Here is a 45,862-nt window from a genome sequence, read left to right on the forward strand (position 1 = left end):
CTCCAACCCCGTAACACCCACCCCCCCCCCCCCCCCCTCAAACGGGGCCACCCCCCACCACCCCAAACCCCCCCTTGTTCCGGGGGTTTCCCCGCTTCTGGAGTACCGCTGCCGAGATCTGGGCGGATCAGCTGCATGCCATCCTACTGATCCATGAATGCCCGACTCAGGCGGCACTGCGACGCCGACTGCGGTCACGCCGAAGAATCCACCATAGGCAGCCAGTGCAATACTCGATCCCTCGACCGGTTCCGCTGCCCCTCCCCCATCCTTCAGCGCAACCGGAAAAGGACGCGGAGGCACGGGAACCCGGATTTCCCTGAAGGGCAATGTCGCGAGTACGGCGCAACGGGATCAAATCACAAACGCCATCACCACGTCGGTGAGCCCTGGCTATACGATCACCAATGCGCTCGCCGTTGCAGACGCCCGCCAGGACGTACTCGACCAGACGCTGTCCAACCGGATCATCGAGTTCGAGAGCGGATCGGCGAACCTGACCTCTATCGGCAAGGCCATCCTCGACGAGATGGCAACAGCCATGCGGCGCATCAATACACCCGCAATCCGGCTCATCGGGCACACCGACAACGCAGGGAACCGTCAGTCCAACCTGGAACTGAGTCTTGCCAGAGCGAACGCCGTCCGCAGCTACCTGGTGGACAAGGGGATTCCCGCCACCAGCCTGAGCACCAGCGGCGCGGGCCCCGACAGTCCGATCAGCAGCAACGACACACCCGCCGGGCGCGCACAAAACCGACGGATCGAATTCCGTTTCGCCGAATGACGGGCGGCGGCGGGAAATGCCAGGCCACCTGAACGTCGGTTGCGCCCGAAGTGGCTCCCACTCCGGGTGCAACCCTCCCCTTAGCGCGGCCGGCTCTCCCAGATCTTCTGCAAGCGCTTCACCGACACCGGCATCGGCGTCTTGAGCTCCTGCGCGAACAGGCCGACGCGCAGTTCCTCCAGCAACCAGCGGAATTCCTCCAGCTGCGGGTCGGTGACCCCCGCCTTGGCCTTGGCCAGCCATTCCCGTTCGTAGGGCTGGGCCAGGCTGCGCCACTCGGCCATCAGCTGCGCGTCGCGGGCGGCGTTGTTGCGCAGCTTGTCGATGCGCACGGTGGCGCCCTTCAGGTAGCGCGGAATCTGCGCAATGCGCTCGTAGGGCAAGGCCACCAGGAAGTTCTTCGGCATCAGCTTAGCCACCTGGGCATTGATGTCGGAGACCACGTCCGGGAAGGTCTTCAGGCCGGCGAGGCGCTTGGTCAGCGTGGCGTGCTCGACGATCAGCTGGCCGGTCAGGCGCATCAGCTCCTGGGCCACCAGCGTGATGCGCGGCTTGGCTTCCTGGCAGCGCTTGGCAAAGCTGTCCGCGTCCGCCGGCAGCGGCTCCAGCAAACAGCAGCGCTCCAGCGTCGCCGTCACCAGCTGGGCCTTCAGCTCCGCCTCGGTGCCGTAGTTGATGAACTGCAGGGCCAGCTCACGAATACCCGGCAGCTTTTCGATGGCCTTCACCTGGGCCGACAGCTCCAGCGCGAACAGCCGCGCGAGGCCGCCGCGATGGACCTTGGCAGCCTCCTCCGGAGTGTCGTAGGGACGCAGGGACACGCTGTTGCCGTCGTCGTGCAGCGCCGGGAAACCGACGATCTCGCGGCCGGCGACCTTCACTTCGAGCAGTTCCGGCAGCGCGCCGAAGGTCCACCCAGTGAAGCCGGACAAGGTCTTTTCGGCAACGGTGGCCGGCGCCGCGGCAGGTGCCGCTGCGGCCTTGCCGCCGGCGGGCGGCACTGCCTTCTTCTGCTGCGGCGCTTCCGGCGCCGCCGGCACGATACGCGCGCTCTGGAAGCGCGCCGCCACCTGATCGCGGAACTTGGCGCGCAGCTCGGCCAGGTTGCGGGACTGGCCGAGGATGCGGCCGTGCTCGTCCTGCACCCGGAAGTTCATGAAACAGTGGGGATTGAGGTTCTCCGGGCGGAAGCTCTCCATCGGCAGCTTGAGGGACACCCGCTCCTCGACGAAGCGCTGCAGCATCTTGATCAGCGGCTCGTCCGTGTCGAACTCGCCGGCGTCGTAACGCTCCATGAAGGCCGCCGCGCTCTCGGCCATCGGCTGCAAGCGGTGGCGGTGCTTCTGCGGCACGGTACGCAGCAGCGCATGCACCTTCTCTTCGAGCAGGCCCGGCACCAGCCATTCGCAGCGGTTGGCGGGAATCTGGTTGAGCATCGCCAGCGGCACCGTCAGCGTCACCCCGTCGTCGGCCTCGCCCGGCTCGTGCAGGTAGGCGAGCTTGAGCTTCTGGCCGAGCACTTCCAGGCTAGACGGGAAGCGGTCGGTGGTGATGCCTTCGGCGTCGTGGCGCATCAGCTGGTCGCGGGACAGCTGCAGCAGCTTGGGCGCCTTCTTCTCGGCGGCCTTGCGCCAGGCCTCGAAGCTGGCCATGTCGAGCACTTCCGGCGGCAGCTTGGCATCGTAGAAGGCGTAGATCAGCTCTTCGTCCACCAGCACGTCGGGGCGGCGGGACTTGTGCTCCAGGCGCTCGATCTCCGCCACCAGGCGCCGGTTATGGGCCAGGAAGGCCATGCCGCGGGCCGGCCCTTCGGCGATCTCGCCCTGCACCAGGCCTTCGCGGATGAACAGCTCGCGACACAGGGCCGGGTCGATCTCCCGGTAGCTCACGCCGCGGCGCGGATAGACGGTCAGCCCGTACAGGGTGCCGCGCTCCCAGGCGCGTACCGCGCCGCTGGCCTTCGACCAGTGGGGTTCAGAGATATTGCGCTTGAGCAGGTGCCCGCCGACTTCCTCCAGCCATTCCGGCTCGATGCGTGCCAGGCAGCGGCCAAACAGGCGGGAGGTATCCACCAGCTCGGCGCACATGATCCACTTGCCGGCCTTCTTGGCGATGGCGGAGCCCGGATGCGGCCAGAACTTGATGCCGCGGGCGCCCAGGTAGCTACCGGCAGCGGGGCCGGAGGCGTCCTCGATCTTGCAACCCACGTGGCCCATCAGGCCGGTCAACAAAGCCTTGTGAATCGCCTCGTAGCTGGCCGGCTCCTTGTTCTCCTTCCAGCTGTGCTCGGTGCACAGGGTATGCAGCTGGGTGAACACGTCGCGCCATTCACGCAGGCGCAGCCAGGACAGGAAGTTCTGCTTGCACCAGGCCTTCTGCTTGCTGGAGCTCTCGTGGCGCTGGACTTCGTCCCAGGCCTTCCACAGGTTCCAGTACCACAGGAACTCGGACTTCTGGCTCTCCTCCGGGCCGCGGAAACGGGCGTGGGCCTGGTCGGCGGCGGCCTGCCGCTCGGGCGGGCGCTCGCGCACGTCCTGCGTCGACAAGGCGGCGGCGATTACCAGCACTTCGGCGAGGCTGGCCCGATCGCGGGCGGCCAGGATCATGCGGCCGATCTTCGGGTCGAGGGGCAGCTTGGCCAGCTCGCGCCCGATCGGCGTGAGGTTCATCGTCGCCGCACCCTCGACCTCCTCCACCGCGCCCAGCTCGGCCAGCAGCTGGTAGCCGTCCGCCACCATGCGCGGCAGCGGCGCGTCGATGAACGGAAACTCGGCAACTTCGCCGAGCTTGAGGGACTTCATGCGCAGGATCACCCCGGCCAGGGATGAACGCAGGATTTCCGGATCGGTGTGGGCCGGACGCTTGTTGAAGTCGTCCTCGTCGTAGAGGCGGAAGCAGATGCCGTCGCTCACCCGGCCGCAGCGGCCGGCCCGCTGACGGGCGGCGGACTGGGCGACCTTCTCGATCTGCAGTTGCTCGACCTTGTTGCGATGGCTGTAGCGCTTGACCCGCGCCAGGCCGGTATCCACCACATAGCGGATGCCCGGCACGGTCAGCGAGGTTTCCGCCACGTTGGTGGCCAGCACCACGCGACGCCCCTTCGACGGCGCAAACACCCGTGCCTGCTCCTGCGCCGACTGGCGCGCGAACAGCGGCAGGATCTCGGTGCCGGCGGCGTGGTGGGCCTTGCGCAGCGCTTCGGCAGCTTCGCGGATCTCCCGCTCGCCGGGCAGGAAAACCAGCACGTCGCCGGGGCCGCTGCGGTGGGCTTCGTCAACGGCATCCACCAGCGCGTCGTAGAGGTCGCGGTCCGGGCCGCGGCTGTCCTGGCGCGGTGCTGCCTCGCCGGGCCGAGCCGGCTTGGGCTCGTCGCGCTCCACCGGCCGGTAGCGCATCTCGATGGGGAACAGGCGGCCGGACACCTCGATCACCGGCGCCGGCTTGTCCTCAGTGCCGAAATGGCGGGCAAAGCGCTCCGCGTCCAGCGTGGCCGACGTGACGATCAGCTTCAGATCCGGCCGCTTGGCCAGCAGCTGGCGCAGGTAGCCGAGCAGGAAGTCGATGTTCAGGCTGCGTTCGTGGGCCTCGTCGATGATCAGAGTGTCATAGGCCGAGAGCAGCGGGTCGCCCTGGGTTTCGGCAAGCAGGATGCCGTCCGTCATCAGCTTGATGTAGCTCTGCGGACCGATGCGGTCGGTGAAGCGGATCTTGTAGCCAACGGTACTGCCCAGCTCGCTCTTCAGCTCTTGCGCGATGCGGCTGGCGGTGGCGCGGGCGGCAATCCGTCGCGGCTGGGTGTGACCGATCAGGCCCGACACGCCACGGCCGAGTTCCAGACAGATCTTGGGCAGCTGGGTGGTCTTGCCGGAGCCGGTTTCGCCGCAGACGATGACCACCTGGTGCTCGCGGATCGCCGCGGCAATCTCGTCCTTGCGCTGGTTGACCGGCAGATCGGGCGGGAAGTCTGGCTTGGGCAGCGCGTTGGCGCGGGCGATGCATTTGGCCGCCGAATCGGCGATGCGCAGGCGCAGCGCCTCCGGCAGCTCGTCGAGGCTGCGCGGGCGCTTGGGCAGGCGGCGCAAGTCGCGGCGCAGTCCGGGCCGGTCAGCCGACAGGCACTCTTCAAGCAGGGCGTACGGATCGTTACGGTCGGGCCGGTGTTGCGGTGATGCCATGGAGGAAAACAGTCAGAATCGATTGAAAAGGGCCGTTCGCCAGGCGGCAACGGACCACGGGAAAGGTGCAGGTGGTCAGCCGCGCAGGCTATGCACGGTCCACATGCCCAGCGCGGTCATGCTCAGGGAGCCCCCCAGATGCAAGGCGGCGGCACCAAGCGCCCAGCCGTAACGGGCGGTATCGATCAGATGCACGACCTCCGCCGAGAAGGACGAAAAGGTGGTCAGCCCACCGAGAAAGCCAGTGACGACGAACAGCCGCGCCTCCGGCGGGATCTCCGGGCGGGCAGCGAAGAAAGCCACCGCCACGCCAACCAGGTAGCCGCCGAGCAGATTGGCCGCCAGCGTGCCGAGGGGCATGTGGGCCAGCACCGGATTGAGGCGCAAGCCGAGCCACCAACGCAGCCAGGCGCCGAAGGCAGCGCCAATACCGATTGCGACGAGGGCCAGCGTCGGGAAATGTTGGGCATGATCAGACATGGCTGCGGATTTTACCCCGTGCGACGCAGGCCCGCCCGCCTGTGCCCCATATATGCTTCCACGAGTCGCCCCGGCGATGGCGGCGCCCATCCCCCCGCACTCAAGAACTGCAAGGCAGCCGCCGATAGCTATCATGAGCATGAAAAGAAGCGCCTCCGCAGCGGAGGCGCCGGCTGCACCGGGCAGGCCACGCAAGTCGCCCCCTGGAAGCACGCCGTGTTTGGAGACACGATGAACACCCCCGACAGCCGGCCCGCGACGGCACCTCCCCTGCTCTACCAAGCGCGTTTCGACTGCCACGACGGCGAGCTGGTGGGCGTGCAAGCCCTTACGGATGGCTCACCCCGTCCAGACCCCCCCCCCCCCGTCGCCACCGGTACGGACGGGCTCGAGACGCTGCGCACCGCGTGCCTGCAGGCAGCAGCTTGGCAGGCCAGCACCAGCAGGCCATTAGGACTGACCGTCGGGGCCCGCCTCGACGCCCTGTGCGAGCCGGACTTTGCGAACGCCCTGGGCGCCATCCTGCGGGAAACCCGGCTGGAGCCCCACAGCCTCGAAATCAGCATCGTCACGTCCCGCGACGAGATTCCGGACCACATGCTGGCCGCCCTGCAGCAACTGCACCGGCTCGGCATCCGCTTCGCGATCTGCGCCACCAGCCCGGCCAGCACGCGGGTGGCGTGGACCGCCCAGCTACCGGTCGACAGCATCGAGGTGCCAGCCCGCCTCGTCGACAACGTGGCGGCGGCGCCGGAAGGGGTGGCCATCGTGCGGGCCCTGCTGACCCGCGCCCACCGCATGGGGCGCCAGATCTGCGCAACGGAGATCACCAGCCCCCAGGCCGCGGCGGTGATGACGGCCGCCGGCGCCGACACGCTGCAGGGGCCGCTGATCGCCGCCCCACTGCCAGCCGAAGCCTTCTCGGCACAGCTCACCGCCGGCCCGCGGCTCGACGCCAGCCTGTTGCGTGGCCCCGCCCCTGAACGCACGCTGCTGCTGGTGGACGACGAGGACAACATCCTGTCCGCACTGCGCCGCCTGCTGCGCCGGGACGGCTACACGATCCTCACCGCCAGCGACGGCCAGCAAGGCCTAGAGGTGCTCGCTGCCAACCGGGTAGACGTGATCGTCTCTGACCAGCGCATGCCCGGCATGACCGGCGTGGAGTTCCTGCGCAAGGCCAAGGACATGTGCCCGGACAGCGTGCGCCTGGTGCTGTCCGGCTATACCGACCTGCAGTCAGTCACCGACGCGATCAACGAAGGTGCCATCTACAAGTTCCTCACCAAGCCCTGGGACGACGCGATGCTGCGCGCCAACATCGAGGAAGCCTTCCGCCGCAAGGCCCTGTCCGACGAGAACCAGCGCCTCGCCAACGAGTTGCAGCACGCCAACCAGGAGCTGGCTCGCATAAACGCCCGCCTCGAGGCCCTGCTGGTCGCCCAGCAACACCGCCTCGGCGTGGACGAGGCCGCCCTGACGCTGGCCCAGGAAGCCCTGGCCGTCATGCCGCTGCCGCTGCTCGGCATTGACCCGAACGGCATGATCGCCTTCGCCAACCAGGCCGCTGAAAGCCTGTTCGCAGCCCAGGCGCCGCTGCTGGGCGTAAGCGCCGACGAAGTATTGCCCGCACCGCTCACTACCCTGGCCAGCGCGGGCGAAGGGCATTGCGAGGCCCGCTGCGGCGACGCACACTTTTACGTAGAGGCCCGCGCCCTCGGCGGCCACGGCCCCCATCGCGGTACCCTGCTGAGCTTCACCTGCCGGAACCCGGCCTGCCCATGACCGACACCCAACGCCTTCCCCTCGATGCCATCCAGCCTGGTGCAATCCTCGCCGAAGCCGTCGCGGATGCCCGCGGCACGGTGCTGTTGCCCGCTGGCCTGACCCTCACCGACGCGCACCTCACCAGCCTGCGCCGCCGGGATATCGCCACGCTGAGCGTCAGCCTGCCCCCCGATCCGGCGGAATTGACCCGCCGGCGCGAAAAAATCCGCGAGCGGGTGCTGTACCTGTTCCGCCACCGCGCCGACGATCCGGCTGCCCAGGCACTGCTGCAGGCCGTGCTGGCCTTCCGTCAGGAGCAGGTGCGATGAACGACGCCCCGACCCTCGCCGATGTGGCTGGGCGCATTCGCAGCCTGCCGGCCATGCCGGCGGTGGCGCTTGAACTGCTGCACACCCTCACCGAGACCGACGCCTCGTCGGCTGACCTGGCCGATCTGGCACGCCGCATCGCCCAGGACCAGGCCATCACCGCCCGCGTGCTGCGGGTTGCCAACTCGCCGTTCTACGGCCTGCAATCACGGGTCGCCTCCATCAACGACGCCATCGTCGTGCTGGGCTTCTCGGCGGTCCGCTCGCTGGTGCTGGCCGCCGCCGTGATGGCCAGCCTGCCCGGCGGCCCATGTACGGGCTTCAGCCAGGAGCGCTTCTGGCGCCACGTTCTGGGTACCGCCGCCGCCGCCCAGGCCATCGGCAAGCGCCTGGGCCGCCCATCGGAAGCCCTTTTCATTGCGGGCCTGCTGCACGACATCGGACGCCTCGCGCTGGTCGTCCTCTACCCGGCCAGCTACGCAGCCGCGCTCGCCAACGCCCGGGAGCAGGACTGCACGCTGCAGGAGGCCGAGCTCGAACTCTTCGGTTTCGACCACACTGCGGTGGGCGCCGCCCTTGCCGGGCACTGGCACTTTCCCGACGACATCGTGGACGCCCTGGCATGGCATCACCAACCCGGGCAGGGCAAGGCGGACGGGCTGGCGGCCATCGTCCATTACGCCGACGCGATCGCCCAGGCGCTCGACCTTGACGAGGCCGAGGACAGCCAGGTTGCCAGCCTGCAGGAAGGCGCCGTAGCCAGCCTCGGCCTCGACTGGGATGCGCTGCTGGCCATCCTTGCCGAGACCCAATCCCGCTTCGACAGCTACCGGCTGATGCTGGGCTGAGCCATGCACGACGACGACATCTATCCGCTGCCCGCCAGCTTGTTCCCCCTCGCCGAATCCGTCAGCGCCGGGATCGCGCTGCACCGGGGCGGTAAGATCCTGTTCGCCAATCGGACCATGGCGCGCCTCACCGGCTGCTCACCGGCCGAGCTAGCCACGCTCGATTACTGGGCCTTCTTCCAACCCAACGCCCAGGCGCGCATCCGCGAACGCAGCGAGGCCCATCTGTGGGACGATGCCCCCGTCTGCCGCTGCGAGACTGCCATCGTCACCCGCCAGGGGGATCTGCGCTGGGTCGAACTGTCGATCTCCCATCAGGACATCCTCGGCGAGTGCACGGTGATCGACTGCTTCATCGATGTGACCGTCCGCAAGCAGGCCGAAGCCGCCCAGCAGCAGGCCCAGCAACTGCTAACCCAGATCATCGACGGCGACCCGGTACCGACCCTGGTCATCGACGCCCGCCACACCGTCACCCACTGGAATCACGCCTGCGAGCAGGTCATCGGCATCCCGACCAGCGAAATGGTCGGCACGTCCCGCCAATGGGCCGCCTTTTACCCGAGCGAGCGGCCAATCATGGCCGACCTGATCGTATCCGGCAAAATCGACAGCCTGCTTCACCTCTACGGGGACAAGAAGCTGCGCCGCTCGCCGGTGATCGACGGCGCCTACGAGGCAGAAGATTTCTTCCCGCGGATGGGCGAACACGGGCGCTGGCTGTACTTCACCGCGGCGCCGCTGCGCAACGCCCTCGGTGAAGTGATCGGGGCCATCGAGACCTTGCAGGACATCACCGAGCGCAAGAACGCCGAAATGGAACTGCGCACCATGCAGGCCGAGCTGGAAGCCAAGGTCACCGAGCGCACCGCCCAGCTCCAGCAAGCCAAGGCCTCCCTCGAACAGGACATCGCGCGGCGGGAAACCGCCGAGACGGAACTGCTGAAGCGCTACGCCGAACTCACCGAGCTCAACTGCCGCCTGCAGGAAACCCAGCAGCAACTGGTCCAGTCCGAGAAACTCGCCTCCATCGGCCAGCTCGCCGCCGGTGTCGCCCACGAGATCAACAACCCGATCGGCTACGTCAATTCCAACATCCGCAGCCTCAAGGGCTACATGACGCAGATGCTGGAGGTGCTCGACGTTTACGAAGCCTGCTCAGCGGCCCTGCCGGCCACCGAACAGGCGCGCATCGAGGCGGCCCGGGAAGCGGCGGACTTCGACTTCCTGAGGGATGACATCAGCCAGCTGATCAGCGAGTCCCAGGAGGGCACCGAACGGGTCAGCAAGATCGTGCAGGACCTGCGCGATTTTTCCCGCGCCGACACCAGCCAGGAGTGGCAGGCCGCCGACCTGCACCACGGCCTCGACAGCACCCTCAACATCGCGAACAACGAGATCAAGTACAAGGCCGACGTGGTGCGCGAATACGGGAACCTGCCGCTCGTCGAATGCCTGCTGCCGCAGCTCAACCAGGTCTTCATGAACCTTTTCGTGAACGCCGCCCAGGCCATGCCCGACGACCGCCACGGCACCATCACCGTGCGCACCGGCACGGCGGGGGACGAAGTGTGGATCGAGGTGGCCGACAACGGCAGCGGCATGCCACCGGAGGTACGCGACCGGATCTTCGATCCCTTCTTCACCACCAAGCCGGTTGGCAAGGGCACCGGGCTCGGCCTGTCCCTGTCCTACGGCATCATCCAGAAGCACCAGGGCCAGATCGCCGTAAGCAGCACGCCCGGCGTCGGCACCACCTTCCGCATCACCCTGCCCATCCATCGCCAGGCCCCGGCTGGAGCCCCCCAATGACCCTTGCCCCGAACACCGACAACGCCAGCTTCACGATCCTCTGCGTGGACGACGAAGCCAACATCCTGTCCTCCCTGCGACGCCTGTTCCGCCCCCACGGTTATACCGTACTGACGGCCGGCGGCGGCGCCGAAGGCCTGGAGGTACTGGCGAAGGAGCATGTGGACCTGATCATCTCGGACATGCGCATGCCGGGCATGGACGGCGCCACCTTCCTCGCCGAGGCGCGGACGCGCCATCCGGACACAGTGCGCCTGCTGCTCACCGGCTACGCCGACATGGACTCGACCATCGCCGCCATCAATGCCGGCCAGATCGCCCGTTACATCGCCAAGCCCTGGAACGACCAGGACGTGGTCCTGACCGTGCGGGAAGCCCTGGAGCGCAAGGCGCTGGAGCGGGAAAAGAGCCGCCTCGAGGCTCTGACCCGCGCCCAGAACGAGGAATTGAAGAACCTCAACGCCAGCCTCGAGCAGAAGGTCGAGGCGCGCACCGCCGAGCTGAAGAGCGCCCACGAGAAGCTCAAGCAGCACTTCCTGACCTCGATCCGGGTGTTCTCCAACCTCATCGAGCTGCGCGAAGGTCTCATTTCGGGGCATTCCCGCCGAGTGGCCGACCTCGGCCGCAAGCTCGCCAACCGGCTCGGCTTTGCACCAGCTGAAGCCCAGGACGTGATGATCGCCGGCCTGCTCCACGATATCGGCAAGATCGGCCTACCCGACGAACTGCTCGGCAAGCCGGTGTCCCACATGAGCGGCGACGAGCTCGGCGTAATGCGCAAGCATCCGGTCACCGGCCAGGCGGCCTTGATGGGGCTGGAGAACCTGCGTCGGGCCGGCACCTTCATCCGCGGCCACCACGAACGCTGGGACGGCCAAGGCTACCCCGACCGCCTGTCGGGCCTGGCAATTCCTTACGGCGCGCGGGTGCTGGCGGTGGCCAACGATTTCGACGGCCTGCAGATCGGAACCCTGTCGCCGCGCAAGCTAAAGGCCGAGGAAGCCGTCGCCTTCATCCAGCAGAACCGCGGCAAGCGCTACTGCCCGCAGGTGGTGGATGCGCTGATTGCCGAGCTGGGGGCTGGCGACACCGCCGCCGCCATCGGCAACGAACACACGCCCTCGTCCCTCAAGGCCGGCATGGTGTTGGCGCGCGACCTGGTGACCCGCGACGGAGTGATGCTACTGGCAGCGGACTTCGTGCTCGACGACAACCTGATTCGCCAACTGCGCGAGTTGGAGGCGTCAGAGGGCATCCGGCTGGCGATCGCCATCCGCCCGGAACGCAAGTAGGCGCCGCGTCAGTCCGCCAGCGGCGGCAGCAGCGGCAAAACCTCTTCGGGAATGAAATAGGCGCTGCCGAACATGTCGGCCAGCGCCGCACAGCTCATCGGCATCGCGAACAGATAGCCCTGGATCAGATGGCACCCCCGCCGAATCAGGGCATCAAGCTGGGCAACCGTCTCAACGCCCTCGGCCACCACCTCCAGCCCTAGGCTGTGGGCCAGGCCAATCACCGCCTCGACGATCGCGACGCCCTGCCCGTCGTCGAGTTCATTGACGAAGGAACGGTCGATCTTCAGCGCATCCACCGCCAGCCGGCGCAGGTAGGCGAGCGACGAATAGCCGGTACCGAAGTCGTCCACCGCCACGCGCACGCCCATATCGCGCAGTTGGGTAAGGATGGCCGTGGCGTGGTCGAGGTCGCGCATCAGCACGGTCTCGGTCAGCTCGAACTCCAGCCGTGACGGGGCCACTCCCGTCATCGCCAGCACCTCGCGCACGGTGGGGATCAGCTGGGCGTCCATGAAGTTCACCCCGGACAGGTTGATGCTGATGCGGAAATCCGCTGCCAGCCTGTGCTCCAGGCGGAGCAGATCGGCGCACACTTTCTCGAGCACGCGGCGGGTCAGCGGCACGATCAGCCCGGTCTCCTCGGCCAGCGAGATGAACTCCGGCGGCGGCACCGCCCCGCGGCTGGCGTGGGGCCAGCGCAGCAAGGCCTCGGCCTTGACCACCGCGCGACGCTTCACGTCGATGATCGGCTGATAGCACATGTTCATCTCGTCCTCGCCGATGGCGCGGCGCAGATCACTCTCCAGGGTGAAGCGCAGGAAGGCGGCCACCTTCATGTCTTCGGAGAACAGCGCCAGCGGATCGCCACGGCCACGCTTGGCATGGTTGAGGGCAGTCTCAGCGGCCTTCAGCAGGGCATCCGCATCGGTGGCGTGATCCGGCATCACCGCCACGCCGATCCGCGCCGACAGGGTGATCTCCTGCCCCGGCACGCGGATCGGGGCCCGCACCACCTGCAGCAGGCGCTCCGCGGTATCGAGCAGTTCGGCCACCGACTCCACGTCATTGACCAGCACACCGAACTCGTCGGCGGCCAGGCGGGCTACCCGGAAACGGGTCGACAAGCTGCTCCCCGGCGCCTCGGCCGGCTGGCGGTCTCCCATGCTCTCACGCAGCCGATGGGCGATCAGCTGCAGCACCTGGTCGCCCCGGTCCGGCCCCAGGCTGTCGTTGATCCGGGCAAAACGGTCGATATCCACCACCATCACCGCACAGCGGCTGTCGTAGCGCAACCCCCGGGCAGTGGCGCCGAGCAGGTTCTCGCGGAAATATTCCCGGTTGGGCAGGCCTGTCAGATGATCGAAATAGGCCAGCTGGCGGATGCGCCGCTGCGCCTCCACCTGCTCGGTGATGTCCTGCACGCTGCCTTCCATCAGCAACCCGCCGGCGCCACGTCCGTCGCTACGGCGGGCCGGCTCGACGGTCTCCTGCACCGTCCGCACGCTGCCATCCGGCCATACGACACGATAGGTCAGCTGGAAGCCGACGCCGTCGCGGGCAGCGGCCAGGGCCGCCTGCACGGCGCTGCGGTCAGGGCCATAGACATATTCGAGAACCGCCTCCATAGCCTCGCCGAAGCGCTCCCGGTCGCTGCCGAAGAGACGGTAGAACTGGGCCGAGCGACGCACCCGCCCGGTCTTGACGGCCCACTCCCAGCTGCCCAGACGGGCGATGCGCTGGGCATTGGACAGGCTCTCCTGGCTTAGGCTCAGCTCCTGCATGGCCTCGGCGGAACGCAGCACATAGCGGATACGGAAACGCAACAGGGTCCAGTTGATCGGCTTGGAGATGAAGTCGGTCGCGCCGGCATCGAAAGCCTCCTCGACGGACTCGCCATCATCGAGACCGGTCAGCATGATCACCGGCACCAGGCGCCCTTCCGGCAGCTGACGCAGGCGGCGGCACACCTCGAAACCGCTGAGGCCCGGCATCATCACGTCAAGCAGCACCAGATCGGGCGGAGCCTCGCCAAACAAGCTCAGCGCCTGCGCGCCGTCCTCGGCTTCCGAAACCTCGAATCCCCCTTCCCGCAAAGCCTCGGTGGCCATCATGCGGGTCAGCGGATCGTCATCCACCACCAGGATGTGCGCGCGTTCGCTATCAGTCATCGTCCCTGCCGGCCCCTCCGCCGGACTCTCTTCACTTTGGCGCATCTTCCCCGATCAGACCTTCCTTCTGCAAAGCCAGCCGACAGGCCTCCCAAGCATCGGCAATGCCCTCCACGTCCTGCCCCCGCGGCGCCTCTCCGGCCTTGATCCGTTCATCCAGGCGCCGGGCACGGGCCGCCAGGCGCAACGCACCCATGGCATGACAGCCCGACTTCATTTTGTGGGCCAGGGCACGCACGGCCTCCGCGTTACCGGCGGCCAGCCCCTCCCGCAAGCCCTGCACATGGCGCTCGGTTTCAGCAACGAACAGGGGCAGCAGGCGCTTCAGCATGGGCGCCGCACGATTGCCGTTCACCCCCGGCAGGGCCATCAGGATGTCCAGGTCCAGGGCCAGCTCACCGGGCACTCCGTTTGCCCGCGGCGACGGCGTCTTGCCCGCCGCCGGACGCCGCCACAGGGGGCGGACCCAGGCGACGGGCCGGAAGAAGGACTTGGCGGGAATTCGATGCATCAGGGGGCTCACCAGAAACAGGATCAGCAACAGCTGCAGGGCTCATTGCCCCGCCAACCGGCACCGTTTTACCCAAACGTCAGCCCGCCAAATGCCTAACAATGCGCACCCGGCGCGAAGTCGCAACGAGTCGGCAACTGCCTGTGCGAAAATTCACGCCCTGCCGGCCTGCCCGTCGCCCGGCGCCCATCGGATACAATCGCAACATTTTTCACCCGGCATTCCGGCGGCCCACAGCCCGCCCGTCAAGGTAAGACCAGATGACTGCACCCACTTCCCCGGCCGCAGAAGCCGCAACGCCCAGCAATTTCATCCGCAGCCTCATCGACGAGGACCGTCGCCTCGGCAAATGGGACGGACGGGTCGAGACCCGCTTCCCGCCGGAGCCCAACGGCTACCTGCACTACGGCCACGCCAAGAGCATCTGCCTGAACTTCGGCCTCGCCGAAGCCTATGGCGGCGCCTGCCACATGCGCTTCGACGACACCAATCCGACCAAGGAAGAGCAGGAGTACGTCGACGCCATCATCGAGGCCGTGCAGTGGCTGGGCTTCAGTTGGGGCGAGCACCTGTACTTCGCGTCGGACTACTTCGACAAGATGTACGCGATGGCCGAGCACCTGATCACCGTCGGCAAGGCCTATGTGGACTCCCTGTCCGCCGAGGAGATGCGCGCCTATCGCGGAACCCTGTCGTCCCCCGGCAAGGACAGCCCCTATCGCAACCGCAGCGTCACCGAGAACCTCGAACTCTTCCAGCGTATGAAGGCCGGCGAATTCCCCGACGGCACCCACATCCTGCGCGCCAAGATCGACATGGCCTCGCCCAACATCAACCTGCGCGACCCGGCCATCTACCGCATCCGCCACGCCACCCACCACCGCACCGGTGACCGCTGGTGCGTGTATCCGATGTACACCTTCGCCCATCCGATCGAGGATGCGCTGGAGGACGTGACCCATTCCATCTGCACCCTCGAGTTCGAGGACCAGCGGCCCTTCTACGACTGGCTGCTGGACAGCCTCGCCGACGGTGGCTTCTTCCCGCGCCCGGTCCCGCGCCAGATCGAGTTCGCCCGCCTCAACCTCACTTACGTGGTGCTGTCCAAGCGCAAGCTGATCCAGCTGGTGGACGAGAAGCACGTGGCCGGCTGGGACGACCCGCGCCTGCCGACCCTCGTCGGCGCCCGCCGCCGTGGCTTCACGCCGGAGGGTTTCCGCATGTTCGCCGAGCGCATCGGCGTCTCCAAGTCCGACTCGTGGATCGACATGAGCGTGTTGGAAGACTGCATGCGCGAACACCTCAACGAAGCCGCCGAACGCCGCGTCGCCGTGCTCGATCCGCTCAAGCTGATCATCACCAACTACCCGGAAGGCCAGACCGAACGCTGCCACGCCCCCAACCATCCTTTGCACCCGGAGCTCGGCAAGCGCGAGATGCCCTTCAGCCGCGAGCTGTGGATCGAGCGCGAAGACTTCATGGAAACCCCGGTCAAGGGCTATCACCGCCTCTATCCGGGCAACATGGCGCGCCTGCGCTACGGCTTCGTTGTGAAGTGCACCGGTTGCGAGAAGGATGCGGACGGCAACGTGACCGCAGTGCTGTGCGAATACATGCCCGACTCCAAGTCAGGCACGCCAGGCGCCGACAACTACAAGGTAAAGGGCAATCTGCACTGGGTATCGGTGGCGCACGCCTACACCACCGAAGTGCGTCTTTACGACCGCCTGTTCGCCCATGCCTATCCGGGCGCTCGCCGGGAAGGCGATGCCGAAGACCTGGAACGCAACTTCCTCGACGACATCAACCCGAACAGCCTGAAGGTCATTACTGCCCAACTCGAACCGGCCCTGCGCGCCGCCAAGCCGGAAGCCCGCTTCCAGTTCGAACGGCACGGCTATTTCGTCGCCGACCGAGTCGATACCCAGGACGGAGCGCCGATCTTCAACCGTACCGTCACCCTGCGGGATACCTGGAAGAAGTAACAACCAGGCCCTCTGCCCGGCCGCCCTTCCGGCGGCCTCCCCATGGCGCGGCAATCGCCCGCCATGGGCATGGCAAGCCTGCGGCGGCTTGCCCCACCGCCGCCCCACGACCAATGCCCGTGGAATTACCCACACTCGATATGCCATCAGAGATGCACTTGACTCAAGCTATTGGCAAAATAGCCGAGTACAAGTGAATACGGTTCGATGCCCAATTCATTCCGGCCCCAGCGAACCCCGATCTACCGCCCCACCACAACCACCCAAGGCCCGACACGATGCTGAGCAAGCTATCGATCCGCGTCCGTCTGCTGCTGGCCAGCACCGTGGTTCAGGTGGTCATGCTGACCCTGCTGCTGACCAACAGCGGGCGACTTATCAACGAGGCAACAACGGGCAGTCTCGGCACCCTGATCACCCAGAACGCCGCCATGCTCAATGTGGTGACCGCCGCCTACGTGCCGCAGGGGCGCTACCAGGATCTGCAGGACGCCCTTGGCGAACTGCTCGGCGGCAGCCGGGAAGGCCTGATCTATGTGCGCATCACCGACAGCACGGGGCAGCTCCGAGTCCGCGCCGGCCTGCCCGAGATGGACGTCCTGCCGCCGCCGAACGAGGACAGCGCTGGCAGCTATGTGAGCCAAACCCTGATCCATGTGCGGCGCCCCGTGCTGCTGGAGCACAACCAGGTCGGCTCGGTACAGTTCGGCGTATCCGTCACCCCGCTGGTCCTGGCCAAGCAACGCATCCTCAATCAGGGCATCGCGATCGCCAGCGTTGAAGTTCTCCTCACCCTGCTGCTGCTCGGGGCCATCGGCTACCTGCTGACCCGCAACCTCGGGCGCCTGCTGCGCGGCAGCCAGGCCATCGCCGCGGGACGCCTGTCCCACCGCCTGCCGGAGCAAGGCAACGACGAACTTGCGCAACTGTGCCGCCACTTCAACCGCATGGCCGCCGCGCTGCAATCGCGCATTCAGGAACTGGAAAGCACCGCCCGCCAGCTGGCCCTCAGCGAGGAGCGCTACGCCCTCGCCACCCGGGCCGCCAACGACGGCTTGTGGGACTGGGACATCGCCAACAACAAGACCTATTTCGCGCCGCGCTTCGCCGAAATTCTCGGTCTGTCCTTCAAGGCCTTCACCGACGACAAACGCTCGATCATCGACCACCTTCACCCGGACGATCGGGAGCCCTTCCGCCTTCGCGTGATCGCCCACCTGAAGCGGGAATCCGCCCAGCTGATGGCCGAGCACCGGATCCGCCATGCCGACGGCGACTACCGCTGGATCCTCATCTGCGGCATGGCCGTCTACGACCCCACCAGCGGACGGGCGATCCGCATGGCCGGCTCGATCAGCGACATTCACCTGCGCAAGCGCGCCGAGGACCAGCTGATCCACGACGCCCTCCACGACGGCCTTACCGGACTGGCCAACCGGGCCTTGTTCGTCGAGCACCTGCAGAACACCCTGCGCCACGCGGACCGTGTCACCGACAATCTGTTTGCGGTACTACACGTCAACATCGAACGCTTCCATGTGGTGAACGACAGCCTCGGCTACGCCGCCGGAGACGACTTGCTGCGCCTGGTCGCATCGCGCATCAGTGCGCTGGCGCGCCCCGGCGACGTGGTCGGACGGGTAGCAGGCGACCAGTTCGCAGTGCTGCTCAACGACATCCCGGACGCCGGTGAGGCGATCCGCTTCTCGGAAAACCTGCAAACCCGGCTGGCCGAAAACGCCGAACTCAATGGCCACATGCTCTACCCAAAGACCCGCATCGGCGTGGTCCTCGGCAGCGGCGGCTTCCACAGCGCCGAAGACCTGATGCGCGATGCCGACAATGCGATGCACCGCTCCCGCAGCAGCGCAGAGGCCTCCATCACGGTGTTCCAGTCGGCCATGCACCAGCAGGTCCTCCGCGACCTGCAGCTGGAATCCCAGCTGCGGGCGGCACTGAACGAGCGTCAGCTGGTCGCCCATTTCCAACCCATCGTGGACCTGCGCGACGGCCGCATGATCGGCTTCGAGGCCCTCGTCCGCTGGCCTCAGGCCAGCGCCCGGCGCATCGGCCCGGACGTGTTCATTCCCGTCGCCGAATCCCTCGGCTTGGTCCACGAGCTCGGCATGCAGATGCTCGAGCAGAGCTGCGTGTGCCTGAAGCGCTGGCGCGAGCAGGGCCTGATAGACCAGAACCTGTCGATCAGCGTCAACCTGTCAGCGCGCCAGCTCAGCCAGCCAGATCTGGCCGACCAGATCGTCGCCTGCATCGAACGCCACGGCCTGCCCCCCGGCGCCCTCAAGCTGGAGATCACCGAGGGCACCCTCGTCACGCGCAAGGAACTGGCGATGCATCAGCTCGGCAAGCTACGGGCGAAGGGCCTGCGCATCCTCATCGACGACTTCGGAACCGGCTACTCGTCCCTCAGCTACCTGCACTCGATTCCCTGCGACACGATCAAGCTGGACGGCTCCTTTGTCCGCGAGATCGAGACCATGCCGCGCCTGCGCACCATCGTGGCCGGCAGCATCCGCCTGGCACACGAACTGGGCATGAGCGTGGTCGCGGAATGTATCGAAACATCCAGCCAGGCCGACATGCTCAGGGATTTGGGCTGCGACTACGGCCAGGGCTATCTGTTTGCCGCAGCCGAACCGGCCGACCAGATCCGGCATCGGCTAGAAGCCCAGAGGAGTGCCCCATGACGCGACTCACGACCCTGCTGCTGTCCCTTGCAGTCCTCGCCACACAGCCGGTGCACGCGGACGCCCCTTCGCCGCTGAGCCTGTCCGGCTTCGGCACCCTGGGCGCGGCGCGAACCGACAATGCCGCGCGCGCTTTCCGCGCCAACAGTGTCAGCGACTCGGGCGCCCGCTCCGCCTTCGACCTGTCCGTCGACTCCGTTCTCGGCCTGCAGGGATCCCTGCAGATTGGCAATCGCCTCGACCTGACCCTGCAATCGGTCGTCCGCAAAAGCCCCACCGGCAGCTACGACCCACGCGTCACCTGGGCCTTCGTCAGCTACCAGGCCACGCCCGAACTACTTCTGCGGATCGGGCGCACCCGCCTGCCCTTCTTCATGTACTCGGACTCGCTGAACCTGAATTACGCGAATCCGTGGATCCGGCCTCCGGTCGAGGTCTACAGCCTGAACCCCTTGTCCGACATCGACGGCGCCGACGCCCTGTATCGCACGCAGTTCGGCAGTACCAACGTCGAAGTGCATGCCTACACCGGGCACAGCGCGATGAATATCCGCGGCGGCTCGGCCAATCTCGACAAGATCCACGGCCTGAAATCATCATTCAACTGGAACGGCCTCACGGCGCAGATCAGCTACGCCTGGGCCGACATGTCCCTGCGCTGGTCCGACGCTTTTTTCCAGAATCTGCAACAAGCCCTCGTGACCAGCGGCCACGGTGCCATTGTTCCCGAGCTTTCCGGCAGTGACGGCAAGGCCAGTTTCATGTCCGCGGGGCTGCAATATGACCAGGACCGCCTACTGCTGATTGCCGAAGTTGCCCGCCGCAATGTGGACCGCTACATCGACTCCGGAATCGGCTGGTATCTCACCGCCGGCTACCGCATCGGCAGCCTCACGCCCTACCTCACTCTTGCCCGCCAGCGGGAAACCGCCCCGGTCAGCAGTGCCGTCACCGGCGTGGGCGCACTCGACAACGGCCTGAGCGCCTTCAATGCCGGGCGCAACAAGGCCCAGCGCAGTATCGGTGCCGGCCTTCGCTGGGATACGGGACGCAATGTGGCCATCAAGGCCCAGTTCGAACGCATCCAGCCCGGCCCAGGCGGACTCGGTGTCCTCCTGCCCGAACAGTTGGGCGACTACCTGAAGCCTGACGGTCCGACCCACGTCCTGAGCGTGGCAGTGGACTTCATCTTCTAAAGCCCATGCGCCTGGCCAGAATCCTCCTGACAGTCGCAGCCCTGCTCGCCCCCGGCCTGAGCAAGGCGGAACTCGTGCTGGTTGCCAGCGCCCGCAGCGCCGGCATCGAGCTGAACCATGAACGCGCCGAAAACCTCTACCTCGGCAACACCACTACGCTGGCCGACGGCACACCGGTCAAACTCATCGACCTGCCCAACGGCATGCTGCGCGACGACTTCTACCTGAAGCTCACGGGCAAGAACCCGGCTCAGATCCGGGCCTACTGGTCACGCCAGGTATTTACCGGTCGCGCCCTGCCACCGCGGGAGGCGGGCTCGGTTGCAGAGGCGCGTCAGTGGCTGACCGACATACCAAATCTGATCGGCTATCTGGAGCGCTCCGATGTCCCAGCCGGCGCGCGCATCCTGCTGCGCTTCCCATGAATGCCGGCATGTCAACGGTGATTTGACGTCAGCTACGCGTTCACGTATACTTGCGCGTTTCCTGCAAACTCTTTACTCGGAGTACATCCATGTACGCGGTCATAAAAACCGGCGGCAAGCAGTATCGCGTCGTCGTCGGCGAAAAACTCAAAGTAGAACAGATACCGGCTGACGTGGACTCGCAAATCACTCTCGACCAAGTCTTCATGGTCGGCGAAGGCGAGTCGGTCAAGATCGGCACCCCCGTTGTGGCTGGCGCCACCGTCACGGCCACCGTGGTTTCCCACGGCCGTCACGACAAGATCAAGATCTTCAAGATGCGTCGTCGCAAGCACTACCAGAAGCATCAGGGTCACCGTCAGAACTACACCGAGCTGCGCATCGACGCGATCTCGGCCTAAGGAGAATCCGACATGGCACACAAAAAGGCTGGCGGCAGTTCACGTAACGGCCGCGACTCAGAAAGCAAACGCCTTGGCGTCAAGCGCTACGGCGGTCAGTTCGTCCTCGCCGGCAACATCATCGTTCGCCAGCGCGGCACCGAATACCACCCGGGCGAAAACGTCGGCATCGGCAAGGATCACACCCTGTTCGCGCTGACCGAAGGCACCGTTCAGTTCACCGTCAAGGGCGCCAACAAGCGTCGCACCGTGAACATCGTGCCCGCCGCCGCTGAATAATTTCAGCTCGCGCACGCTCAAAGCCCTATCTGTGGATAGGGCTTTTTTCTTTCAGGGCATCACCAAACGCCCCAACCGGAAGCTCCCATGAAGTTTTTCGACGAAGCCCGTATTGAAGTCATCGCCGGCGACGGCGGGAACGGCGCCGCCACTTTTCGCCGCGAAAAATACATCCCCATGGGCGGCCCGGACGGCGGCGACGGCGGCAAGGGTGGCGATGTTTACGCCGTCGGCGACCGCAACCTGAACACCCTGATCGACTACCGTTACAAGCGCACCTTCCTCGCCGAACGGGGCGAGAACGGCCGCGGCGCCGACTGCTACGGCAAGGGCGGCGACGATATCGAGCTGCGCATGCCGGTCGGCACCATCATCTCCCTGCAGGAGACCGGCGAGGTCATCGCCGACCTGGACCACGACGGCAAGCGTGTGTTGATCGCCAAGGGCGGTCGCGGCGGTCTTGGCAACCTGCACTTCAAGACCAGTACCAACCGCGCGCCCCGCAAGAAGACCATGGGCCAGGAAGGCGAACGCAAGAGCCTCAACCTGGAGCTCAAGGTGCTGGCCGATGTGGGCCTGCTCGGCATGCCCAATGCAGGCAAGTCCACTTTCATCCGCGCGGTTTCGTCCGCCAAACCGAAGGTTGCCGACTACCCCTTCACCACCCTCGCCCCCAACCTGGGCGTGGTACGCACCTCCGAGAACCGCAGCTTCGTCATCGCCGACATCCCCGGCCTGATCGAGGGTGCCGCTGACGGCGCCGGCCTCGGCCACCAGTTCCTGCGCCACCTGCAGCGCACGCACATCCTGCTGCACATTGTGGACATCGCACCCTTCGATCCGGAGGCCGACCCTGTCCGCGATGCCCACGCGATCGTCGAGGAACTGCGCAAGTACGATGAGGAACTGGTCAACAAGCGCCGCTGGCTGGTCCTGAACAAGCTCGACCTCATTCCCGACGACGACGAACGCAAGGAACGCATCACCGCCTTCCTCGAAGCCTACGGTCCTGTGGAGCGCCATTTCGAGGTATCCGCCATCAGCCGCGCCGGCTGCCAGGAAGTGGTTTTCGCGATCCAGGACATCCTCGACGAAGAAAAGGCTGCCGCCCAGGCAGCCGCCGATGCCGCAGCCGCAGCCCGCGCCGCCGCCGGCATCAATGAAGAGGAAGAAGCGGACGACGCCGACTACATCGAAGACGACCAAACCGATTACGAAGACGAAGACGACGACGATGAGATCCGCAATTCGTAACGCCCGCCGACTAGTCGTCAAGGTTGGCAGCGCCCTCGTCACCAACAACGGCGAAGGCCTGGCCGTCGAAGCCCTGGCCGACTGGGCCCGGCAGATTGCCGCCCTGGCTGCCTCCGGCAAGGAAATCGTCCTCGTCTCCTCCGGTGCCATCGCAGCCGGCATGCAGCGCCTGGGCTGGACCAGCCGCCCTCAGGAAATGCACCAACTACAGGCGGCGGCAGCCGTCGGCCAGATGGGCCTTGCCCAGGCCTACGAAAGCGTCTTCTCGCAGAATGGGCTGCACACCGCACAGATTCTGCTGACCCACGAGGATCTGGCCGACCGCACGCGCTACCTCAACGCCCGGTCGACCCTCGTCACACTACTCGAACTGGGCGTTGTGCCGATCATCAACGAGAACGACACTGTCGTCACCGATGAAATCAAATTCGGCGACAACGACACCCTCGGCGCGCTGGTTGCCAACCTGATCGACGCCGACGCGCTGATCATCCTGACCGACCAGCAAGGCCTATACACCGCGGATCCGCGCAAGGCCCCGGCTGCCACGCTGATCTCCGAGGACCGCGCCGAAAATACAGCCCTAGAAGCCATGGCCGGCGGCGCCGGCACCGGCATCAGCAAGGGCGGAATGATCACCAAGGTCCGAGCAGCGCAGCGCGCCGCCCGCAGCGGCGCCCACACCTGCATCGCCAGCGGCCGTGAAACAGACGCACTGCTGCGCGTTGCCGCCGGCGACAGCATCGGCACCCTGCTCTACGCCACCAGCACGCCGCTGGCGGCCCGCAAGCAGTGGCTAGCCGACCACCTGCAACTGGCCGGCAGCCTGACGCTCGACACCGGCGCCATCGAAGCCCTGAAAGATGGCAAGAGTCTACTGCCGATCGGTGTGATCGCCGTTGAAGGCGAATTCTTCCGCGGCTCCGTCGTTGCCTGCCGTAGCGAAAGCGGCAAGGAAGTCGCCCGCGGCCTGATCAACTACGCTAGCAACGACACCCGCCGCATCGCCCGCCACGCATCGAGCGAAATCGAGGAGCTGCTCGGTTTTTCGGAAGAGCCGGAGCTGATCCATCGGGACAACTTGGTGCAGATCGACCGATAAAGCTTCTCTAGACCCCAAAAGCAAATGGCCACCAAACGGTGGCCATTTGCTTTTGGGTCAGTCCCTCACTACACCGAACGACAAACCCATGAAAAACGGGCACCCTAAGGTGCCCGTCAATTTCCGATTCAGACTAAGTCTGAATTAGAAGGAGTGACGCAGGCCCAGCTGGATACCCTGAACGGTAGCGCCGGTGGTGCCAGCAACAGTGCTCAGGCCAACAGCGTTGTTACCGAAATCGTAACGAGCGTTGTTGTCGTTGTTCAGGTGAGCGTACACAGCCTTCAGCATGGTGCGCTTGGACAGGCTGTGCTCGTAACCAATTTCGAACAGCTTGGCGCCGGTGTCGCTGGCGCTGGAGCCATTAGCCTTCAGGTCGCCCGCGAAGTAGGCTTGAGCCAGGATCTTGCCAGCCGGGGTCACGTTGAAGGTGCCGCCCAGACCGAAGACGTTCTGGGTAACCTTGGCGCCACCGAAGTGGTCAGCACGGGCACGGTCGTACAGGGCACGGACGGTGGCGATGCCGAAGTCGTAGGAACCACCGATACGGAAGTCACCAACGTTGGTGCCAGCGTCGTTGCCGAGGCTAACAGCGTTGTAGGTGGCAGCAGCCATGATCGGGCCATTGGCGTACTTCAGACCCACATCGTAGCCGGTGGTGTTAGCAGCGGCGGTGCTGATGTTGTGGAAGGTCTTGTTTTCGTTAGCCACGTAAGCGGCGGTAACGTTCAGGCCGTAGTAGGTCGGGGAAACGTAGGCAATAGCGTTCTTCCAGCGGGTGTCAAAGATCGACGCGCAGGTGGAGGAACGACCGCAGGAACCACCCGCAGCGTAGTTGCCGGTGGAGTCGGTGGTGCCAACCAGGTTGTTACCCAGCTTGCCGAGCAGAGCAGCGTTGCCGCCGATGCCGGTAGCACCAGCGTTGACGTCGAGAGCCACGCCCAGAGCACGAGTCGGGCCGGTCAGGTTACCCAGAACCACGGTACCAAAGTTGCTGGCCAGGCCAACGAAGCTGTCACGGGTGGTGCCCAGAGCGCCTTGGTTGTCGAAACCAACACCGCTTTCGTACTGGAACACAGCGGTCAGGCCGTTGCCCAGAGCTTCAGCGCCCTTGAAACCGATGTAGGAAGAGTTGGAGGAAACACGGGTGGTGTTGCCCAGGTCGGAGTTGCCGTTGGTGTTGGAAACACGGACGACGTCGAAGGAGCCGTCAGCAATACCGTAAACGGTAACGTTAGCTTGAGCGAAGGCGCCGGTGGAGGCCAGGCCGGCAACGGCCAGAGCGATCAGTTTCTTTTGCATATGTTTCTCCTCTTGATTGAAGACTGGCACGCACTGCTTGCGCAGGGCCGACCAATTTCACCTCTCTAACGAGAAGTTGGTCTGCATTGTCAGCGCTCGGCAAAGCACAGGGCAAGGACAGCGTTGTTTTTTGGATGCGAAGCAGCATCGGAGTGTTGCAAGTTCGCAACACGAAGGAATGGAGCGAAATACTCTCGGTGATGGTCCGCGTGGCCAGCCCTGCCCATGTAAGGGTTTTACACAGTGTGCGGCACAGCAAAAATATAGAAAGCTTGCTATATATTATTTAGCGCTGTCGCTCTCACACCTGTTCCGATCATGGACAAGACCCGAATCCTTCGTGAAGCCGCTGTCACCAGCAATCTCGTCCGCCTGTCGCGCATCTACCGCCGCGCCGTCAATGATGCCGCCCTCGCCCACGGTTTGTCGGACGCGCGGGTGCTGCCGATCATCCATTTGAGCCGCCTTGGCGACGGCGTGCGCCACGGTGTACTGGCCGAAGACATGGGGATCGAAGGCCCTTCATTGGGCCGCTTGCTCGACCAACTGTGCCTGGCCGGCCTGATCGAGCGCCGCGGCGATGCAGGCGACAAACGAGCCAGGCTGCTGTACCTCACCGAACAGGGCCACATGATGGCCGCCACGGTCGAAAAGCTGATCGAGGAACTACGCAGCAAGCTCCTCGCCCGTGTGGCGGACGAAGACCTCGACGCCGCCCTGCGGGTGTTCGCCGCCTTCGATGCTGCACTGCATCCCGGGAACAGCGATGAATAAGCTGCTAACGGCCTTGCGCTTCGAACGAAGCGCACTGCTGTTTTCCTTCAACAGCTTCGCGGCGGCGATGCTAGCCCTGTACGTGGGCTTCAGCATCGGCCTGCCACGGCCTTACTGGGCAATGATGACGGCCTACATCGTCAGCCACCCCCTGGCCGGCGCCGTGCGCTCGAAGGCGATCTTCCGGCTGTGCGGAACGCTCGTCGGTACCACGGTCGCGCTGCTGCTGGTCCCGCCGCTGGTGGACTCACCAGTACTACTGTGCCTGGCGATCGCGCTGTGGATCGGCGCCTGCCTGTTCATCTCCCTGCTCGACCGCACCCCGCGCAGCTACGTGCTGATGTTGGCCGGCTACACCGCGGCGATCATCGCCTTCCCGAGCGTCAACACGCCGGACCTGATCTTCGACGTAGCCATCGCGCGCTTCGAGGAGATCTCGATAGGCATCGTCTGCGCCACCGTCGTCCACAGCATCATTTTTCCGCGGCCGGTCGGCGGCCCTCTGGTCGCCCGCCTCACCAGCTGGCTAGGCAGCGCCGACCAGTGGGCCCTCGACGTCTTGCACGAACGCAGCGCCGCCGAAACGGACCGGGAGCGCCGCCAGCTCGCCGCGGCGGAAACGGAGATCCACCTACTCTCCAAACACCTGCCCTTCGATACCTCCAACCTGCGCGAGATCACCAACGTCGTCCATGCGCTGCACACCCGCACGCTGGTCCTGATTCCGATCATCGACGGTCTGAACGACCGGCTCAGCGCCCTGCGGGCCGACGGCCACGCCCTGTCACCCGCGGTCGCCCGGCTGATCGATGCCGTTGCGGCATGGATCTCCGGCGGCGCCGACAGGGACCAGGCTGATCCCTTGCTCACCGAACTGAAATCGGTGGCGGCCGCCACGCCCCACGACGCAGACTGGGCCACGCTGCTTTCCGCCAGCCTGCTGACCCGCCTGGTCGACCTCGTCGAGACACTGGGCGACAGCCACACCCTGCTGGACCACGTACGTCGTGGCAAACCCCTGTCGGCTGAACTCTCCGAACAGGTGGGCAGCCGCGAACACCGGCCCCTTCATCGCGACTACGGCATGGCCTTGCTGTCCGCCGCAGCCGCCAGCATTGCGGTGCTGCTGTGCTGCGCCCTGTGGATCATGAGCGGCTGGCGGGACGGCGCGGCGGCGGCGATGATCGCCGCGGTGGTGTGCTGCTTCTTTGCGACGATGGACGACCCAAAGCCGACCATCGCCAGCTTCGGCATCTTCAACCTGGTGGCGCTGCCGATCGCCGCGGTGTTTCAGTTCACGGTGATGCCCCAGGTCAGCGACTTCCCGATGCTGGTGCTGGTGCTGGCGCCGATCCTGCTGCCGATGGGCATCTACATGGCCGCACCGCGCACCCTGGTGCCCGCGATGGCCATGATTACCGGCTTCTGCAACGCGCTGGCCCTGCAGGAAACTTTGAGCCACCAGGACTTCGCCGACTTCATGAACGTCAATACCGCGATGTTCGTCGGCGTGCTCATCGCCTTGTGGGTCACCGGCTTCATGCGCTCGATCAGCGTCGAGACCAGCGCACGCCGTCTACTGCGACACAACTGGCGGGATCTCGCCCACCACGCCCGGGCCGGCGCATCGGCCGAGCCCATCGCCCTGGCCGGCCGCCTGCTCGACCGCCTGACCCTGCTGACCCCGAAACTGGCCGCAGTGTCCCAGAGCGGAGCGTTGCGCGGCGTCGACGTCCTTCATGACTTACGCATCGGGATGAACCTGGTCAGCCTGCAGAAAGCCAGCCCGGGCTTCGAGGCCACCACACGCGACCTGACCGAACGTGCCCTGGCCGGCGTCGGCGAACACTACTCGCAGCGCTCAGCCGGCGGCCTGTCTGAAGCCCCCGCCAGTCTGCTCGTCGACATCGACCACGCCCTGCACGCGATTGCCGAAGAGCCTCCCTCTACGGCCAAGCTTGCCGGCCTGTCGGCCATGGTCGGCCTGCGCGGCAACCTGTTTCCCAAGGCCACGGCCTATCAGGCTGCCGGCCCGCTCTTGATGAAAGGATCTTCCACATGATCGGGGAACTCAACCTCGACGGCGTGCTGGTTTCGTCGATCCTCGTGTCGACGCCCCTCGCCTTCGTCTTCTCCTTCCTGCTGCGCCGCGTCTTCTCTCTGGTCGGGTTGTACCGCATCGTTTGGCATCCTGCCCTGTTCGACGCCGCAGTGTTCATGATCGTCTGGTCCCTCGTCATCCGCCTGCCCATGCCCTCCTTTTGATTGAAGGTAATGCTCCCGTGAAACCGCTTTATCTTAAGCTCCTCCGGATCGCCGTGACCCTCGCGGCGGTCATCCTTGCCCTCTTCGCGTCCCAGCGCCTGTGGGATCACTACCAGGTCGAACCGTGGACCCGCGACGGCCGTGTGCGCGCCGACATCGTGCCTGTCACGCCCGATGTCTCGGGCCTCGTCACCCACGTGGCGATCCATGACAACCAGTTTGTGAAGCAAGGCCAGGAACTCTTCCAGATCGACACTGAGCGCTATCGCCTGGCCGTGAAGCAGGCCGATGCGGCAGTTGCCACCGTGCGCGCCAATCTTGAGCAGGCTCGCCGCGAGGCACGCCGCAACGCCCAGTTGTCAGCCCTGGTGGCGCAGGAAACCGTAGAACAGAGCCGCGAGAAAGTGGAGCTCGGCGAGGCTCAGCTCGCCCAGGCCATCGCCAACCGGGATCTGGCGGCCCTCAACCTGGCCCGCACCAAGATTGTCGCGCCGGTGGACGGCTACCTCAGCGACCTGTCCCTGCGCTCGGGTAACTACGTGACCGCCGGCAAGCAGGTGCTCGCCGTGCTCGACACCCATTCCTTCCACGTGGACGGCTACTTCGAGGAAACCAAACTGCAGGGCGTCAAGATCGGCCAGCCCGCCAGGATCCGCATCATGGGCCGCGAGCAGGAACTGCGCGGCCACGTGGAGAGCATCTCGGCCGGTATCGAGGATCGCGACCGCGCCAACGGCAACAACCTGCTGCCCAACGTGAACCCGGTGTTTACCTGGGTGCGCCTGGCCCAGCGGATTCCGGTACGCATCGCCCTCGACGAAGTACCGAAGGATCTGCAACTGGTCGCCGGCCTTACCGCCACCGTGGCCATCGTCAACAAGGACGGCAAGAGCGAGACCACAACGTCCGCTGGCTCGGCGACCACGGGCGGAGCCGCCAAATGAAAGCCCTGCACACCCTCGGCGTGCTCGGCCTCGCCCTTGGCCTGGGTGCCTGCACTACGGTAGGCCCCGACTACCATGTGCCGGAAAAGGCCGCCATCAACCTGCCCGCCGCGCAAGGCGCCTTCGTCGGCAGCAGCAATGCCAGCGTCCGCAGCGAGCCCCTGCCCGCCAACTGGTGGAAGCTCTATGACGACGCCACGCTCAACGGGCTCATCGAGACCGCCTTCGCAGCCAACACCCAGCTGCGCGTCGCCTCTGCCAACCTCGCGCGGGCCCACGCCATCGTCGCCGAGGCCGAATCGGCCAGCGAGCCCGCAGCCCGCCTGAGCGGCGCCGTGGCCCGCGAAAAGGTCGCCGGCCAGGCCTATCTGCTGAAGGAGAACATCCCGCCGATGAGCCTCGGCATCGGTGGCCTGGCAGCCGCCTACCAGCTCGACCTGTTCGGCCAGTTGCGGCGCTTGACGGAAGCGGCCGAAGCCGACGCCGAAGCCAGCCAGGCCGCCGTCGACCTGGTGCGCGTCAATATCGCCGCCGACGTGGCGCGCGCCTATGTCGAAGCGTGCTCGGCCGGTTACCAGAAGCAAGTCACCAAACGGGCCCTGCAGCAGCAGGAAGACAATCTCAACGTCGCCCGCAAGCTGGCCGACGCTGGACGCGGGACAGTTACCGACGTAACCCGCGCCAAGGCTCAGGTGGAGCAGATCCGCGCTTCACTGCCCACTTACGACGCCCGCCGCAGCACCGCGCTATACGCCTTGGCTGCGCTCACAGGCCGTCCGCCCGCGGAGTTCCCGCAGGCCCTCGCCAGTTGCACGCAGCTCCCAAAGCTGAGCGCACCGATCCCGGTCGGCGACGGCACCGCCCTGCTCAAGCGCCGCCCGGACATCCGCCAGGCCGAACGCGGGCTCGCCAGCGCCACCGCCCGCATCGGCGTGGCGACGGCGGCCCTCTACCCCACGGTGTCCATCGGCCTGACTGCGGGCCTCACCGGCCTACTGCACGACCTCGGCCAGCCCGACACCCAACGCTGGGGCATCGGCCCGCTGATCAGCTGGACGATTCCCGGCGGCCTCGAATACGCCCGCATCGAGATCGCCAAGGCCGGCGCCGAAGCCGCACTGGCTCGCTTCGACGGCGCGGTGCTCGGCGCCCTGCGCGACACTGAAACCGCGCTGGCAGTCTATGCCCGCGAACTCGACCGCAATGCCGCGCTGCGCAAGGCACGCGATGAAGCCGCCGAAGCGGCCCGCCAGGTCGAAACCCTGTACCGCGGCGGCCGCGCGCCTTACATCAATGACCTGGACGCCCGGCGCAGCCTCACCAGCGCAGATGCGGCTCTCGCCGTGTCGGACAGCCAACTGGCCCTGGATCAAGTCGGCCTGTTCCTCGCCCTGGGCGGCGGCTGGGAGCAGACGCCGGATGCCAAGAACGTCCATTCCTCGCAAGCTGCCGGACATCACTGAGCAGCTGAGGCCAAAAAACAAAAAACCAGCCCGAGGGCTGGTTTTTTGTGCAACGGCAAAGCCGGCGGCTTACTTCTGGCTCAGCACCCAGGCCACGAGGGTCTTGGCTTCGGCCGGGTTGACCTGCGGGTTGGGGGGCATCGGGACCTGACCCCAGACACCGGAGCCACCCTTCTGGACCTTCTCGATCAGCTTGGCTTCGGCGGTCTTGTCGCCCTTGTACTTGGCAGCCACATCCTTGTAGGCGGGGCCGACAACCTTCTTGTCCACGGCGTGGCAAGCCAGACAGTTCTTGGCCTTGGCCAGATCTGCGCCAGCATCGGCGAAAGCGGCGGAAGTGCCCATCAGACCGGCGATGGCGGCGACAGCAACGAGTTTCTTCATTGTGATCCTCTCGAGTTGTGTGGCAGAAAAAAGCTGCGCGGAGTCTACGCCGCGCCTTCGGGTTTGCCAATTGCCGCGAGTGCGGCATCAAGCGCCGGCCAGGCAGCAAACGGGGGCAAGCAAGTAACGCCCGAACACAGCCAGGCGTTGACGGTCTCGCCGGCCGGTTTGTCCAGGACCGGCGGAAGCTCGCGCACGCCCGGCGGCAAGGCTACGCACAGCAGGCCAGGCCTGTAATCTCCCATCACCCGGCGCGACCATTCAGGCAGCGCCGCCGATCCGCCCCGCAAAACCAGCAGAGACGACGGCTGCAAGTGCTCAGCCAGCGCAACAGCCATGCTTGCAAAGCCCATTGCACTGACCTTCATCGCCGGAAAGAAGGCCTGCAACGTACGCTCAGCGGCCGCCAGGTAGCGCGTCTCACCGGTCAGGTGGCCGAGCCGCCCGAAGACCTGCGCGGCGACGCCGTTGCCGGATGGCATTGCATTGTCGTGGCCACTTTTCGGGCGATGGATCAGCGCCTCATGATCGTGGCGTGTGAAGAAGAAGCCGCCGCCCGCCCGGTCCTCAAAGGCGTCGAGCAGCGCATCGGCCAAGTCTTCGGCAAACTCCAGATCCTCCGGCCGGTAGGCCGCCTGCAGGCTTTCTATCAGTGCGGCGATCAGAAGCGCGTGGTCATCCAGGTAGGCATTCAGGTGAGCCCGTCCGTCCTTGTAGGTCGCCAGCAGACGGCCGTCCTGCCAGAGGGTTCGACGGATGAAGTCGATGGCCTGGGTCGCCACCGCCAGCCAGTCGTTACGACCGAAAATGCGCGCAGCGTGGGCCAGGCCGTGGATCATCAGCGCGTTCCAGCTGACCAGCAGCTTGTCGTCGCGGCCAGGACGCACGCGGCCCTCCCGGCGGGCGAACAGCTTGGCACGCGCGCGCTCCAGCACTACCTCCGTATCGGAGAGCGTCATGCCGAGTTTGTCGGCGACGCCAGCGAGCGGCTTCGCTACGTAGAAGTGCCAGTGCTTCTCCTCGAAGTTGGGTGGCCGCGCCACGCCATAGTGCTGGGACAGCACGCGGTACTCCAGATCGTCGAGGCTATCGTGCACCTCCGCCTTGTCCCACACGTAGAACTTGCCCTCCTCGTGTTCCGAGTCGGCGTCCAGCGAGGATGCGAAGCCGCCTTCCGGCAAGCGCATCTCCCTCAGCACCCATTCGGCGGTGCGCTCTGCCACCCGGGCAAACAGCGGCTCGCCAGTGAGCACCCAGGCGTCGGCATACAGTGCGAGCAGGGGCCCGTTGTCGTAGAGCATCTTCTCGAAGTGGGGAATGTTCCACCAACCATCCACGCTGTAGCGGGCGAAGCCGCCGCCCAGTTGGTCGAAGATGCCGCCTTCCGCCATGCCTCGCAGGGTTTTCAGCGCCATATCGCGGGCAGCCACATCACCGGTCGCGGCAAAGCGGCGCAGCAGGAAATCGAGGTCGGCAGGATGGGGAAACTTGGGCGAGCCACCAAAACCACCATGCTCCTCGTCGAAGGTAGACGCCAGCCCCTCCTGCAGGGCGCGTAAGGGCGCGGTAGTGAACTCCGACGGATGGGCGCTGCCGGTCGCCTCGCTGCGGGCCAAGGCGGCACGCAGCCCTTGGTTCTGCTCGTCAATGGCCTGGCGCTGGGTCATGAAGGCTTCATGGACCCGCTGCAGCAGATCCGGAAAGCCCGGCAAGTTGTAGCGCGGCGCCTTCGGGAAGTAGGTGCCGCTGAAGAAGGGGTTGCCGTCCGGCGCTAGGAACACGGTCAGCGGCCAGCCTCCGCCGCGCCGGGCGAGCATCTGGTGGGCGGCCTGGTAGATCTGGTCGAGATCGGGGCGCTCTTCCCGATCCACCTTGATGTTGACGAACAGGCGGTTCATCACAGCGGCGACTTCGGGATCTTCGAAGGACTCATGGGCCATCACATGGCACCAGTGGCAGGCCGAGTAGCCGATGGACAGCAGGATCGGCCGATCCTGCCGGCGGGCCAGGTCGAGGGCGTCCTCGCACCAGGGCCACCAGTCCACCGGGTTGTCGGCATGCTGCTGGAGATAGGGTGAGGTTTCGTGCTGCAGTCGGTTGGGCATGGGGGCTCCCGCTGGGGTTTTGTCGGTTTTGTACGGCGTTTTGCGTTGGAGCCCCGATCCAAGCAAAAGTTGTGCGGTATCAGAAGGCAATCGCTACTGCGAACTGCAGGCGCAGCCGGTGATCCCGCTGGCCATAGGCGAGATCCAGTGCGATGGGGCCGGCTGGGCTCTTCCAGCGCGGGCCGAAGCCATAGCCGAAGTTCATCTTGAACAGCTGGCGCTCGTCGTTCGCATTGCCTGCATCCACGAAGGTCGCCACGCCCCAGTCACCGGAATACCAATGCACGTACTCGGCGCTGGTCACAGCAAGGTAGCGCCCGCCAACCGTCGCCGTGCCATCGCGCACGCCAAGGCTCTGGTAGGCATAGCCGCGCACGCTCTGGGAGCCGCCGGTGCGGAACAGGAAATCCTGCGGCACGCCGTCACGGGACGGTGCCACAGTGACGCCGCCCTCCGCCCGCAGGATCAGCACATCGCGCTTGGCAACCGGCACGAAGAGCTGGTAGCGCCCGTAGAAGCGCGCGAAGTTGCGGTCGGACAGCAACACCTGGGCCGCGCCACCAACCTGCAGGTTGAGCACCTGGCCGGCCCGCGGGTCAAGGATATTGTCCACTGCCCGACGGGTCCAAGACCAGTTGGCGGCCAGGGCCTTGCGGCTGGACGGAAGGCTGCCGTCAGGGGTCAGGGTTTCGTGCTGGAAATTGAGGGACAGGCGGTTCTCGATATTGCCGCGGGGGATTGTGCGTACCACGCCAATGGACTGGCGCTGGGTCTGCAGCCCTGAGATGTCGGTGTGCTCGGCCAGCACACCGACGCTGTCCAGGTCTCCAGCTTGGGACGGCGGCAGGAACACGTCGGCGTAACCGAGCTGGCGGCGCTGCTCGAGGCGGATACCGCTGACCAGGTTGTAGGCCCGGTCGAAGAAATGGGCATCCCGATAGGTCGTCTCGACCCGGTAGCCGGTGTTGCTGCTAGCGCCGACGCCGAAGCCCAGGCGGCGCGGCAGGGCTTCGGTGAGCTGGACGCGCAGCGGCGCCGCATCCGGCGTGGCGGACTCACGGTCCACATCCACCACCACCGAGGCGAAATACGGCGTGTTCTGCAGCGCGGTCTGAAAGCGCAGCAGGCGGTCAAGACTGTAGGGCTCGCCAGCCTTTGGCGGCTGGTAGCGCTCGATCAGCGACGGGTCGTAGCTGCTTAGGCCGCTTATGTCGAGCTGGCCGAAGCGAAATAACGGCCCGGAGTCCATGTCGACGTTCAGCGTCGCGCTGGCCGTCTCCGGGTCAATCAGCGCATGGCTGGCAGTGATGCTCGCCGCGGCGTAATCGCGGGCGCCCAGGGCATCCATCAGTTGCTGCTTGGCGGAGTCCCAATCAGCCTGCCGGAAGGGATGGCCGACTGGCAGGCCCCAGGCCGCCTTCAAGGCCTCGATCCGGGCTGGTCGCTCGCCTTCCGCGCGGCTCACGTCGCCACTGAAATGCAGATTGACCTGACCAATCATGGTTCGACGCCCCGGCGTTACGACGATACGGAAGGTATCGCCCGCCTCGGCGCTCTCGATTGAGGGGGAAAAGTAGCCTTCAGTCGCCAGAATCTCGCCGATCTCCTTGCGCGCCCGGCGCAGGATGGCTACCCGGCCACCTTCGTCCAACCCGCCTTCCGGCCGCTGGTCGAGGAAGTCCACGTGCTTTTCAAGCAGCGTCCGAAGTTCGTCCGGCGCCACCAGCTCGACGCGGGTGTCAGCCGCCTGAACCGAAACCGCCGCCCCGAGAACAAGGCAGGCGACCAGCAAGCGAAGGGTGAGGGAGCGGCGCAGCACGGACGGATTCTAGCAGCCCCTATTCCATCCGCGTTCCGCCACTGGCACCGTGCCCTACGCGTCCCCCAGGCGCAGCAAGCCGGTGTTGCCGCCGGTTGCGGAGGTATTGACGGTGACGCAGCGCTCATGGACCAGGCACTCCAGTGCGTAGTCCGGTGACGGCACCAGGAAGGGCAGGATCGCCCCGCTCCTGTCGGCAAAGGCTTGCCGCCAGTGAGCCGTCTCCGCAGTCGGAAGATCGGCCAGCACGGCAACCCACACACAGGTCAGCACGTTGGCGCAGGGTTCAACCCAAGCGTGGAGCGCCTCCGGCAGAGACGCCAGCCACGCCGCGGCAGCCTCATCCTCCGCCGGCAAAAGCATGCGATTGTCGGTCGCCAACGCCGCCGCCAGCTGGTGCAACCATGCGGCCGGGCGGTCCGCCAGCCCCAGGACAGCGCCACGGGTGTGGAAATGGAGCGTGTTGCGCTCGCCCGTCGGGCCCGGCAACGGCACGCTCACACCGGCCAGGGAGGCCCTGCGGTAAGCCGCGATCCGCTCGCATAGTTCGGCTTTCCAGGCCTCGTCGGGCGAGGGCAGTGCCGGGCCAGTCAACCAAGCCTCCAGCACGTCGAGCGCCGGCTTTGCAGGACGTGGCAGATCCGGCATGGGCGGTGGCGCGCCGCATACCAGACGGCGCAGGATCAGAGGCCCACCGGCCTTCGGCCCGGTACCCGACAGGCCTTCGCCACCGAAGGGCTGTACGCCGACCACGGCGCCGATCATGTTGCGATTGACGTACACGTTGCCGACCGGCATGCGCCGGACGATCCGGTCGATGAAGGCCTCCACCCTCGACTGGATACCCAGCGTCAGGCCGTAGCCGCTGGCGACCAGACTATCGAGCAAGGCGTCGAGCTCGCCCGCCGCGTAGCGCACCACATGCAGGACCGGGCCGAAGACCTCCCGCTTCAATTCATCCGGCCTGTTCAGCTCGATCAACGTGGGCACCACGAAATGCCCCTTCAGGCAGCCGTCCGGCAAGCTGCGGGCCAGTACCCGGTAGCGGTTGGCACGCATCGCGTCCACGTAGGCGTCGATCTGCACGCGGGCGGCGGCGTCGATCAACGGGCCCACGTCGGTGGCAAAGTCGTCGGGGCGGCCGACGCTCAACTCGGCCATCGCCCCGTCGAGCAGCTCAAGCACCTGCCCGGCGATGTCGTCCTGCACGCACAGCAGGCGCAGCGCAGAGCAGCGCTGGCCGGCGGAGTCGAAGGCCGAGCTCAGCACGTCGGCAACGACCTGCTCGGGCAAGGCGGTCGAATCGACGATCATCGCGTTGAGGCCGCCCGTTTCGGCAATCAGCGGCACGTCACCACGGCTGGCCAGCACCCGGTGGATACCCTCTGCAACCGCGGTCGAGCCGGTAAACATCACTGCGCGGATCCGCGGGTCTGCCACCAGTTGAGCACCTATGCGCCCGCCTGGCCCGGGCAGGCATTGCAGCACCGGGCGCGGCACACCGGCTTCGTGCAGCAGGGCCACGGCCTGATCCGCGATGAGGGATGTCTGCTCCGCGGGTTTGGCCAGCACCGGATTGCCGGCCGCCAACGCCGCAGCGATCTGCCCGGCGAAGATCGCTAGCGGAAAATTCCACGGGCTGATAGCCACCACCGGACCCAGCGGACGGCTACCCGCCAGGTCTCCAGCACGCAGGCAGCTGGCGTAGTAGCGGCAGAAGTCCGCCGCCTCACGGACCTCGCCCTGGGCCGCGGCAAAGGTCTTGCCGGCCTCGCGCACGATCAAGGCCACCAACGCATGGCTGCGCGCCTCCAGTGCCAGGGCGGCCCGTTCCAGGCACAGGGCGCGCTGCTCCGCATCGGCGGCCCAGCCCGATGCCTGAGCCAGGGCACTTTGCAGCGCAGCCTCCACGTCCGCTGCGCTGGCCCGGCGCAGCACGCCGACCAGTTCGTCGAGCTGCGCCGGATTGACGACCCGCCGTTCATCGCCGCCAGCAACGGTGTCCGCAGCGAGCCGAGGGCCCGCCTGCAGCAACTCGCCTCGGCTACGCTCCAGCGCGGCGAGGAAAGCCCGCCTCACACCTGCCGCCGCCAGATCGAAGCCGCGGCTGTTGCGGCGTCCCGCATACAGTGCTGCCGGTAGCGGAATCTGCGGGTGGGGACTCGCACCGGCTTCCTCGACACCGGGTACGGGGTCCGCAACGAGCCGGGACAATGGCACCGACTCGTCCACCACGCGGTTCACGAAACTGCTGTTCGCCCCGTTCTCCAGCAGCCGGCGCACCAGGTAGGCCAGCAGCGTGGCGTGGCTACCCACAGGGGCATATACCCGCACCGGGCGGCGCAGGGCCGGATCGTCGGCCTGGACGATCTGCTGGAACAGGGTCTCCCCCATGCCATGCAGACACTGGAACTCATAGTCGCCCGGGCGGAAGGAGCCGCCTATTTCAAGCACTGCGGCAACGGTATGGGCGTTATGGGTCGCGAACAGCGGAAACAGCGCATCCGGCGCCGCCAGCAAGGCCCGGGCGCAGGCCAGGTAGGCGACGTCGGTGTGCGCCTTGCGGGTGTACACCGGGTAGTCGCTCAATCCTTCCTGTTGGGCACGCTTGATCTCACCATCCCAGTAAGCGCCCTTCACCAGGCGCACCATCAGTCGCCGGCGGTGCTGGCGGGCCAACGCCAAGAGCCAGTCGATAAGCGCCGGCGCGCGCTTCTGGTAGGCCTGCACGACAAAACCAAGCCCCTGCCAGCCGGCAAGCGCAGGATCGGCAGCCAATGCGGCCAGCACGTCGAGGGACAGTTCGAGACGATCGGACTCCTCCGCGTCGATGGTCAGGCTGATGTCCTGGGCCTTGGCCAGCAGGCACAGCTGGCGGACCCGCGGCACCAGCTCGCGCATCACGCGGCGCTGCTGGGACCACACATAACGGGGATGCAGGGCCGACAGCTTGATCGAGATGCCGTTGCGTTGCTGGACGCCGTGCCAGCGCCCGCTCTCGCCCACGGCATGGATAGCCTGGGCATAGGCGGTGGCGTAACGGGCCGCATCGTCAGCGGTGATGGCCGCCTCGCCAAGCATGTCGAAGGAGTACAGATAGCTCGCTGCGGCGCCGCTAGCCGTACGCTCGAGCGCTTCGTGGATGGTCTCGCCAACGACGAACTGCTGGCCGACCAGGCGCATCGCCCGCTCAATCACCTCGCGCACCAACGCGCCGCTGCTCCGCTGCAGCAGGCCAAGCAAGGCGCCGGGCATGCGCCGCTCGTCGTCGGGCGTCAGCAGGCGGTCGGTGAGCGCCAGGCTCCAGGCCGCAGCATTGACGAACAGGGACGGACTATGGCCAATGTGACCCGCCCAGTCCCGATGGCACAACTTGTCGCGGATCAAGGTATCGCGCCCCGCCGCGTCGGGAATGCGCAACAGGGCTTCGGCCAGGCACATCAGCGCCACGCCTTCATTGCTGTCGAGGGAGAACTCGTTCATCAGCGCATCGACACCCGTGGCCAGGCGGCGCGTGCTGCGCACTGTTGCGGCGAGGGATTCGGCAAGCGCCGAGATGCGCGTGGCCTGTACGTCAGAGAAACGGGCGGCGTCAATCAGCGGCGCCAGCGCCTCCGCCTCGGGTCGTCGGGCGGCGTCTTCGATCCGCCGGCGCAGGACAGTCAGGTCGGCATTGGAAGACAGGCATGAGGGATCGAACGGCGCGGTCATGTCATCACCAGGCAAGAGCTGCATATGCCCGGTTCGACCACGCGCGACAGAAACGATTCAACCGGACCCGCCATTCGGGCCCGGTTGTCATGCAAAAAAGACGGTCAGCCTTCCTGGTGGTAGCGGGTCACCAGTTCCACTTCATTCTTCGAACCGAGCACCACCGGCACGCGCTGGTGCAGCTTGGTCGGCTGAATGTCGAGGATGCGCTCGCGCCCAGTGGTGGCTGCGCCACCGGCGGCCTCGACGATCATCGCCATCGGGTTGGCTTCGTACATCAGGCGCAGCTTGCCGCCCTTGTCCTTCATCTTGCTGTCGAGCGGATACATGAAGATGCCGCCACGGGTCAGGATGCGGTGCACGTCGGCCACCATCGAGGCCACCCAGCGGGTGTTGAAGTCCTTGCCGCGCGGGCCTTCCTTGCCTTCGCGCAGTTCACGCACGTAGCGCTGCACCGGGGCTTCCCAGAAACGCTCGTTGGAGCCGTTGATGGCGTATTCCTTGGTGTCCTCGGGGATCGTCATGTACGGATGGGTATAGATGAAGCTGCCCATTTCCCGGTCAAGGGTGAAACCATGCACGCCATCACCAACAGTCAGCACGAGCTGGGTGGACGGGCCGTAGACCGAATAGCCGGACGCCACCTGGGCGGTGCCGGGCTGCATGAAGTCTGCTTCGGTAGGCGACGTCACACCCTCCGGACAGCGCAGCACGGAAAAGATCGTACCGACCGAGATGTTGACGTCGATGTTGGAGGAGCCGTCGAGGGGATCGAACAGCAGCAGGTAGGCGCCCTTCGGGTAGTCACCGGAGATCGGCCGGATCTCCTCGACTTCCTCGGAGGCCATTGCCGCCAGGTGGCCGCCCCACTCGTTTGCCTGGATCAGAATGTCGTTGGCGATCACGTCCAGCTTCTTCTGGGCTTCGCCCTGCACGTTGTCGCTGCCGGCCTCACCAAGGACCCCGGCCAGCGCCCCCTTGGACACGTTGACGGCGATGGCCTTGACGGCGCGGGCAACGACTTCGATCAGCAGGCGCAGATCGGCGCCCATCAGGCCCTTGCGCTGCTGTTCGATCAAAAACTGGGTAAGCGTGACTCGACGCATGACTCGATTCTCCGGAATTGCCTGTGAAAGTACGGATTATCGCCCGGATCGATGCCTTCCGTCGTTTATGATTAGCAGCTGGATTGCCCGGGACGGTCGCCCGCCCCCTCCGAAAACTGTTCACAAGGCATCATGGAAGTCCTCGTCATCGGCGCCGGCTTGGCTGGCGTCTCGAGTGCCTGGTACCTCAACCAGGCCGGTTGCAAAGTCACCGTCGTCGAGCGCCAGCCCGGTCCGGGCCTGGAAACCAGCTATGCAAACGGCGGCCAGATCTCCGTCAGCCATCCCGAGCCCTGGGCCAATCCCGGCGCGCCGGCCACCGTGCTGCGCTGGCTCGGCCGCAAGGATGCCCCGCTGCTGTTCCGCCCCCGGGCCGATGCGGCGCAATGGCGCTGGGCCCTGGCCTTCCTGCGTGAGTGCCTGCCGGGCCGGACTGCCCGCAACACCGCGGCCATCGCCCATCTGGCCGACTACAGCCGCGACCAGTTGCGGGTGCTGCGCGCGGCCACCGGGATCGAGTACGAGGCGGGCACTGGAGGTATCCTGCACCTGTTCATGGATGCCGATGACTTTGCCCACGCCCCCGCCAAGCAGCAGATCCTGCAAGAACTTGGCATCCGCGCGCAGCTCCTCGACCCTGACCAGGCCGTGGCGCTGGAGCCGGCACTCACGTCGATGCGCAGCCGCCTGCTGGGTGTACTGCACGGCATCGACGATGAATGCGGCAACGCCCATCTGTTCTGCCGCGCCCTGGCCAGCAAAGCCACGGAAGCGGGTGTCCGTTTCCTCTTCAACACCCGCGTGGAGGCCTTCGAGGTACGTGGCCAGACCATCAACGGCCTCCGCATAAAAGACGCAGACGGCCGCACCGGCGTGCTGCAGGCCGATGCCTACGTGCTCGCGGCCGGCAGCTACAGTCCCTTGCTGGCGCGCCCGCTGGGAGAGCACCTGCCGATCTATCCCGTCAAGGGTTACTCGATCACGGCCCCCATCATCGATCCTTCGCGGGCGCCGACGCTGAGCCTGACCGACGAAGCACGCCGCGTCGTGTGCTCCCGGCTGGGCAATTTCCTGCGCGTGGCCGGCACTGCCGAACTCAATGGCTACAATCTGGAAGCGGATCCGGCGCGCAGCGCAGGAATCGTAAAGTGGCTGGATGAACATCTGCCGGGCGTTGCCGATGCCAGCCAAGCCGAGCACTGGTGCGGACTGCGCCCGACCACGCCGGGCAATGTACCGCTGATAGGCCCCAGCCGCGTGGGCAGGCTGTTCTTCAACACCGGCCATGGCACCCTGGGGTGGACCCTGGCCTGTGGATCTGGCCAAGCCATCGCCGATATCGTGACGGGACGGCCGCCAGAGCCGGACTTCCCTTTCCTCAGGACTCGCTAGACCACTCTGGCCTCAGCCGACTCCTCGAACAGGATGCGATAAACGAAAGCCGACAAGACGACCTGCTCGGCGTGGGGCATTTCTTCGAACTGAACCCCGTGGTGAACCTGAGGTTTCTCCCCTTCCGCCGCCGCCGTCGCGTGCACCGAGCGAAGTACGGCCGGGAGGGTCAGATACTCCTCGACCTCATTGACCACCACGCGGAACTTGATCGAGATCCGATCCTCCCTGACCCCCATCGGTGCCTTGGCGACCAGCATCGCTCCCCCCGTGCTCAAATCGAGAATCGTCGCCGCGTGGGAACGCCCATCCAACCCACTGACCGCAGCAATCAGGCTGACCCGGGCGCGGGCTCCGCGACGGACCACCAGGCCGCGGACCTGGTTCGGATAAGTCAGGTGCAGGTGAGGAAAGGGAACATTGGCGACCTTGAAGATCGTCGCACCAAAAGCGTACACGCTCTTGCCGGAGAACATGCGAACCACGAAGGCCTGACCTTCCCGCATCAACAGAACCTTGCCGTCCTGGGTCGGGGTCGTGACGAGGACGCTCTTGCCTTTCAGGTAACCGATCAGCTTCACGTAGTAGCGTTGCTGGCCGCTATCTGTCTGGACCTGCAACTGCAGGGTGTCACCGATGTCGAGCTTGATTTCGTCGAAGGCGCACAAATCGTCCGACGGTCGCTCGCCGCTCTCGGTATTCACGCGTGTCTCGCGCAGGTTGAGCTTGCGGAACAGGCCGCGCTCCATCAGGGCGCGCTTCTGGCTCTCGGTCTCGACAACCACGCCGCGGGCCAGCAACAGCTGCTTCTTCTCATCGTAGAGCGGCCAGTCCACCGGCTTGCCGACCTCGATATCACCGGTATTGATTCGCACGTAAGACATAAGCCATCCACCGTCGTCTGCCCAATCTCACGCAGATATCGACACGCCACCATACGACTTTAGAAATAATCCGGCCGAAGATCCGGCAGCAACATCATTTTGCGTCAGGATTCGCGGCCATCCGCCGCAAGAGCGCGGCCGAGACGTGGGCCAGGCCAGCCGCCTCGATGCGTGCCAGCAGAGCAGTCATGCGCAGGACCCGCCGCACACTGGCGGGTTCGTCGACCTGCACGCCCTGCTCACAAAGCCGGCGCAACTCCCGAAGGTCGGCCATCGCTGGCGGCACGTAGCCGGCGTTACGCAGGATGCGGTTGCTCATCCGGACTTCGGATGGAACGAGGAGATCGTCATCCAGCACAAGCGGGCGCCCTTCCCCCGGGAGACCGGACAACTGCCCTTTGGCGACCGCCTCGCGGATGCGCTGTTCCGCCAGGCAATCAAAGATACTCATGAAGCGCAGCCCGCACCGAGCCGCTTCAGGCTGCCTCGGACTCCGCCTCGCTCTTGGCCGGCGGCGTACAGCAGGCTGACGAGCCGTCGGCGCAGCCCTCATCCTTGGGCGGATTACGGATCTCGCCGGTCTCCGTGTCGAAACCGATGGATTCGAGGTAGGCAGCAAGGGCCGCATCCATCGACGCCACGTGGTTGTCGAACCACAGCGGCAATTCCTGGATCAACTGTCGTCCCAGCGCGACGTCGCCCCGCTCCAGGCGCTTGCGCACATCGCTACAGACCGCCAGCACGCGATCGTGCTCAGCCTTGTGGCAACCGGGGAAGCCGACGATCTCCATCCAGCGGTTTTCCTGGTCGAAATGCTCGACGGTATGCGCGATGAAGACATCCATCGCCGCCAGCAGCGCTTCGCCGGACACGTCCAGCATGGCGTTGTAAGCCTCGACGAATTCCTGGTGGGTCTGATCCATCGGCCCCAGGCCGAGAGCAAGTTTGTCAGTCCATTCCATGGCTGCCATGACGGGAAACCTCGAAGAGTGAAACGGGGCGCAACTCTAACCCGAACGGAGCGGCCTAGCCCTGAGCCAGATCAAGCACCGCCCGGACGCCGGGCGCGGTTTTATTTGACGAGCTTGAGGTGGCTGCGGAGACCACCCTTCGGCGGCTCAGGCATGTCGTCCGGCGCCTCCGCTGCAAGCTCGGGGGCCGCGGAGTCGAGATCGGCATCGCCGTCAGGAAGCTCGGAAACCTCGAAGGCCATTCCATGCCCATTTTCGCGGGCGTAGATCGCGGCCACGTTGTCGACGGGAATCGAGATGTTCTGCGCAACACCGCCAAAACGGGCCTGGAAAGCGATCAGTTCATTCCCCATCACCAGACTCTGGGTCGCGGCGGGACTCACGTTGAGGACGATCTGGCCATCCTGCACGAAATTGAGCGGTACGATGGTGTGCTTGTCGACGGCGACCGCGAGATAGGGCGTCAGCCCCTGATCGGTACACCACTGGAAAATCGCCCGGATCAGGTACGGCTTGGTGGAGATTTCGCTCATGACGAAGACTTTCCGGTGAGTGCCAAGATGAAGAGTTACCAACGGGGCCACGGGAGTGTGGCCCCGAAGGGCAATCAACGCCGCATGACCTTTTCGGACGGGGTCATCGCGTCGATGAAACCCTGGCGGCTGAAGATGCGCTCGGCGTACTTCATGAGCGGGGCAGCGGAACGCGGCAGTTCGATGCCGTAGTGATCCAGACGCCACAGCAGCGGCGCGATCGCGACGTCGAGCATGGAGAACTCTTCACCCAGCAGGAACTTCTGCTTGGTGAACATCGGAGCGAGCTGGGTCAGCTGGTCGCGGACGTGGGCGCGCTCCTTGTCGGCACCCTTGGGATTCTTCTCCAGGGCGTCGATGTGCGAGAACAGTTCGAGCTCGAAGGTGTGCAGCAGCTGACGAGCGCGCGCGCGCATGATCGGATCAGGCGGCATCAGCTGGGGGTGCGGGAAGCGCTCGTCGATGTATTCGTTGATGATGTTGGATTCGTAAAGCACCAGATCGCGATCCACCAACACCGGAACCCGGTTGTATGGATTGATGACCGCGATGTCTTCCGGCTTGTTGAAGAGATCAACATCAATCACCTGGAAATCCATGCCCTTTTCGAAGAGCACGATACGGCACCGGTGACTGAAAGGATCTGTCGTTCCGGAATACAAATTCATCATCGTTGTGTTACCCCACGGATACTAAAAATCACGCACCACGCGCTTGGCGCGTGGTGCGTCTTGCTATATGGCAGCAAGGGACAGCTTCGGCCGGAAAGCACCGATCAGTGCACGTCTCTCCAGTAGTTCTTCTTCAGAAGATAGGAGAGAACGAACAGAAGGCCAAGGAAGGCGATTACAGCGGTACCGATCGACTTGCGCGTCTCGGCCATCGGCTCACCCATCCAGACCAAGTAGGAGACGAGGTCTGCCACGGCATGGTCGTACTCCTCAGCGGTCATCTTGCCCGGCTTGGCAGGCGCTTCGATCTCGATTTCCTTCGACTTGCCGCCATGGCCATCGTCATGCTCGTTGATCTTGGCGGTCGCTTCGCCCTGCAGTTCGTACAGCACATGCGGCATGCCGACGTTCTCGAAGACCTTGTTGTTCCAGCCGGTCGGACGAGCGTCATCACGGTAGAAGCTGCGCAGGTAGGTGTACAGCCAGTCGGCACCGCTGCCGAACTCGGACGCACGCGAGCGGGAGATCACGGTCAGATCCGGAGGCGCCGCACCGAACCAGACCTTGGCCTCGTCACGCTGCATCGCAATGCGCATCGGCTCACCAATCTTGTCCGCCGTGAACATCAGGTTGTCCTTGATCATCTGCTCGGACAGACCGATCTGCTGCAGCCGGTTGTAGCGCATGTAGCTGGCGCCGTGGCAGTTCAGGCAGTAATTGACGAACAGCTTGGCGCCGTTCTGCAGGGCAGCCGGCTCGGTGGAGAGCGGAGCCTTGTCCAGGTGCAGTTCAGGACCGCTGGCCAGGGCCATCAGCGGCGTGAACAGGAGAGCTGTCAAAAGTTTTTTCATGGCTTTCATTCTCATTAACCGGTCACGCGTTCGGGCTCGGGCTTGCACTTGTCCATCTTCGACCACCACGGCATGGTGATGAAGAACATGAAGTAGTACAGGCTGAACAGCTGGGCCACGGGAGCGCCCGGGATCACGCCGAAGAAAGCATAGGAAGGCGGCTTGGTACCGAGGAAGCCGAGAATGCCGAAGGCAATGACGAACAGCGTCAGCATGGTCTTGTAGATCGGACCACGATAACGGATCGACTTCACCGGGCTGCGGTCAAGCCACGGCAGGAAGGCCAGGATCACCACGCCTGCGCCCATCGCGACCACGCCCCAGAACTTGGCGTCGAGGCCGAACAGCGGCCACACCATCGCACGCAGCAGGGAGTAGAACGGGGTGAAGTACCACACCGGCGCAATGTGCGGCGGGGTCTTCAGCGGGTCAGCCGGGATGAAGTTGTTGTACTCGAGGAAGTAGCCACCACCTTCAGGTGCAAAGAACACGATGAAGGAGAAGACGATCAGGAAACCGACCACGCCCACGATGTCCTTGACGGTGTAGTAGGGATGGAAGGGAATGCCGTCCAGCGGATGGCCATCCGGCCCCTTCTTCTTCTTGATTTCAACGCCATCCGGGTTGTTGGAGCCGACTTCGTGCAGCGCAACGATGTGAGCAACGACCAGGCCGATGAGGATCAGCGGCACGGCGATGACGTGGAAGGAGAAGAAGCGGTTCAGGGTCGCGTCGGACACCACGAAGTCGCCACGGATCACGATGGAAAGATCGGGACCGATGACGGGGATCGCGGAGAACAGGTTCACGATGACCTGGGCGCCCCAGAAGGACATCTGCCCCCACGGCAGCAGGTAGCCCATGAACGCCTCGGCCATCAGGGCCAGGAAGATCAGGGTGCCGAAGATCCAGATCAGTTCGCGGGGCTTGCGGTAGGAACCATAGAGCAGGCCGCGGAACATGTGCAGGTACACCACCACGAAGAACGCGGAAGCGCCGGTGGAGTGCAGGTAGCGGATGATCCAGCCGCCCGGCACGTCACGCATGATGTACTCGACGGACGCGAAGGCCGCAGGAATGCCGGAGGCGTTGAGCGCGGCATCGGGCTTGTAGTGCATGACCAAGAAGATGCCGGTCACGATCTGGATCACCAGCACCAGCAGGGCCA

The 45,862-nt window shown here is 65.5% G+C and carries 37 protein-coding genes; 20 read left to right on the forward strand and 17 right to left on the reverse strand.

What is annotated here, in order from left to right; translation table 11 throughout:
• Positions 1-382: 382 nt before the first annotated feature.
• Positions 383-787: an OmpA family protein gene (locus tag ACE3RX_RS19610; protein WP_374486653.1), complete on the forward strand. Its 405-nt coding sequence runs from the start codon at positions 383-385 to the stop codon at positions 785-787.
• A gap of 80 nt (positions 788-867) precedes the next feature.
• On the opposite strand, the gene hrpA is transcribed toward ACE3RX_RS19610, so the two are convergent.
• A complete protein-coding gene (hrpA, locus tag ACE3RX_RS19615) occupies positions 868-4,962 on the reverse strand; it encodes an ATP-dependent RNA helicase HrpA (RefSeq protein ID WP_374486654.1) in 4,095 nt (1,364 codons plus the stop codon).
• Positions 4,963-5,037: 75 nt separating this feature from the next.
• Complete coding sequence (gene crcB / locus ACE3RX_RS19620; protein WP_374486655.1) at positions 5,038-5,442, reverse strand: fluoride efflux transporter CrcB; 405 nt, start codon at positions 5,440-5,442, stop codon at positions 5,038-5,040.
• Positions 5,443-5,673: 231 nt separating this feature from the next.
• On the opposite strand from crcB, the gene ACE3RX_RS19625 reads away from it, so the two are divergent.
• Genes ACE3RX_RS19625 through ACE3RX_RS19645 form a run of 5 tightly spaced genes read left to right on the forward strand, consistent with a single transcriptional unit; the run spans position 5,674 to position 11,490 of the window.
• Positions 5,674-7,227, forward strand: coding sequence for a response regulator (locus tag ACE3RX_RS19625; protein ID WP_374486656.1), 1,554 nt, complete (start codon positions 5,674-5,676; stop codon positions 7,225-7,227).
• On the forward strand, positions 7,224-7,538 hold the full coding sequence (locus ACE3RX_RS19630) for a hypothetical protein (RefSeq protein ID WP_374486657.1): 315 nt from the start codon (positions 7,224-7,226) through the stop codon (positions 7,536-7,538). The genes ACE3RX_RS19625 and ACE3RX_RS19630 overlap by 4 nt, the downstream gene beginning before the upstream one ends.
• Positions 7,535-8,386: an HDOD domain-containing protein gene (locus ACE3RX_RS19635; protein ID WP_374486658.1), complete on the forward strand. Its 852-nt coding sequence runs from the start codon at positions 7,535-7,537 to the stop codon at positions 8,384-8,386. The genes ACE3RX_RS19630 and ACE3RX_RS19635 overlap by 4 nt, the downstream gene beginning before the upstream one ends.
• A gap of 3 nt (positions 8,387-8,389) precedes the next feature.
• Complete coding sequence (locus ACE3RX_RS19640) at positions 8,390-10,198, forward strand: ATP-binding protein (RefSeq protein WP_374486659.1); 1,809 nt, start codon at positions 8,390-8,392, stop codon at positions 10,196-10,198.
• Positions 10,195-11,490 carry an HD domain-containing phosphohydrolase gene (locus tag ACE3RX_RS19645; RefSeq protein WP_374486660.1) on the forward strand — a complete coding sequence of 432 codons (1,296 nt, stop codon included), beginning with the start codon at positions 10,195-10,197 and terminating at the stop codon, positions 11,488-11,490. The genes ACE3RX_RS19640 and ACE3RX_RS19645 overlap by 4 nt, the downstream gene beginning before the upstream one ends.
• A gap of 8 nt (positions 11,491-11,498) precedes the next feature.
• On the opposite strand, the gene ACE3RX_RS19650 is transcribed toward ACE3RX_RS19645, so the two are convergent.
• Together ACE3RX_RS19650 and ACE3RX_RS19655 are read right to left on the reverse strand one after the other, a co-directional pair.
• The gene (locus tag ACE3RX_RS19650) at positions 11,499-13,661 is read right to left on the reverse strand and encodes a putative bifunctional diguanylate cyclase/phosphodiesterase (RefSeq protein ID WP_374486661.1); all 2,163 of its coding nucleotides are present in this window, start codon (positions 13,659-13,661) and stop codon (positions 11,499-11,501) included.
• A 31-nt stretch (positions 13,662-13,692) separates the two neighbouring features.
• Entirely contained in the window at positions 13,693-14,172 is a 480-nt protein-coding gene (locus tag ACE3RX_RS19655; RefSeq protein ID WP_374486662.1) for an Hpt domain-containing protein, read from the reverse strand.
• Between the two features lie 260 nt (positions 14,173-14,432).
• On the opposite strand from ACE3RX_RS19655, the gene ACE3RX_RS19660 reads away from it, so the two are divergent.
• The 8 genes from ACE3RX_RS19660 to proB all read left to right on the forward strand — a co-directional run bounded on the left by ACE3RX_RS19660 (position 14,433) and on the right by proB (position 23,519).
• Positions 14,433-16,157, forward strand: a complete 1,725-nt coding sequence (locus tag ACE3RX_RS19660) for a glutamine--tRNA ligase/YqeY domain fusion protein (RefSeq protein ID WP_374486663.1) — start codon at positions 14,433-14,435, stop codon at positions 16,155-16,157.
• Positions 16,158-16,435: 278 nt separating this feature from the next.
• Entirely contained in the window at positions 16,436-18,862 is a 2,427-nt protein-coding gene (locus ACE3RX_RS19665) for an EAL domain-containing protein (protein WP_374486664.1), read from the forward strand.
• The gene (locus ACE3RX_RS19670) at positions 18,859-20,058 is read left to right on the forward strand and encodes a porin (RefSeq protein WP_374486665.1); all 1,200 of its coding nucleotides are present in this window, start codon (positions 18,859-18,861) and stop codon (positions 20,056-20,058) included. The genes ACE3RX_RS19665 and ACE3RX_RS19670 overlap by 4 nt, the downstream gene beginning before the upstream one ends.
• 5 nt (positions 20,059-20,063) lie before the next feature.
• Positions 20,064-20,483 (forward strand): hypothetical protein, encoded by a 420-nt coding sequence (locus ACE3RX_RS19675; RefSeq protein ID WP_374486666.1) that lies wholly within the window; start codon positions 20,064-20,066, stop codon positions 20,481-20,483.
• 89 nt (positions 20,484-20,572) lie between these two features.
• On the forward strand, positions 20,573-20,884 hold the full coding sequence (gene rplU / locus ACE3RX_RS19680) for a 50S ribosomal protein L21 (protein WP_299863693.1): 312 nt from the start codon (positions 20,573-20,575) through the stop codon (positions 20,882-20,884).
• A gap of 12 nt (positions 20,885-20,896) precedes the next feature.
• The gene (gene rpmA / locus ACE3RX_RS19685) at positions 20,897-21,163 is read left to right on the forward strand and encodes a 50S ribosomal protein L27 (RefSeq protein ID WP_079432877.1); all 267 of its coding nucleotides are present in this window, start codon (positions 20,897-20,899) and stop codon (positions 21,161-21,163) included.
• Positions 21,164-21,250: 87 nt separating this feature from the next.
• The gene (obgE, locus tag ACE3RX_RS19690) at positions 21,251-22,417 is read left to right on the forward strand and encodes a GTPase ObgE (protein WP_374486667.1); all 1,167 of its coding nucleotides are present in this window, start codon (positions 21,251-21,253) and stop codon (positions 22,415-22,417) included.
• On the forward strand, positions 22,398-23,519 hold the full coding sequence (gene proB, locus ACE3RX_RS19695) for a glutamate 5-kinase (protein ID WP_374486668.1): 1,122 nt from the start codon (positions 22,398-22,400) through the stop codon (positions 23,517-23,519). The genes obgE and proB overlap by 20 nt, the downstream gene beginning before the upstream one ends.
• Before the next feature lie 144 nt (positions 23,520-23,663).
• Here the strand turns inward: proB and ACE3RX_RS19700 are convergent, their stop codons facing one another.
• Positions 23,664-24,821 carry a porin gene (locus ACE3RX_RS19700; RefSeq protein WP_374486669.1) on the reverse strand — a complete coding sequence of 386 codons (1,158 nt, stop codon included), beginning with the start codon at positions 24,819-24,821 and terminating at the stop codon, positions 23,664-23,666.
• Between the two features lie 318 nt (positions 24,822-25,139).
• On the opposite strand from ACE3RX_RS19700, the gene ACE3RX_RS19705 reads away from it, so the two are divergent.
• Genes ACE3RX_RS19705 through ACE3RX_RS19725 form a run of 5 tightly spaced genes read left to right on the forward strand, consistent with a single transcriptional unit; the run spans position 25,140 to position 30,267 of the window.
• Positions 25,140-25,595, forward strand: a complete 456-nt coding sequence (locus ACE3RX_RS19705; RefSeq protein ID WP_374486670.1) for a MarR family winged helix-turn-helix transcriptional regulator — start codon at positions 25,140-25,142, stop codon at positions 25,593-25,595.
• Positions 25,588-27,657: an FUSC family protein gene (locus ACE3RX_RS19710; RefSeq protein WP_374486671.1), complete on the forward strand. Its 2,070-nt coding sequence runs from the start codon at positions 25,588-25,590 to the stop codon at positions 27,655-27,657. Before ACE3RX_RS19705 ends, ACE3RX_RS19710 begins: the two co-directional genes overlap by 8 nt.
• Positions 27,654-27,860 carry a DUF1656 domain-containing protein gene (locus tag ACE3RX_RS19715; protein WP_079432871.1) on the forward strand — a complete coding sequence of 69 codons (207 nt, stop codon included), beginning with the start codon at positions 27,654-27,656 and terminating at the stop codon, positions 27,858-27,860. Before ACE3RX_RS19710 ends, ACE3RX_RS19715 begins: the two co-directional genes overlap by 4 nt.
• 17 nt (positions 27,861-27,877) lie before the next feature.
• Positions 27,878-28,804, forward strand: coding sequence for an efflux RND transporter periplasmic adaptor subunit (locus ACE3RX_RS19720; protein WP_374486672.1), 927 nt, complete (start codon positions 27,878-27,880; stop codon positions 28,802-28,804).
• Positions 28,801-30,267 (forward strand): efflux transporter outer membrane subunit, encoded by a 1,467-nt coding sequence (locus ACE3RX_RS19725; protein ID WP_374486673.1) that lies wholly within the window; start codon positions 28,801-28,803, stop codon positions 30,265-30,267. The genes ACE3RX_RS19720 and ACE3RX_RS19725 overlap by 4 nt, the downstream gene beginning before the upstream one ends.
• A 69-nt stretch (positions 30,268-30,336) precedes the next feature.
• Here ACE3RX_RS19725 and ACE3RX_RS19730 read toward each other — a convergent pair whose 3' ends face one another.
• The 5 genes from ACE3RX_RS19730 to ACE3RX_RS19750 all read right to left on the reverse strand — a co-directional run bounded on the left by ACE3RX_RS19730 (position 30,337) and on the right by ACE3RX_RS19750 (position 39,392).
• Complete coding sequence (locus ACE3RX_RS19730; RefSeq protein ID WP_374486674.1) at positions 30,337-30,651, reverse strand: c-type cytochrome; 315 nt, start codon at positions 30,649-30,651, stop codon at positions 30,337-30,339.
• Positions 30,652-30,695: 44 nt separating this feature from the next.
• Positions 30,696-32,756 carry a thioredoxin domain-containing protein gene (locus tag ACE3RX_RS19735; protein WP_374486675.1) on the reverse strand — a complete coding sequence of 687 codons (2,061 nt, stop codon included), beginning with the start codon at positions 32,754-32,756 and terminating at the stop codon, positions 30,696-30,698.
• A 79-nt stretch (positions 32,757-32,835) separates the two neighbouring features.
• Positions 32,836-34,575 (reverse strand): autotransporter assembly complex family protein, encoded by a 1,740-nt coding sequence (locus tag ACE3RX_RS19740; protein WP_374486676.1) that lies wholly within the window; start codon positions 34,573-34,575, stop codon positions 32,836-32,838.
• A 54-nt stretch (positions 34,576-34,629) separates the two neighbouring features.
• A complete protein-coding gene (gene putA / locus ACE3RX_RS19745) occupies positions 34,630-38,286 on the reverse strand; it encodes a bifunctional proline dehydrogenase/L-glutamate gamma-semialdehyde dehydrogenase PutA (RefSeq protein ID WP_374486677.1) in 3,657 nt (1,218 codons plus the stop codon).
• A gap of 104 nt (positions 38,287-38,390) precedes the next feature.
• Positions 38,391-39,392, reverse strand: coding sequence for a class 1 fructose-bisphosphatase (locus ACE3RX_RS19750; RefSeq protein ID WP_374486678.1), 1,002 nt, complete (start codon positions 39,390-39,392; stop codon positions 38,391-38,393).
• A 132-nt stretch (positions 39,393-39,524) separates the two neighbouring features.
• Here ACE3RX_RS19750 and ACE3RX_RS19755 point away from each other — a divergent pair, with 132 nt between their 5' ends.
• Complete coding sequence (locus ACE3RX_RS19755; RefSeq protein ID WP_374486679.1) at positions 39,525-40,784, forward strand: D-amino acid dehydrogenase; 1,260 nt, start codon at positions 39,525-39,527, stop codon at positions 40,782-40,784.
• On the opposite strand, the gene ACE3RX_RS19760 is transcribed toward ACE3RX_RS19755, so the two are convergent.
• From ACE3RX_RS19760 to ACE3RX_RS19790, 7 genes are all read right to left on the reverse strand, one after another.
• The gene (locus ACE3RX_RS19760) at positions 40,781-41,668 is read right to left on the reverse strand and encodes a flagellar brake protein (protein WP_374486680.1); all 888 of its coding nucleotides are present in this window, start codon (positions 41,666-41,668) and stop codon (positions 40,781-40,783) included. The two genes, ACE3RX_RS19755 and ACE3RX_RS19760, sit on opposite strands and share 4 nt — an antisense overlap.
• Before the next feature lie 94 nt (positions 41,669-41,762).
• Entirely contained in the window at positions 41,763-42,119 is a 357-nt protein-coding gene (locus ACE3RX_RS19765; protein WP_374486681.1) for a DnaJ family domain-containing protein, read from the reverse strand.
• A gap of 25 nt (positions 42,120-42,144) precedes the next feature.
• On the reverse strand, positions 42,145-42,639 hold the full coding sequence (locus ACE3RX_RS19770) for a hemerythrin domain-containing protein (protein ID WP_374486682.1): 495 nt from the start codon (positions 42,637-42,639) through the stop codon (positions 42,145-42,147).
• Positions 42,640-42,740: 101 nt separating this feature from the next.
• Positions 42,741-43,172, reverse strand: a complete 432-nt coding sequence (locus ACE3RX_RS19775; protein ID WP_374486683.1) for a ClpXP protease specificity-enhancing factor — start codon at positions 43,170-43,172, stop codon at positions 42,741-42,743.
• 74 nt (positions 43,173-43,246) lie between these two features.
• Positions 43,247-43,843 (reverse strand): glutathione S-transferase N-terminal domain-containing protein, encoded by a 597-nt coding sequence (locus ACE3RX_RS19780; protein ID WP_374486684.1) that lies wholly within the window; start codon positions 43,841-43,843, stop codon positions 43,247-43,249.
• A gap of 104 nt (positions 43,844-43,947) precedes the next feature.
• The gene (locus tag ACE3RX_RS19785; protein ID WP_374486685.1) at positions 43,948-44,694 is read right to left on the reverse strand and encodes a cytochrome c1; all 747 of its coding nucleotides are present in this window, start codon (positions 44,692-44,694) and stop codon (positions 43,948-43,950) included.
• Between the two features lie 14 nt (positions 44,695-44,708).
• The coding region (locus ACE3RX_RS19790; RefSeq protein WP_374486686.1) for a cytochrome bc complex cytochrome b subunit at positions 44,709-45,862 on the reverse strand (1,154 nt) is incomplete at its 5' end.

It is taken from the genome of Zoogloea sp. (genome assembly GCF_041914405.1).
Classification (GTDB): domain Bacteria; phylum Pseudomonadota; class Gammaproteobacteria; order Burkholderiales; family Rhodocyclaceae; genus Zoogloea.

Excerpts from the sequence above, each read along its gene's own strand:
- ACE3RX_RS19645 (WP_374486660.1), top strand. The coding sequence starts at position 10,195 with ATGACCCTTGCCCCGAACACCGACAACGCCAGCTTCACGATCCTCTGC.
- putA (WP_374486677.1), bottom strand. The coding sequence starts at position 38,286 with ATGACCGCGCCGTTCGATCCCTCATGCCTGTCTTCCAATGCCGACCTG.
- ACE3RX_RS19750 (WP_374486678.1), bottom strand. The coding sequence starts at position 39,392 with ATGCGTCGAGTCACGCTTACCCAGTTTTTGATCGAACAGCAGCGCAAG.
- ACE3RX_RS19670 (WP_374486665.1), top strand. The coding sequence starts at position 18,859 with ATGACGCGACTCACGACCCTGCTGCTGTCCCTTGCAGTCCTCGCCACA.
- ACE3RX_RS19665 (WP_374486664.1), top strand. The coding sequence starts at position 16,436 with ATGCTGAGCAAGCTATCGATCCGCGTCCGTCTGCTGCTGGCCAGCACC.
- ACE3RX_RS19650 (WP_374486661.1), bottom strand. The coding sequence starts at position 13,661 with ATGACTGATAGCGAACGCGCGCACATCCTGGTGGTGGATGACGATCCG.
- ACE3RX_RS19660 (WP_374486663.1), top strand. The coding sequence starts at position 14,433 with ATGACTGCACCCACTTCCCCGGCCGCAGAAGCCGCAACGCCCAGCAAT.
- ACE3RX_RS19635 (WP_374486658.1), top strand. The coding sequence starts at position 7,535 with ATGAACGACGCCCCGACCCTCGCCGATGTGGCTGGGCGCATTCGCAGC.
- ACE3RX_RS19760 (WP_374486680.1), bottom strand. The coding sequence starts at position 41,668 with ATGTCTTACGTGCGAATCAATACCGGTGATATCGAGGTCGGCAAGCCG.
- ACE3RX_RS19705 (WP_374486670.1), top strand. The coding sequence starts at position 25,140 with ATGGACAAGACCCGAATCCTTCGTGAAGCCGCTGTCACCAGCAATCTC.
- ACE3RX_RS19630 (WP_374486657.1), top strand. The coding sequence starts at position 7,224 with ATGACCGACACCCAACGCCTTCCCCTCGATGCCATCCAGCCTGGTGCA.
- ACE3RX_RS19770 (WP_374486682.1), bottom strand. The coding sequence starts at position 42,639 with ATGGCAGCCATGGAATGGACTGACAAACTTGCTCTCGGCCTGGGGCCG.
- ACE3RX_RS19675 (WP_374486666.1), top strand. The coding sequence starts at position 20,064 with ATGCGCCTGGCCAGAATCCTCCTGACAGTCGCAGCCCTGCTCGCCCCC.
- ACE3RX_RS19655 (WP_374486662.1), bottom strand. The coding sequence starts at position 14,172 with ATGCATCGAATTCCCGCCAAGTCCTTCTTCCGGCCCGTCGCCTGGGTC.
- ACE3RX_RS19700 (WP_374486669.1), bottom strand. The coding sequence starts at position 24,821 with ATGCAAAAGAAACTGATCGCTCTGGCCGTTGCCGGCCTGGCCTCCACC.
- ACE3RX_RS19735 (WP_374486675.1), bottom strand. The coding sequence starts at position 32,756 with ATGCCCAACCGACTGCAGCACGAAACCTCACCCTATCTCCAGCAGCAT.
- ACE3RX_RS19725 (WP_374486673.1), top strand. The coding sequence starts at position 28,801 with ATGAAAGCCCTGCACACCCTCGGCGTGCTCGGCCTCGCCCTTGGCCTG.
- ACE3RX_RS19640 (WP_374486659.1), top strand. The coding sequence starts at position 8,390 with ATGCACGACGACGACATCTATCCGCTGCCCGCCAGCTTGTTCCCCCTC.
- ACE3RX_RS19765 (WP_374486681.1), bottom strand. The coding sequence starts at position 42,119 with ATGAGTATCTTTGATTGCCTGGCGGAACAGCGCATCCGCGAGGCGGTC.
- ACE3RX_RS19730 (WP_374486674.1), bottom strand. The coding sequence starts at position 30,651 with ATGAAGAAACTCGTTGCTGTCGCCGCCATCGCCGGTCTGATGGGCACT.
- ACE3RX_RS19710 (WP_374486671.1), top strand. The coding sequence starts at position 25,588 with ATGAATAAGCTGCTAACGGCCTTGCGCTTCGAACGAAGCGCACTGCTG.
- obgE (WP_374486667.1), top strand. The coding sequence starts at position 21,251 with ATGAAGTTTTTCGACGAAGCCCGTATTGAAGTCATCGCCGGCGACGGC.
- ACE3RX_RS19780 (WP_374486684.1), bottom strand. The coding sequence starts at position 43,843 with ATGATGAATTTGTATTCCGGAACGACAGATCCTTTCAGTCACCGGTGC.
- rpmA (WP_079432877.1), top strand. The coding sequence starts at position 20,897 with ATGGCACACAAAAAGGCTGGCGGCAGTTCACGTAACGGCCGCGACTCA.
- ACE3RX_RS19755 (WP_374486679.1), top strand. The coding sequence starts at position 39,525 with ATGGAAGTCCTCGTCATCGGCGCCGGCTTGGCTGGCGTCTCGAGTGCC.
- proB (WP_374486668.1), top strand. The coding sequence starts at position 22,398 with ATGAGATCCGCAATTCGTAACGCCCGCCGACTAGTCGTCAAGGTTGGC.
- ACE3RX_RS19715 (WP_079432871.1), top strand. The coding sequence starts at position 27,654 with ATGATCGGGGAACTCAACCTCGACGGCGTGCTGGTTTCGTCGATCCTC.
- ACE3RX_RS19785 (WP_374486685.1), bottom strand. The coding sequence starts at position 44,694 with ATGAAAAAACTTTTGACAGCTCTCCTGTTCACGCCGCTGATGGCCCTG.
- hrpA (WP_374486654.1), bottom strand. The coding sequence starts at position 4,962 with ATGGCATCACCGCAACACCGGCCCGACCGTAACGATCCGTACGCCCTG.
- ACE3RX_RS19625 (WP_374486656.1), top strand. The coding sequence starts at position 5,674 with ATGAACACCCCCGACAGCCGGCCCGCGACGGCACCTCCCCTGCTCTAC.
- rplU (WP_299863693.1), top strand. The coding sequence starts at position 20,573 with ATGTACGCGGTCATAAAAACCGGCGGCAAGCAGTATCGCGTCGTCGTC.
- crcB (WP_374486655.1), bottom strand. The coding sequence starts at position 5,442 with ATGTCTGATCATGCCCAACATTTCCCGACGCTGGCCCTCGTCGCAATC.
- ACE3RX_RS19775 (WP_374486683.1), bottom strand. The coding sequence starts at position 43,172 with ATGAGCGAAATCTCCACCAAGCCGTACCTGATCCGGGCGATTTTCCAG.